58 protein-coding genes, 1 other RNA gene and 1 riboswitch (1 of these 60 running past the window's edge) are annotated in these 57,377 nt (G+C 37.5%); of the genes, 28 read left to right on the forward strand and 31 right to left on the reverse strand.

Going from position 1 to position 57,377, the window contains the following annotated elements; genetic code table 11:
- The 6 genes from AAX18_RS03070 to hycI all read left to right on the forward strand — a co-directional run.
- The coding region (locus tag AAX18_RS03070) for a hydrogenase 4 subunit F (protein WP_046952909.1) at nt 1–1,268 on the forward strand (1,268 nt) is incomplete at its 5' end.
- A gap of 19 nt (nt 1,269–1,287) precedes the next feature.
- Nucleotides 1,288–3,018: a hydrogenase large subunit gene (locus AAX18_RS03075; protein ID WP_046952910.1), complete on the forward strand. Its 1,731-nt coding sequence runs from the start codon at nt 1,288–1,290 to the stop codon at nt 3,016–3,018.
- Between the two features lie 10 nt (nt 3,019–3,028).
- Nucleotides 3,029–3,604, forward strand: a complete 576-nt coding sequence (locus AAX18_RS03080; protein WP_005626087.1) for a formate hydrogenlyase complex iron-sulfur subunit — start codon at nt 3,029–3,031, stop codon at nt 3,602–3,604.
- Nucleotides 3,601–4,377: an NADH-quinone oxidoreductase subunit B family protein gene (locus AAX18_RS03085; RefSeq protein WP_005626090.1), complete on the forward strand. Its 777-nt coding sequence runs from the start codon at nt 3,601–3,603 to the stop codon at nt 4,375–4,377. The genes AAX18_RS03080 and AAX18_RS03085 overlap by 4 nt, the downstream gene beginning before the upstream one ends.
- A gap of 477 nt (nt 4,378–4,854) precedes the next feature.
- The gene (locus AAX18_RS03090; RefSeq protein WP_005645452.1) at nt 4,855–5,262 is read left to right on the forward strand and encodes a formate hydrogenlyase maturation HycH family protein; all 408 of its coding nucleotides are present in this window, start codon (nt 4,855–4,857) and stop codon (nt 5,260–5,262) included.
- Complete coding sequence (hycI, locus tag AAX18_RS03095) at nt 5,255–5,713, forward strand: hydrogenase maturation peptidase HycI (protein ID WP_005626092.1); 459 nt, start codon at nt 5,255–5,257, stop codon at nt 5,711–5,713. Before AAX18_RS03090 ends, hycI begins: the two co-directional genes overlap by 8 nt.
- Nucleotides 5,714–5,765: 52 nt before the next feature.
- On the opposite strand, the gene hypF is transcribed toward hycI, so the two are convergent.
- Together hypF and AAX18_RS03105 are read right to left on the reverse strand one after the other, a co-directional pair.
- The gene (gene hypF, locus AAX18_RS03100) at nt 5,766–8,069 is read right to left on the reverse strand and encodes a carbamoyltransferase HypF (protein WP_046952911.1); all 2,304 of its coding nucleotides are present in this window, start codon (nt 8,067–8,069) and stop codon (nt 5,766–5,768) included.
- A gap of 99 nt (nt 8,070–8,168) precedes the next feature.
- A complete protein-coding gene (locus AAX18_RS03105; RefSeq protein WP_046952912.1) occupies nt 8,169–8,912 on the reverse strand; it encodes a YdcF family protein in 744 nt (247 codons plus the stop codon).
- A gap of 134 nt (nt 8,913–9,046) precedes the next feature.
- Here AAX18_RS03105 and lsgA point away from each other — a divergent pair, with 134 nt between their 5' ends.
- The 7 genes from lsgA to AAX18_RS03140 are packed head-to-tail and all read left to right on the forward strand — an operon-like array spanning nt 9,047 to nt 15,820.
- The gene (gene lsgA / locus AAX18_RS03110) at nt 9,047–10,252 is read left to right on the forward strand and encodes a lipooligosaccharide flippase LsgA (protein ID WP_046952913.1); all 1,206 of its coding nucleotides are present in this window, start codon (nt 9,047–9,049) and stop codon (nt 10,250–10,252) included.
- Nucleotides 10,249–11,163: a lipooligosaccharide biosynthesis sialyltransferase LsgB gene (gene lsgB / locus AAX18_RS03115; protein WP_046952914.1), complete on the forward strand. Its 915-nt coding sequence runs from the start codon at nt 10,249–10,251 to the stop codon at nt 11,161–11,163. Before lsgA ends, lsgB begins: the two co-directional genes overlap by 4 nt.
- A 1-nt stretch (nt 11,164) precedes the next feature.
- Entirely contained in the window at nt 11,165–12,226 is a 1,062-nt protein-coding gene (gene lsgC, locus AAX18_RS03120) for a lipooligosaccharide biosynthesis family 4 glycosyltransferase LsgC (protein ID WP_046952915.1), read from the forward strand.
- Nucleotides 12,227–12,237: 11 nt separating this feature from the next.
- On the forward strand, nt 12,238–13,011 hold the full coding sequence (gene lsgD, locus AAX18_RS03125) for a lipooligosaccharide biosynthesis galactosyltransferase LsgD (protein ID WP_046952916.1): 774 nt from the start codon (nt 12,238–12,240) through the stop codon (nt 13,009–13,011).
- An 11-nt stretch (nt 13,012–13,022) separates the two neighbouring features.
- Nucleotides 13,023–13,904 (forward strand): lipooligosaccharide biosynthesis N-acetyl-glucosamine transferase LsgE, encoded by an 882-nt coding sequence (gene lsgE / locus AAX18_RS03130; RefSeq protein ID WP_046952917.1) that lies wholly within the window; start codon nt 13,023–13,025, stop codon nt 13,902–13,904.
- Nucleotides 13,905–13,913: 9 nt separating this feature from the next.
- Nucleotides 13,914–14,717, forward strand: a complete 804-nt coding sequence (gene lsgF, locus AAX18_RS03135) for a lipooligosaccharide biosynthesis galactosyltransferase LsgF (protein ID WP_046952918.1) — start codon at nt 13,914–13,916, stop codon at nt 14,715–14,717.
- Between the two features lie 8 nt (nt 14,718–14,725).
- Entirely contained in the window at nt 14,726–15,820 is a 1,095-nt protein-coding gene (locus tag AAX18_RS03140; protein WP_046952919.1) for a lytic murein transglycosylase, read from the forward strand.
- Between the two features lie 38 nt (nt 15,821–15,858).
- On the opposite strand, the gene AAX18_RS03145 is transcribed toward AAX18_RS03140, so the two are convergent.
- The 8 genes from AAX18_RS03145 to AAX18_RS03180 all read right to left on the reverse strand — a co-directional run bounded on the left by AAX18_RS03145 (nt 15,859) and on the right by AAX18_RS03180 (nt 23,844).
- Nucleotides 15,859–16,176 carry a c-type cytochrome gene (locus AAX18_RS03145; protein ID WP_046952920.1) on the reverse strand — a complete coding sequence of 106 codons (318 nt, stop codon included), beginning with the start codon at nt 16,174–16,176 and terminating at the stop codon, nt 15,859–15,861.
- A 3-nt stretch (nt 16,177–16,179) separates the two neighbouring features.
- Entirely contained in the window at nt 16,180–16,662 is a 483-nt protein-coding gene (locus AAX18_RS03150; RefSeq protein WP_046952921.1) for a TlpA family protein disulfide reductase, read from the reverse strand.
- On the reverse strand, nt 16,649–17,323 hold the full coding sequence (locus tag AAX18_RS03155) for an ABC transporter ATP-binding protein (protein ID WP_005636775.1): 675 nt from the start codon (nt 17,321–17,323) through the stop codon (nt 16,649–16,651). Before AAX18_RS03155 ends, AAX18_RS03150 begins: the two co-directional genes overlap by 14 nt.
- A 41-nt stretch (nt 17,324–17,364) precedes the next feature.
- Complete coding sequence (locus AAX18_RS03160) at nt 17,365–18,519, reverse strand: ABC transporter permease (protein WP_046952922.1); 1,155 nt, start codon at nt 18,517–18,519, stop codon at nt 17,365–17,367.
- Nucleotides 18,506–19,846 (reverse strand): ABC transporter permease, encoded by a 1,341-nt coding sequence (locus AAX18_RS03165; protein ID WP_046952923.1) that lies wholly within the window; start codon nt 19,844–19,846, stop codon nt 18,506–18,508. Before AAX18_RS03165 ends, AAX18_RS03160 begins: the two co-directional genes overlap by 14 nt.
- A gap of 2 nt (nt 19,847–19,848) precedes the next feature.
- Complete coding sequence (locus AAX18_RS03170) at nt 19,849–21,264, reverse strand: Fe-S-containing protein (protein ID WP_046952924.1); 1,416 nt, start codon at nt 21,262–21,264, stop codon at nt 19,849–19,851.
- Nucleotides 21,265–21,360: 96 nt separating this feature from the next.
- Nucleotides 21,361–21,882, reverse strand: a complete 522-nt coding sequence (locus AAX18_RS03175) for an iron transporter (RefSeq protein WP_005626197.1) — start codon at nt 21,880–21,882, stop codon at nt 21,361–21,363.
- A gap of 27 nt (nt 21,883–21,909) precedes the next feature.
- On the reverse strand, nt 21,910–23,844 hold the full coding sequence (locus tag AAX18_RS03180; RefSeq protein WP_046952925.1) for an FTR1 family iron permease: 1,935 nt from the start codon (nt 23,842–23,844) through the stop codon (nt 21,910–21,912).
- 152 nt (nt 23,845–23,996) lie between these two features.
- Here AAX18_RS03180 and AAX18_RS03185 point away from each other — a divergent pair, with 152 nt between their 5' ends.
- From AAX18_RS03185 to qseC, 4 genes are all read left to right on the forward strand, one after another.
- Nucleotides 23,997–24,884: a Dyp-type peroxidase gene (locus AAX18_RS03185; RefSeq protein WP_046952926.1), complete on the forward strand. Its 888-nt coding sequence runs from the start codon at nt 23,997–23,999 to the stop codon at nt 24,882–24,884.
- 131 nt (nt 24,885–25,015) lie between these two features.
- Nucleotides 25,016–25,381 carry a YgiW/YdeI family stress tolerance OB fold protein gene (locus AAX18_RS03190; RefSeq protein WP_005626188.1) on the forward strand — a complete coding sequence of 122 codons (366 nt, stop codon included), beginning with the start codon at nt 25,016–25,018 and terminating at the stop codon, nt 25,379–25,381.
- 62 nt (nt 25,382–25,443) lie between these two features.
- The gene (locus AAX18_RS03195) at nt 25,444–26,109 is read left to right on the forward strand and encodes a response regulator (RefSeq protein WP_005626184.1); all 666 of its coding nucleotides are present in this window, start codon (nt 25,444–25,446) and stop codon (nt 26,107–26,109) included.
- Complete coding sequence (gene qseC, locus AAX18_RS03200) at nt 26,106–27,461, forward strand: quorum sensing histidine kinase QseC (RefSeq protein WP_046952927.1); 1,356 nt, start codon at nt 26,106–26,108, stop codon at nt 27,459–27,461. The genes AAX18_RS03195 and qseC overlap by 4 nt, the downstream gene beginning before the upstream one ends.
- Nucleotides 27,462–27,509: 48 nt before the next feature.
- Here qseC and AAX18_RS03205 read toward each other — a convergent pair whose 3' ends face one another.
- The 11 genes from AAX18_RS03205 to sohB form a co-directional block, all read right to left on the reverse strand.
- The gene (locus AAX18_RS03205; protein ID WP_046952928.1) at nt 27,510–28,883 is read right to left on the reverse strand and encodes a sodium-dependent transporter; all 1,374 of its coding nucleotides are present in this window, start codon (nt 28,881–28,883) and stop codon (nt 27,510–27,512) included.
- Between the two features lie 59 nt (nt 28,884–28,942).
- Nucleotides 28,943–29,578, reverse strand: coding sequence for an endonuclease III (nth, locus tag AAX18_RS03210; RefSeq protein ID WP_005626177.1), 636 nt, complete (start codon nt 29,576–29,578; stop codon nt 28,943–28,945).
- A 1-nt stretch (nt 29,579) separates the two neighbouring features.
- Nucleotides 29,580–30,278 carry an electron transport complex subunit E gene (locus AAX18_RS03215; RefSeq protein ID WP_046952929.1) on the reverse strand — a complete coding sequence of 233 codons (699 nt, stop codon included), beginning with the start codon at nt 30,276–30,278 and terminating at the stop codon, nt 29,580–29,582.
- A gap of 1 nt (nt 30,279) precedes the next feature.
- Nucleotides 30,280–30,903 carry an electron transport complex subunit RsxG gene (rsxG, locus tag AAX18_RS03220; RefSeq protein WP_046952930.1) on the reverse strand — a complete coding sequence of 208 codons (624 nt, stop codon included), beginning with the start codon at nt 30,901–30,903 and terminating at the stop codon, nt 30,280–30,282.
- Complete coding sequence (gene rsxD / locus AAX18_RS03225; RefSeq protein ID WP_046952931.1) at nt 30,903–31,979, reverse strand: electron transport complex subunit RsxD; 1,077 nt, start codon at nt 31,977–31,979, stop codon at nt 30,903–30,905. Before rsxD ends, rsxG begins: the two co-directional genes overlap by 1 nt.
- A 4-nt stretch (nt 31,980–31,983) precedes the next feature.
- On the reverse strand, nt 31,984–32,163 hold the full coding sequence (locus AAX18_RS08840; protein ID WP_155397206.1) for a hypothetical protein: 180 nt from the start codon (nt 32,161–32,163) through the stop codon (nt 31,984–31,986).
- A 15-nt stretch (nt 32,164–32,178) separates the two neighbouring features.
- Entirely contained in the window at nt 32,179–34,209 is a 2,031-nt protein-coding gene (rsxC, locus tag AAX18_RS03230) for an electron transport complex subunit RsxC (protein WP_080948096.1), read from the reverse strand.
- A complete protein-coding gene (gene rsxB, locus AAX18_RS03235) occupies nt 34,210–34,791 on the reverse strand; it encodes an electron transport complex subunit RsxB (protein WP_046952932.1) in 582 nt (193 codons plus the stop codon). It abuts the gene before it with no gap.
- Between the two features lie 87 nt (nt 34,792–34,878).
- On the reverse strand, nt 34,879–35,457 hold the full coding sequence (gene rsxA / locus AAX18_RS03240) for an electron transport complex subunit RsxA (RefSeq protein WP_046952933.1): 579 nt from the start codon (nt 35,455–35,457) through the stop codon (nt 34,879–34,881).
- A gap of 221 nt (nt 35,458–35,678) precedes the next feature.
- A complete protein-coding gene (locus tag AAX18_RS03245; protein WP_046952934.1) occupies nt 35,679–36,530 on the reverse strand; it encodes an OmpA family protein in 852 nt (283 codons plus the stop codon).
- A 180-nt stretch (nt 36,531–36,710) separates the two neighbouring features.
- Nucleotides 36,711–37,772: a protease SohB gene (sohB, locus tag AAX18_RS03250; RefSeq protein WP_046952935.1), complete on the reverse strand. Its 1,062-nt coding sequence runs from the start codon at nt 37,770–37,772 to the stop codon at nt 36,711–36,713.
- A gap of 207 nt (nt 37,773–37,979) precedes the next feature.
- On the opposite strand from sohB, the gene AAX18_RS03255 reads away from it, so the two are divergent.
- Nucleotides 37,980–38,648, forward strand: a complete 669-nt coding sequence (locus tag AAX18_RS03255) for a curli polymerization inhibitor CsgI-related protein (protein ID WP_046952936.1) — start codon at nt 37,980–37,982, stop codon at nt 38,646–38,648.
- 67 nt (nt 38,649–38,715) lie between these two features.
- Nucleotides 38,716–40,851: a YccS family putative transporter gene (gene yccS / locus AAX18_RS03260; RefSeq protein ID WP_046952937.1), complete on the forward strand. Its 2,136-nt coding sequence runs from the start codon at nt 38,716–38,718 to the stop codon at nt 40,849–40,851.
- 131 nt (nt 40,852–40,982) lie between these two features.
- On the opposite strand, the gene AAX18_RS03265 is transcribed toward yccS, so the two are convergent.
- Both AAX18_RS03265 and AAX18_RS03270 read right to left on the reverse strand, forming a co-directional pair.
- Nucleotides 40,983–41,525 (reverse strand): KdsC family phosphatase, encoded by a 543-nt coding sequence (locus tag AAX18_RS03265; RefSeq protein ID WP_046952938.1) that lies wholly within the window; start codon nt 41,523–41,525, stop codon nt 40,983–40,985.
- Between the two features lie 9 nt (nt 41,526–41,534).
- On the reverse strand, nt 41,535–42,470 hold the full coding sequence (locus tag AAX18_RS03270; protein ID WP_046952939.1) for a KpsF/GutQ family sugar isomerase: 936 nt from the start codon (nt 42,468–42,470) through the stop codon (nt 41,535–41,537).
- Between the two features lie 171 nt (nt 42,471–42,641).
- On the opposite strand from AAX18_RS03270, the gene rnpB reads away from it, so the two are divergent.
- Nucleotides 42,642–43,018: RNase P RNA component class A (gene rnpB / locus AAX18_RS08615), an RNA gene on the forward strand.
- Between the two features lie 76 nt (nt 43,019–43,094).
- Here rnpB and ytfE read toward each other — a convergent pair.
- Nucleotides 43,095–43,766 carry an iron-sulfur cluster repair protein YtfE gene (gene ytfE, locus AAX18_RS03275; protein WP_046952940.1) on the reverse strand — a complete coding sequence of 224 codons (672 nt, stop codon included), beginning with the start codon at nt 43,764–43,766 and terminating at the stop codon, nt 43,095–43,097.
- A gap of 315 nt (nt 43,767–44,081) precedes the next feature.
- Nucleotides 44,082–44,223: riboswitch (molybdenum cofactor riboswitch) on the forward strand.
- Between ytfE and moaA the strand changes: the two genes are divergently transcribed.
- From moaA to moaE, 4 genes are all read left to right on the forward strand, one after another.
- Nucleotides 44,212–45,225: a GTP 3',8-cyclase MoaA gene (moaA, locus tag AAX18_RS03280; RefSeq protein WP_046952941.1), complete on the forward strand. Its 1,014-nt coding sequence runs from the start codon at nt 44,212–44,214 to the stop codon at nt 45,223–45,225. It overlaps the preceding riboswitch by 12 nt.
- An 89-nt stretch (nt 45,226–45,314) precedes the next feature.
- Entirely contained in the window at nt 45,315–45,797 is a 483-nt protein-coding gene (moaC, locus tag AAX18_RS03285; protein ID WP_005625811.1) for a cyclic pyranopterin monophosphate synthase MoaC, read from the forward strand.
- Nucleotide 45,798: 1 nt separating this feature from the next.
- A complete protein-coding gene (moaD, locus tag AAX18_RS03290; RefSeq protein WP_005625813.1) occupies nt 45,799–46,044 on the forward strand; it encodes a molybdopterin synthase sulfur carrier subunit in 246 nt (81 codons plus the stop codon).
- The gene (gene moaE, locus AAX18_RS03295; protein ID WP_005625816.1) at nt 46,045–46,497 is read left to right on the forward strand and encodes a molybdopterin synthase catalytic subunit MoaE; all 453 of its coding nucleotides are present in this window, start codon (nt 46,045–46,047) and stop codon (nt 46,495–46,497) included.
- Nucleotides 46,498–46,680: 183 nt separating this feature from the next.
- Here the strand turns inward: moaE and AAX18_RS03300 are convergent, their stop codons facing one another.
- On the reverse strand, nt 46,681–47,121 hold the full coding sequence (locus AAX18_RS03300) for a LexA family protein (RefSeq protein WP_046952942.1): 441 nt from the start codon (nt 47,119–47,121) through the stop codon (nt 46,681–46,683).
- 287 nt (nt 47,122–47,408) lie between these two features.
- Between AAX18_RS03300 and sstT the strand changes: the two genes are divergently transcribed.
- The 3 genes from sstT (at nt 47,409) to AAX18_RS03315 (ending at nt 49,936) form a co-directional block, all read left to right on the forward strand.
- Complete coding sequence (gene sstT / locus AAX18_RS03305) at nt 47,409–48,653, forward strand: serine/threonine transporter SstT (protein WP_005626569.1); 1,245 nt, start codon at nt 47,409–47,411, stop codon at nt 48,651–48,653.
- Nucleotides 48,654–48,773: 120 nt separating this feature from the next.
- Complete coding sequence (locus tag AAX18_RS03310; RefSeq protein WP_046952943.1) at nt 48,774–49,382, forward strand: NAD(P)H-dependent oxidoreductase; 609 nt, start codon at nt 48,774–48,776, stop codon at nt 49,380–49,382.
- Complete coding sequence (locus AAX18_RS03315; protein ID WP_046952944.1) at nt 49,382–49,936, forward strand: TorD/DmsD family molecular chaperone; 555 nt, start codon at nt 49,382–49,384, stop codon at nt 49,934–49,936. Before AAX18_RS03310 ends, AAX18_RS03315 begins: the two co-directional genes overlap by 1 nt.
- A 46-nt stretch (nt 49,937–49,982) precedes the next feature.
- Here the strand turns inward: AAX18_RS03315 and AAX18_RS03320 are convergent, their stop codons facing one another.
- Complete coding sequence (locus AAX18_RS03320) at nt 49,983–50,537, reverse strand: NAD(P)H nitroreductase (RefSeq protein ID WP_005626570.1); 555 nt, start codon at nt 50,535–50,537, stop codon at nt 49,983–49,985.
- Nucleotides 50,538–50,634: 97 nt separating this feature from the next.
- Between AAX18_RS03320 and sppA the strand changes: the two genes are divergently transcribed.
- Nucleotides 50,635–52,482, forward strand: a complete 1,848-nt coding sequence (gene sppA / locus AAX18_RS03325; protein ID WP_046952945.1) for a signal peptide peptidase SppA — start codon at nt 50,635–50,637, stop codon at nt 52,480–52,482.
- Between the two features lie 37 nt (nt 52,483–52,519).
- On the opposite strand, the gene AAX18_RS03330 is transcribed toward sppA, so the two are convergent.
- From AAX18_RS03330 to mnmC, 5 genes are all read right to left on the reverse strand, one after another.
- A complete protein-coding gene (locus AAX18_RS03330; protein WP_046952946.1) occupies nt 52,520–53,326 on the reverse strand; it encodes a LicD family protein in 807 nt (268 codons plus the stop codon).
- Nucleotides 53,326–54,027 carry an NTP transferase domain-containing protein gene (locus AAX18_RS03335; RefSeq protein WP_046952947.1) on the reverse strand — a complete coding sequence of 234 codons (702 nt, stop codon included), beginning with the start codon at nt 54,025–54,027 and terminating at the stop codon, nt 53,326–53,328. The genes AAX18_RS03330 and AAX18_RS03335 overlap by 1 nt, the downstream gene beginning before the upstream one ends.
- Nucleotides 54,024–54,902 carry a DMT family transporter gene (locus tag AAX18_RS03340; protein WP_046952948.1) on the reverse strand — a complete coding sequence of 293 codons (879 nt, stop codon included), beginning with the start codon at nt 54,900–54,902 and terminating at the stop codon, nt 54,024–54,026. Before AAX18_RS03340 ends, AAX18_RS03335 begins: the two co-directional genes overlap by 4 nt.
- Nucleotides 54,902–55,846 carry a phosphotransferase gene (locus AAX18_RS03345; RefSeq protein WP_046952949.1) on the reverse strand — a complete coding sequence of 315 codons (945 nt, stop codon included), beginning with the start codon at nt 55,844–55,846 and terminating at the stop codon, nt 54,902–54,904. Before AAX18_RS03345 ends, AAX18_RS03340 begins: the two co-directional genes overlap by 1 nt.
- Before the next feature lie 70 nt (nt 55,847–55,916).
- Nucleotides 55,917–57,377, reverse strand: the 3' portion of a protein-coding gene (gene mnmC / locus AAX18_RS03350; RefSeq protein ID WP_046952950.1) for a bifunctional tRNA (5-methylaminomethyl-2-thiouridine)(34)-methyltransferase MnmC2/FAD-dependent 5-carboxymethylaminomethyl-2-thiouridine(34) oxidoreductase MnmC1. Its footprint extends 552 nt past the window's final position; the window shows 1,461 of its 2,013 coding nt (coding positions 553–2,013); its start codon lies beyond the right edge, outside the window; its stop codon occupies nt 55,917–55,919.

Genomic DNA, 57,377 nt, shown 5'->3' on the forward strand with positions numbered 1-57,377 from the left:
CCATCGGTTATATGAACACTGAATTGGAAGAAGGGCATATTGATTTTAAAACCTATGCTCATTACCACGGTTTCTTACACTTATTCTTCTTTACGATGATTGTGTCAGTTATCACCAATAACTTAATTTTAATGTGGGTTGCCATTGAAGCGACAACATTAAGCTCTGCGTTTTTGGTCGGTACTTACAAACAAAAAACATCCCTTGAAGCTGCGTGGAAATACATCATCATCTGTTCTGTTGGCGTCGCTTTCGGTTTATACGGAACACTTTTAACCTTTGCTAATGCAAATGGCGTGCTTGCTGATCCAAGCCAAGCGATTTTCTGGTCAGCAGTGAATCAACAAGCCACAGGTTTAAACCCAATGTTGATGTATATCGCATTCGCTTTCGTATTGATTGGTTTCGGCACGAAGTGCGGTCTATTTCCAATGCATACTTGGTTATCAGACGCACACAGTGAAGCACCAAGCCCAGTGAGTGCAATTTTATCAGCGGTGTTATTAAACTGTGCAATGCTTGTGGTGTTGCGTTACTACACATTAGTTTCAAAAGCGGTTGGCGCAGAGTTTCCACAAACTTTAATGTTGATCTTTGGTTTACTTTCAGTGCTTGTGGCGGCGTTATTTATCATCGTGCAATTTGATATTAAACGTTTGCTTGCTTACTCAAGTATCGAAAATATGGGCTTAATCAGTTTCGCTTTCGGTCTTGGTGGCCCAATTGGGGTATTTGCAGGTTTACTTCACACCATCAACCACAGTCTTGCGAAAACCTTATTATTCTGTGCATCGGGTAATATTCTATTGAAATATAAAACTCGTGATATGAATCAAGTGCGTGGATTATGGCGTGTTGCACCAGTGAGTGCGGTGCTTTTCGCAGGTGGTGCGTTGGCATTGGGTAGTATCCCTCCATTTAACGTATTTGTGAGTGAATTTAGTGTTGTGGTTGCAGGGATTACAGCGGGTAAAACTTGGTTAGTTATTTTATGCTTAATTTTACTCACTATCGTGCTTGCAGGACTTGCCTTAATGCTATTAAAAACAGTGCTTGGCAAACAACCTGATAATGTGGAAGCAGGCGAAGTCAGTAAAGTCTCTTTGGCGGCAATGGCCATACTATTGTTGTTAATGTTTGTAATGGGTATCCATATTGCAGAGCCAATCTTGCAGTTACTAAAAAGTGCGGTAGGAATTGTGCTTGGATCTGAACATGTGTCCTTTGGCGATATGCTAGTTTTACCTTGGCAAAGTTTAGCGAAATGATCGACAACTGGGGGAAAAAATGGAATTAACTAAAAATACATCGGTCGATCCGGTAAAAATGCTCGGCAAAAATTATATTGAAGCCGTTAATGCAAAATTTCCGAATACCATTTTAGATGAGGAGTGGTCTACACCGAATCAAGTGACTTTAACAGTGAAAACTAATATGTTACCTGATGTGGTGGAATATCTTTACTATCAACATGAAGGCTGGTTGCCATTAGTTTTTGGTAACGATGAACGCTCAATTCATGGTCATTATGCAGTGTATTATGTGCTTTCTATGGAAGGTGTCGTCAAAACTTTTGTGACGATTAAAGCACTCGTAGATCCAGTCACACTCGAATTTCCTTCCGTGACACCGAAAGTCAAAGCGGCGGTGTGGGGCGAACGTGAATTATTCGATATGTACGGTTTAAAAGCCGTCGGTCTTCCCGATCAACGTCGTTTAGTGTTACCAGATGACTGGCCAGATGATCTTTACCCATTACGTAAAGATTCAATGGACTACCGTTTGCGTCCAGATCCAACTACGGCAACGGAAACCTATGAGTTTATTAACGAAAAAGGCGAAGCACGTATTGTTCCACTTGGCCCGTTACATATCACTTCGGATGAACCAGGACATTTCCGTTTATTCGTGGATGGGGAAGATATCATTGATGCGGACTATCGTTTATTCTATGTACACCGTGGTATGGAAAAATTGGCAGAAACCCGAATGGATTACGATCAAGTCAATTTCTTGGCTGACCGTGTGTGCGGTATCTGTGGTTTTACCCATAGCGTTGCTTATGCTAACTCAGTCGAAAATGCATTAGGTATTCAAATTCCTGAACGGGCACAATGGATTCGTGCAATTTTGTTGGAAGTGGAACGCTTGCACAGTCATTTATTGAACTTAGGTTTATCTAGCCACTTTACTGGTTTTGATACAGGCTTTATGCAATTCTTCCGTGTTCGTGAAAAATCGATGACTCTTGCAGAAGTGCTTACTGGTGCACGTAAAACCTATGGAATCAACTTAATCGGTGGTGTGCGTCGTGATATGTTGAAACACCAACGTGAACAATGTATTAAGCTTATTGCAGAAATGCGTGAAGAGCTTAAAACTTTGGTAGATATTTTACTCAATACGCCAAATATGGAACAACGTACTGTGGGCGTAGGAGTGCTTGATCGTCAAGTTGCGCGTGATTTCAGCCCAGTCGGACCGATGATTCGAGGTTCTGGCTTCTCACGTGATGTGCGTAAAATTCACCCCTTCTCTGGCTATGGCGATGTACCATTCAATATGTTCACCGAACAAGGTGGCGATGTAATTTCTCGTGTGAAAGTGCGGGTAAATGAAGTATTTGAATCCATGAATATCATTGATTATATGGTAGATAACTTGCCTACTGGTGCGATTATCACTGAAGGTTTCAATTACACTCCAGGACGTTTTGCGTTAGGTATCACGGAAGCACCGCGTGGTGAAGATATTCACTGGTCAATGTTTGGTGATAACCAAAAATTATATCGCTGGCGTTGTCGTGCAGCGACTTATGCAAACTGGCCAACTTTGCGTTATATGTTGCGTGGCAATACGGTATCAGATGCGCCACTTATTATTGGTAGCCTTGACCCTTGCTATTCTTGTACTGACCGTGTGACGGTGGTGGATGTACGTAAACGCAAAGCACAAACGGTTTCTTACAAAGAAATCGAACGCTACGGAATTGAACGTAAAAATTCACCATTAAAATAGGGGGCGCACAATGTTTAAATTACTTAAAACCGTATTAAATGCGGGGGATGTTACCACTAAATATCCGTTTAAACCCTATGAAGTAGATCCTGATTTCCGTGGTAAACCAGAACTGAACTCTGATCAATGTATTGTTTGTGCAGCCTGTACGATGGCATGTCCAGCTAATGCGCTTACCATGCGTACCGATCCAGAAACAGGCGAACGTACTTGGTCATTATTTTTAGGCCGCTGCATTTTCTGTGGCCGCTGTGAAGAAGTTTGCCCAACAAAAGCGATTCGTTTAAGCCAAGATTTTGAATTATCAGTTAGCAATAAACAGGATCTTTATCAAGAAACAACCTTTACTACAACGATTTGTCATCAATGTGGCCAACCTTTTGTTTCTCATAAAGAACTCAATTATGCCGTGGATTTATTCAAACAAACGTTGGATAACGATGAACTGGTAAAACATAAATTAGCGGTGCTCAACACTTGCCCAACCTGTAAACGCCAAAACAGTTTGGAAAAAACCGCCGATATGGAATCCAATATGCGCGTGAAATTGGCGTTATTTGATCACGTTAGGGAGATTGCAAGATGAACACACAAATCCCAATGCCTGTGAATGGTATTTCAACGCCATTTAGTGTGGATGAAAACATTGCGAAAATGAAACAAACTTTGTTGAAAAATATTCAACGTTCCGCTTATGTTTACCGTGTTGACTGTGGCGGTTGTAATGGTTGTGAAATTGAAATTTTTAGTACCATTACACCAACCTTTGACGCAGAACGTTTTGGGATTAAGGTTGTTGCCTCACCTCGCCATGCGGATATTTTATTATTCACTGGCGCGGTAACTCGTGCAATGCGTACACCAGCAATGCGTGCTTATCAAGCTGCACCTGATCCAAAAATCTGTATTTCTTATGGGGCGTGCGGTTGTGGTGGCGGTATTTTCCATGACTTGTACTGTGTATGGGGTGGTAGTGATCAAATTGTGCCAATTGATGTGTATATTCCTGGTTGTCCTCCAACTCCAGCGGCGACTATTTATGGTTTTGCAATGGCACTTGGTTTACTTGATCAAAAACTCAAAGGTAAACAAGAAATTGCCGATCCTAATGCTGAGGCTAAATTACGTTTCCCAAATATTCCATTAGATTTACGCGTGGAATTAGAACGTGAAGCACGTCGTTTAGCGGGATATCGACAAGGTGGAGACATTGCTAATCAATTTATGAGTATGATGTCTGAAAAAGATCAGGTTCCATTTGGTGTTCGCCTTGGCGAATTTTTGGAACGTGAAGCGGATCCTCGTTTGAGTGAAATCGTAAACCGATTACATGCAATTAGTATGCCGTTTTCGGGATAGTCTAACGATTGCTAAATAAACTAATAGCTCCGTTTTGATTTCTGCCAAATCTCCCCTTACCCCTCTTTGCTAAAGAGGGGAATAAGAGCGGTCAATTTCAATTTGGTTTTCTGCATTAACAACAGAAAACTAAAATGAGAGAGAAGATACTTTATTGCTAAAGAAGAATTCTCTATTTGGAAAAGAGAGTAATAAGAGCTGTCAATTTCAATCTGGTTTTCTGCATTAACAACAGAAAATTAAAATGAGAGAGAAGATACTTTATTGCTAAAGAAGAATCCTCCTCTTTGGAAAAATAGAGGAATAAGAGCGGTCTATTTCAATCTAGTTTTCTGCATTAACAACAGAAAACTAAAATGAGAGAGAAGACATTTTATTGCTAAAGAAGAATCCCCCTCTTTAGCAAAGAGGGGGAAGGGGAGATTTGGCAGTATTGATTAGCGAAGAAATTACTTTACAAGTTTTATAGGACGTACCATGACAACCCAAGTTTTTTTCTATTTACTCAATGAGCGTTTTGTTGAAAACGATGAGCAAGTTCCAGAGCAAGCCAAGCAAGTAATGTATTATTCCCTTGCGATTGGCCACCACGTTGGAGTAATTGACTGTTTTAAAAAATTGCTAATTTGTGATTATGCCGATTACCAACGTTTTGTAGATACTTTCCCTGAAGGGGATGCAAAACGTAAATTTGCGGGCTTAATGAAATTTGGTGAAATTGTGATTGATTCAAGTCATGTGAATTTATTGGCTAAGGCACTAGATGAAAATAGATCCAATTTTTCGCCTGAACATCAAAAATGGGTCGATATTTTAATGGATACGCTTGCTTCCATTCAGCGTGAACCTGTGATGTATATTATGGTGAAACGCCGTGATGAATGAAAATGTAATCCTAACTGTTGGTAACACAATGATGGGCGATGACGGCGCTGGCCCTTATCTTGCTCAGCTTTGTAGTGAAAATCCGTTGCCAAATTGGACCGCACTTGATGGTGGTTCTGCACCGGAAAATCTTGTGCATCAGATCCGTGCCATGAAACCAAAGCGTTTAATTATCTTTGATGCAACAGAAATGGAATTGCCCGTTGGCAAAATTCGTATTATCGATAAAGAACTCATCGCAGAAATGTTCTTCGTCAGCACGCATAATTTGCCACTTAATTTTTTAATCGAGCAATTAGAGGAAGATATTCCTGAGGTTATTTTTATTGGTATCCAGCCCGATCTTGTTTCCTTTGGTTTTCCGATGAGTGAAGCTGTAAAAAGTGCGGTGGAATTTTTCTATGGATTTTTGAAGGATGGGGGCGATTTAGGAGAAATTACTCGATTGTAATTGCCTTCATTCATAAAAACGATCGCTTAACTTGCGATCGTTTTTTTATATGTTAATAAGCAACATTTGTTAAAATGAATTTGGCATTAGCAGACAATCTTGATGCGATCATCGCTTGCCCTAGACTTAATCCGCCATCTCCCATTGGATATTGATGTGCGCTTAACACATTAAACTCCACAAGCTCTTGTTTCAATAAACGACGTAATAATTGGTTATGCATTACACCGCCTGAAAGTACAATGGTTTTGCAATTGTGGCGTTTGGCTTGCTGACAAGCTAATTCAGCAAAACCTTTTGCTAGCGCATAATGGAAAATAAATGCTTTGTTTTCTTTGGAATCATCGTAATCCAGCCAATTTTGCCAAAATGTGGCTAAATCCAATTGATTATTTTTGATTGGCATTTTAACCTGAATATTGACCGCACTTTTTTCATCTTTGATAAAATCAGATTTTGTGGCCAGCGCTTCTAAATAACAAGCGGCCTCGCCCTCCCAAGAGAGTTTGTCACCCACAATACCTAATCCATAAGCTACCGCATCAAATAATCTCCCAGCTGATGAAATTAGGGGAGAATTAAGATTACGTTCAATAGCATTGGAGAGTGGTTCCCAAGGCAATTCTGAACAAGTTTTAGCTGCAATGTCACGCCAATTGGGTACAAATTTTTGAAGATGAGCAAGCCAATTGCGCCAAGGTTGAGTTGCGGCAAGATCGCCACCAGGCAAAGCAACGGCAGGCAATCCACCTAAATGTTGAGATTGTTCGCCATCCACTAATAAACATTCACCGCCCCAGAGTTGCCCGTTATCCCCCATTCCAATACCATCTAAAGCTAGACCAATCACTTTTTCATGACAATGATGTTCTGCTAACACAGCAGCAATATGTGAGTGATGATGTAAAACTTCCACATAAGGTACTGATAATTTTTTTGCGAGATTTTTCCCCGTTTTTGATGAAAAATAACCTGAGTGCGCATCCACCGCGATTAAATCCAGTTTGAATTGATAAATTTGGCAAAATAAGTCGATATTATTTTCTAATTGTTGTTGCACAAGTTCATTGGCGGTATCACCAATATGTTGGCTAACGACGGCTTTATTTTGTTTTAGTAGGCAAAATGTATTTTTAAGATCAGAGCCCAACGCTAAGATATTTTTTGTATTTTCCGTTTTCAATAGCATTTCATCAGGAACGTAGCCACGCGCTCTGCGTAGCGTTTCTATACCATCAAAAGAGGCTCTCACTAAGCTATCATCAGCGCGTTGCAAAATATCGCGATTATGGCAAAGATAGAAATCTGCTAAATAACTCAATTTTTTCACCGAACTTTCGTTGTCTAGAACAGGTGGCTCACCACTAGGATTGGCAGATGTCATGACGAGCGGTTGATTGATTTCACGTAAGAGTAAATGCTGCAATGGATTACTCGGTAACATCACCCCAATTTCATTTAAATTCGGTGCGATATTTTCTGCGAGATTGGACACTTTATTTTTTTGTAACAAAACGATTGGTGCAGCTGTGCTAGTGAGTAGTTTGATTTCGGTTTCTGTTAAATTTTGTAAAAAATCTAAACTTGGCACCATTACGGCAAGAGGTTTGCTTGGACGATGTTTACGATCTCGCAGCAATTGAACCGCATTGAAATTCTGTGCATCACAAGCCAAATGAAAACCGCCGATCCCTTTGATTGCCAAAATTTTCCCTTCTTTGAGCAAAAGTGCGGTTTGTTTTAAGGCTGTTTGATGTGTTGCAAGTTGATGTTCGGTATCTTGTAACCAAATATGCGGGCCGCAAACTGGGCAGGCATTAGGTTGGGCATGAAATCGACGATCTGCTGGATTTTTATATTCATGTTCACAATCTGGGCAGAAAGGAAAATCCGACATCGATGTATTTTTACGATCATAAGGAATTTTTTTGATGATCGTAAAACGAGGCCCGCAATGGGTGCAATTAGTGAAAGGATAGTGATAACGACGATTTTCAGGATTGAATAAATCCTCTACGCAAGCGGGACAAGTGGCGGCATCAGGCACAATTTGTGTGTCCATCGCATTGTTTTCGCTTTCTCGTATTACAAATTCAGCAAAGTACGGTAGATTTTCCCAGTGTTTTTCACATTGTTGAATATCTGTGATCAGTGCTAAAGGCGGTAGTTTTTCCTGTAAATCTTTTAAAAAATTCGTAAGCGCATCTTTTTCTGGATTTACAAATCGAATTAATACCCCTTGCCCATCATTATTTACATCGCCCTTTAGGGCATATTCATTTGCTAATAACCACACAAAAGGGCGAAATCCCACACCTTGCACTTTGCCTTTAATGCGTAATTCGATTCCGTTCATAACTTATTCTCTACATCAAATTGAGTGATTTTTATGGTAACCGAAAATATATGTGCAAGCTGTGATTTTCATCAAAGAAGATTCGTTTTTATAAGCAAATTATTCTACGTAATGGGCTTTCCAATAACCAATCCACTCTTTTAATAAAACCATATTGCTATTTAATGCGCCTAAGTCAGGAACAAAAGATTTTGCAGATAAATGTCCTTTGCTGCCATAGCTTGCCGCTGCAGCCGGAAGAACATCAAATCCTTGTTTTTCAAAAAGGTATTTGGCTCGTTTCATATGCCATTGATTTGTTACTAAAATAATTTTTTGAATATGATCTTTAACTAAAATAGTTTTAGTGAAACTGGCATTTTCTTCCGTATTACGGGCTTTATTTTCGATCCATTGCGTTGGCACATTAAAGAATTGGTTAAGTTCTTTTGCCATTAAGTCGCCTTCAGAAATGCCTATCAAAGAATAGCCTGTGGTTAAAACAGGTAAGCCCGTTTCTTTTTGTAAAAATGCCGCATAACGTAAACGTTCTAGTTGTGGTGCGCCAGAAGCCGTGTCTGCATACAGTTCTTTAGTTGGGTAAGATCCACCGCCTAATATCACGATGGCTTGAGCTTGTTTATACTCATCTAGCGTAAGGGCTGGAGTGTCATCATTATCTGTTAGAAATAAACTAGTAAAAGGCGCACTCATGACATAAAGCCAAGTGAAACTGATAAGCGCAATAAATTTGGCTAATTTTTTGAAATGAAAACGATAAATAATCGCTGCAATAATCAGTAATACAACGGTATTGAGAGGCGGTGCGATAAGTGCGGTAAGAAGTTTTCCTAGTTCTAACATAGATAAGATCCTTGATATAGAGCGGTTTCATTATAATGATTAGTCATAGCTTGTCCATGTTGATTTTGTTAAAATAAGCCCCCTTATTTTTTGATAAACAAACGCTCGAATTCACAAAAAGTGCGGTTATATTTATGAAAGTTTTTAAAGACAGTGTCATTTACCTTGTTGGGGAATTATCGTCAAAGTTAGTTCCTTTTTTACTTTTGCCTTATTTATCGCGTAAATTGGGCGTAGAAGGGTATGGCTCACTTTCTTATTATCAAACTTTTTTAAGTTTATTTTTGATTGTGGTTTCTTTAACTCAAGAGGGCGCAATTTCCCGTTATTTTTATTTTTACGGAAAACGTTCATTAAATTTAGTGGTGAATACTGGCTATGTTTATACCACTATAATTGGCAGCATTATTTTAATTGGCTGTTGGATTGCTCAGTCAGAAATATTATTTTATGCCGCACTTTCCTCAATTTTTCAATCTTTCTTAAATGTTCAGCTAAGTGTAAGACAATGCCAGAAAAAGGCTTGGTCTTATGCTTTTATTCAATTTTCACTCACAGTTACTGGTGCGGTATTTACCGTCGCATTGCTCGAGTATTATCAAAATGATCTTGTTGAAAAAAGAATTTTGGCAATTTTATTGAGCAATTTGGTTGTTTGGTTTTTTTCTTATTTTCTTTACAGAAAGAGTGCAACATCTAAAAAATATCAATATAAACATTATCAATCCGCATTATTTTATATTTTAGGATTTGGATTACCGCTTATTTTGCATCATGCGAGCTTTTTCTTAAAAGGGCAGTTAGACCGTATTTTTATTTATCATAAATTCAGTGAAACAGATTTAGGGCTTTATGCGATGGGGGCTCAACTTGCTTTAATTTTTTCTATTGCTATTCAAGCACTTAATAAAGCGATTATTCCCTATTTTTATGAAGCCTTAAAACAAAAAAAATTAGTGATTCAACAGCTACATAAATGGGCGTTATTTTCCTTTTTGCTGATACCTATTCCTGCTTTAATCATGTGGATTATTCCTGAAGATGTGCTAGTTTGGATTTTAGGTAGCCAATTTGTGGGAACGAAATATTATTTTATTTTATTTTTAATTTCGACCACATTAAGTATTCCTTATTTGATTTTAGTTAATTATCTTTTCTATTATGGAAAAAATAAACTTATTTCCCAATGTTCGGTTTTATCTACAGTTATTTATGTAGCGAGCCTTGTGGCTTTAACTTTTACTGAAATTAAATATATCCCTTATGCTGGAATTATTGGTTCGCTTTCCATTATTCCTATTCTTTATTTTATGACATCTAAAGTGAGTAAAACCCTATGAATCTCATTCTTTGTTGCACACCATTGCAAGTATTAATTGCGAGAAAAATCATTGAATTACATCCTAACGAGCAATTCTTTGGCATCATGTTTGGTGGTGTATGGGATAAAAAAAGAACCTTGTATGCGAGTAAATTAGCAGAAGTTTGTAATGATTCGATGAACATTGATACGGGAAAAGATCTAAAAGGTTTCGATTCCCTAAAATTAATGCGCCAGCTTAAGAATAAAATTACGCATAAAAGTTTTGATAAGGTTTTTCTCGCCAATCTTAATTCATTATGGCTACAAACTTATCTTAGTCATGTTTCATTTAAAGAGCTTTATACCTTTGATGATGGTTCAGATAATATTTTCCCACATCCTAATTTATTGAGAGAGCCTGGCTCATTTAAATATAAACTGATTAAAGCCTTTATTGGCGATAGATATAGTGTGCATAAATTATTTAAAAAAATAAAAAAACATTATACGGTTTATCCTAATTACAAAAATATTGTTCCCAATGTTGAACCTATTTCCTTATGGGATAATAAAGTAGATGGTGAGATAGATGGCGAAGTCTCATTTTTTATCGGACAACCATTGTTAAATACAAAAGGGGAAAACGTCTCATTAATAAAAAAATTAAAAGATCAGATTCCTTTTGACTATTATTTCCCTCATCCAGCAGAAGATTACCGAGTGGATGGGGTAAATTATGTTGAATCAGAACTCATTTTTGAAGATTACGTATTTAAGAATTTAGCAAATAAAAAGGTGATTATTTACACGTTCTTCAGTTCTGTTGCATTTAATTTATTAAGTCATCCTAATGTAGAAATTCGTTTTATTAGAACGAGTATTCCAAGATGGCAATTCTGTTACGATTCATTTCCAGACCTTGGATTAACGATTTATAAGGAAATTTAAAATGAAAAAAATTGGTTTCTTTATTATGAATATCGAAAGTGCGGGTGGAACTGAGCGAGTTTCCATTAATGTTGCTAATGCTCTTGTTAAACAGGGATATGATGTTTCTTTTATTAGCATTGGCGGTAACAAGCCTTTTTTCCAAGTTGATGAAAAAATTAATATTTACGCAATGAATAAATTGCCCTATTCATTGAAAAAAGATTATTTTTCTATTACAAAAAAATTAAGAGAATTGGTTAAAGAATTGCAACTTGATACTTTAATTGTGGTTGATGGTGCGATTATGCTCTTTTCAGCTTTGGCGTTGGTCAATTTACATGTAAAGCATATTTTATGGGAGCATTATTCTTTTAACTTTACTGGCAATCGTCTAGTTCGTACACTCGGTAAATATTTAGCTTCAACAAGATGTGATAAAGTCGTTACATTAACCGAGTCAGAAAAAACGCTGTGGCAAGAAAAATTTAAAACGAACAATATAATCAGTATTGCTAATCCAAATACGCTTTTGCCAAAGAATAAATTAGCAAAATGGGAAAATAAAACTATTTTATCTGTAGGGCATTTATTTTCTTATAAAGGTTTCGATTATTTATTAAAAGCCTGGCACGTTTTAGCAAAAAAACACCCAGATTGGAATTTAAAAATAGTGGGATCGGGTGAGGAAGAAGATAATTTAAAAAATCTTGCTAAAGCATTGGATATTGAAGATTCAGTTAATTTTATTCCTCGTACCAATGATGTCGCTTTTTATTATGAAAGCAGTTCAATTTATTGTTTACCTTCACAAACAGAAGGATTGCCTTTAGTCGTTATTGAAGCGATGGCATTTGGCTTACCTATTGTTGCCTTTAATTGTTCTCCGGGCGTAAATCAATTAGTGGAAAATAAAGAAAATGGTTTTCTTTGTGAACAAAATAATATTGAAGAAATGGTTAACGGTTTAGATTTATTAATGAATAATCCTGAACTTTATCAACAAATGTCAGACAAATCTCGTGTAATGAGTGAAGATTATGGCATTGATAAAATTATTGAAGAATGGAAAGCGATTTTATAAGGAATAATTTTATGTTAAAAAAATATTTGATCTCTTTAGATAAAGATATTCAGCGTCGGGAATTATTCTTTTCTCAAAAAAATACTGAGGATTTCCAAATTTTTTCTGCCATTAATACCATGCAAAAAGATTGGGATGAATTAGCTACTATTTTTAATATTGAACAATTTAAAGCACATTATGGCCGTAATGTCACTAAGGGTGAAATAGGCTGTACATTAAGCCATCTTTCTGTATACCAAAAAATTGTTGAAGACAATGACATCGCTGAAAATAGTTATGCGTTAGTCTGTGAAGACGATGCTTTATTCCATTCAGATTTTCAGCAAAATTTAACCGCACTTTTAGCAGAAAAACTTGAGTCTGAAATTATATTGGTTGGGCAGTCAAAAATTAATGATTTCAATGATTTTGATTTAGAAATTAATTATCCGACAACCTTTTCTTTTTTATGCAAAAAAACAGGCGATGTAAATTACGCTTTCCCTTATAAAAGTTATTTTGCTGGAACTGTGGGCTATCTTATTAAAAAATCTGCTGCAAGAATATTTATCCAGCAAGTTTCTCAAAACAAACCATTTTGGTTAGCGGATGATTTTTTACTCTTTGAACAGGATTTTAATATAAGAAATAAAGTGGTTCGCCCTCTCATGGTCATTGAAAATCCTGTATTGATAAGCAATTTAGAAAGTGTTCGTGGATCTTTATCCAATAATTTGTTTAAAAAATTAATGAAATATCCATTGAAAAAAATTTTTGCGATTAAGAAAAATTTGGCTAATTAAAGGAAGGAATTATGTTAAGCATTATTGTGCCTTCTTATAATCGAAGAGCAGAAGTGCCAGCTTTATTAGAAAGTTTAACTCAACAAACATCGACTCATTTTGAAGTGATTATTGTGGATGATTGCTCAAAAGAAAAACTCGTCGTTGATCAACGCTATTCTTTTCCAGTTACAGTGATTCGTAATGAAACCAATCAAGGTGCGGCAGAAAGTCGTAATATTGGCGCGCATGCATCAAAGGGAGATTGGTTGCTGTTTCTCGATGATGATGATCGTTTTATGCCGGAAAAATGTGAAAAAGTATTACAAGTTATTGAGCAAAATCCAGACATTAATTTTATTTATCATCCAGCTAAGTGTGAAATGGTCAATGAAGGGTTTACTTATGTGACTCAACCGATTGAACCTCAAGAAATCTCGACAGAACGTATTTTGTTAGCCAATAAGATTGGTGGCATGCCAATGGTTGCGATTAAAAAAGAGATGTTTTTAAAAATAGGCGGATTATCCACCGAACTTCGTTCTTTGGAAGACTATGATTTCTTATTAAAACTGCTGCAAGAGCCAAGTTTTAAACCTTATAAAATTAATGATCCACTGACTTATTGTACTTTCCATACTAAACGTTCAAGCGTGTCTACGGATACTACCAACACGCAAAAAGCGATTGATTATATTCGTGAGCATTATGTGAAAACGGTAGAGCAAGCTTGTAATTTTGATATTAACGCGAGCTATATTTTGGCTTATCCCCATATCATGAATTTATCGCGTAAAGCAGCAAAATATTATTTTGATATTTTTAAGAAAACAAAAAGCATTAAACAATTCATTATTACGTTGGTTATTTTAATTTCGCCAAAATTAGCCATCAATTTAAAACGGTTTATGTAGGAAAATAAAATGAAATTTTCAGTCCTTATGTCCTTATATATTAAGGAACATCCTCAATTCTTGCGGGAGTGTTTTGAAAGTCTTTTGGCACAAACTCGTCAAGCAGATGAAATTGTCTTGATTTTTGATGGCGTAGTAACGCCAGAATTAGAATCTGTTGTGACGGAGTTTGAAACAAAACTGCCATTAAAATTAGTTAAATTGCCGCAAAATCGAGGCTTAGGCAAAGCCTTAAACGAGGGTTTATTGCATTGTGCTTATGACTGGGTTTTCCGTATGGATACCGATGATATTTGCGTGCCTGAGCGTTTTGAAAAACAAGTGGCATTTATTGAACAGTATCCTGAAACCATCATTTTTGGCGGACAAATTGCTGAATTTGGTGAAAATGTAAATGATATTGTGGCATATCGTAATGTGCCAACATCGGCTCAAGAAATTATCAAATTCACGCAAAAACGTTGTCCGTTTAATCACATGACGGTGGCATATCAAAAAAGTGCGGTCATTAATTGTGGTGGATATGAAGATCTTCAAGAAGATTATTATTTGTGGATCAAACTTGTCGCACAAGGTTTATATGTGGCGAATTTGCCAGATATTTTAGTTTATGCGCGAGTAGGAAATGGCATGGTGAGTCGCCGCCGTGGGGTCAATCAAGCCAAAGCAGAATGGCGTTTGTTCAAATTAAAATATCGTTTGGGAATTCAAGGATTGTTATCTGGATTATTTACTTTTGCATTGCGTTTTGGCTCTCGTTTATTGCCAACCTCGTTATTGAAAAACCTTTATCAAACTTTTTTACGTAAATAGGAAATCCGATGAAATTGAATATGTTATTTAAAATTTCTGCATTATCCTCCGCACTTTTTTTAGTTGGCTGTTCTAGTTCGTCTGATATTAAGCCTGTGGTCAATAGTACCAGTTATACTAAGCAAAGAACGCCAGAAAATTTTAATGATTATGTTCAATTTTTAAAAGGTAAAGCAGCCGCTGAAGGTGTGTTATTATCGGTATTGAATGCTCAAAATAATATTCTCTATATGCAAAAGGCAGTAGATTTAGATCGTGAACAAGCCGGTAAAATTCGTAAAAGAGATCCTAATTCACCTCCAGTGGCTAATCCGAATGGCACGAGCAACTATCTCAATAGAGTGCTAACTCAAAATAAAGTGAATGTCGCGGGTGAGCGTTATTGGGAAGTGCAAGCCCCATTGCAAAAAGCAAGCCAAAAATATGGTGTTCAGCAGGAGTATTTGCTTGCGTTATGGGGAATGGAAAGTAGTTTCGGGCATTATCAAGGCAAATATGATGTACTTTCTGCAGTAGCAACCTTGGCTTTTGAAGGTCGTAGAGAAAAATTATTTACGAAAGAATTTATCTCCGCCATGAAAATGCTTGAAAAAGATCATATTCAACGTGAACGTATGTTAGGTTCATGGGCGGGCGCGATGGGACAAACTCAGTTTATGCCAAGCACTTTCTTACGTTATGCGGCTGATGGAAATAATGATGGCGTAAAAGATATTTGGAAAAACCAGTTTGATACTTTTGCTTCTATTGCAAATTATTTGCATACCGTAGGCTGGGATAATAGTTTGCCTTGGGGCGTAGAGGTGATGCTTACGCAACCTATTGATTTGAGTTATTCGGGTACAGAAAGCAATAAAGCTCGTTCTTTAAAAGATTGGCAAGCGATGGGGTTAATATTAAAAAGCGCCAATCCACAGGAGCAAGCAAAATTAAGTACACTTGAAAATGCTCAGCTTTGGTTAGTTCGCCCTGATCGCGAAGCGGGCAGAGCGTTTTTAGTTTCGAATAATTTCCGTACTATTTTAGATTGGAATAAATCTAATTATTTTGCATTGAGTATCGGCATGTTTGCTGAACGGATTAAAGATAATGTAGGATTGTGATAAAAAATGCGGTCAATATTGACCGCATTGTTGTTTACTTATTTTTTCAATGTCGGCACAAACTCAGACAGCATTTTTATCTCTTCTTCACTCAATCTGCTTTTTACCATGTTACCTGCACCTTGTATTTTTCCACTTTTACGATCGGAAAGTGCGGTGTAAATTTCCTCTGAATTTAGCGTGTTGATAATTCTAGATTGTCCGAATGCTGATTTTTCAGCGGATTTTCCATGGCAAGTGGCACAGGTTCGTTTATAAAAATTTTCAGCTTGTTCCGCATTTACATCAGCCAATACAAGTTGGCTTGCGGTGAGTAAACTTAAAGAGAGTAGAGTAGTTTTGTAAATTCGTTTCATGGGTTATCCTTTAAATAATTTAGTTAAATCGTCTTCGGGAATTTTGCCTTCATATTTAGCTTGAATGTTTCCTTCAGGGCTAATGACAAATGAAGTTGGCGTACCCATAAGCTGATAACGTTCAGCTGTAATTTTCATTTGATCTTTAATTACAGGCAAATGGAGTTCACGTTTAGCCACTACGGCTTTAGTATCCATTTTATCGCTATCCACATTAATCGCAATAAGTGAAACTTTTCCAGGATTCTCTTCTGCGAGTTTTTCAAATTCTTTTAACTCTGCGATGCAACGTCCGCAAGTTTCTGACCAAAAAATAAGTAAGCGTGTGCCTTTCCAATTCTCAAGGTTTGCAGGATTGCCTTGAAGATCATAGGCGGCAATATCAGGTGCTTTTTGCCCTACTGAGGCAACTTCATCTTTACAAGAAACGGCGCCAAAAATAACCGCACTTATGGCAACTAATTTCAATAGTTTATTTGTTCGCATGGTTTTCTTCCTTTACAAATTTTCCGTGATGTAAATAAATAACACGATCGGTGAGTTCACCTAACTCTGGATTATGCGTCACCATTACAATAGTGCGCCCTTGTTGATTAAGTTTTGTGAGCAAATCTAGCACTAAAGATTCGTTTTGCTCATCTAAATTTCCCGTTGGTTCATCAGCAAAGATAACGGGCGGTTGATTCACTAACGCACGCGCAATGCAAACACGTTGTTGCTCACCGCCTGAAAGTTGGCTAGGGCGGTGATCAATACGATGGCCTAAGCCTACTTGTTCTAATACGGCTTTAGCAGATGCTTCATCAATCACGCTGTGATAATGTTGTGCCAGCATCACGTTTTCAAGTGCGGTCAAATAAGGGATTAAATGGAATTGTTGAAATACCAAGCCAATTTTTTCAGCACGGAAACGTTGGCGACCGACTTCATCTAATTGGGCGGCATCAACACCATCCAAAATCACTTTACCTTCACTAGCAGTATCTAAGCCCGTTAAAATATTCATCAGCGTAGTTTTGCCAGAGCCAGAAGCCCCCATAATCGCTACAAATTCCCCTTGTTTGATTTGAATATTAATGTCTTCCAGTGCGGTAACTTGCCCGAAGCGTTTATATAAATGTTGGGTTTCTATTACAAAGTTGGTCATGGTTTTTCTCTTTTATTATCTAATTTATAAGCGTTTCAGTTTTACTCACCCTTCAACACATTCGCAACATTAATACTCAATGCTCGACGTGTTGGAATAATAACAGCCACAAATGCCACTAATAACGAAAGTACAATCGTAATTGGCAATACAGGAAGTCGCATATCAATATAAGATTTGAATACAGTTATTCCCAATACTTGAGCTAATAAATAACCCAAGCCAAGTCCGATAATAATCGCACAAAACGCGATAATTAAAATTTCGGTGCTGATTTGGCGAATGATGTCAAATTTTTTTGCACCCAGTGATTTTTGTAAGGCAAATTCTTTGGATCGTTCGCCAACAATTGCAATTAATGTGGTATTCACACATAAGGTTGTAAGCACCAAAATCACAAGGGAAATTAAGCCCATTAATCCTTTAATTTTTTCTAAAATTTGTCCTTCTGAAGCGGAAACTTTACGGATTGGGCGAGCGGTTAAATCGGGATATTGTTGCATAATTTTTTCGGCAAATTGATCCACTGTATTGGCGCCTTGCTCATTTTGTACATTGAGTAATGCGTTGTTTACTACGCCTTCTTTATCCAACCAATTTTGTGCAAATTCAACATTCACAATAAGCATATTGTCAGTTGCATCACCGGCTTCTACAATTCCTTTAATATTGAAATTGTGTTTTTCTACGGCATTTTTAGACAGTTGTAGGCTATCTCCCACTTTAACATGTAATCGTTCAGCAAGGGTTTTCCCGATCATTGCATTGCGGTCGTCAAAATTTACGTTGATTGCTGATCCCGTAATTTGCCAGTAAGGGGCGAGGATTCGCATGGCATCAAAATTTACGCCCATCAGAACAATTTTTTCTAAATCACTACGTGCGACGCCATAAAGGTAAGGACTGGCTGCAGTGATAAAACCATCGGGTGCTTTTTGTAAAATTGCGTTTAATTCTGCTTGATTCATCATTCCGCCATCGGCTGAACCAATGTAGAAATTTGCTCCGAAAGTACGCAGTTCTTGGCTCATTTTGGTATTAATGTCGAAGTAAACCGCTGCCATTGCAGTGACGATACTTGCGCCTACTGTAAGGGCAGTGAAAATAATCAATACTCGTTGTGGGCGTAATCGCAACGCGCGGAAAATTAATCGCCAGAACATGCTTTGAGTATTTGCGCTTTTATGCTCTGCCATAAAGCACCTCGACAGGGTAAAGTTTAGCGATTTTATGTGCTGGGAACCAAGTGCCAATCACAGCAATAAGAATGGAGAGCACGAGAACACAAGGCACGACGATCCAAGCAAAATCAAGAGGCGCACCGAATAATGCGGCACCGATAAATTTGGCTAATCCCCATCCGGCTAAACAGCCAAATATTCCGCCTACTAATGCACTTAATACCGCTTCGCAGTAAAACAATAAGGTGATTTGCCATTGATAAGCGCCCAGTGCTTTCATTAAGCCAATTTCTTTTGAGCGTTCGATAATTCCTGCGCTCATTAAGGAAGCAATTCCCATTGCTGCGGCGATTAATGCCGCGAAGGTAACGACCGCCAGTAAGAGTTGGATTTTGCCAATGACGACACCTTCGGAAGCAGCCACTTGCCAAATTGGGCGAACTATTGCGCCAGAAATTGCTTCTTCTAATTGATGGGAAATTGAAGAAACATAAGCGGTGCAATACCAACGGTCATAGGCTTCTGCATCTAAGGCATCAGTATTCGCACGTGCTTTACGGGAAAGATCGTTTTCAGGTACGGTGAGGGCAGATACGCGGACGGATTGCATTTTGCCTTCTAAACCCAGCAAATTTTGTACCGCACTTAGGGGCATTACAAGCTGATTATCTTCTGTTCCACCAGTACTTAAAATGCCTTTAATTTCAACCGCACTTTGTTGGCTTTTACCGTTATCGTTTGTGTAGCTTAAGCTAAGTTTATCGCCAATTTTCCAACCATTACTTTTGGCAAGTTGTTCGCCAGCAAGTGCAGGAACGATTTCACTAAAGTCATTGTTTAAATCATCAACCCATTCCCCTTCCACTTTCCAATAAGGGCTAATGATTCGTTGCCCAGTATGGTAATCCTCTTCATCAGGCACGGCAATATTATGATCAAAGAAGGTACCAAGCACATTAATCGTTTTAGGCGCTGAAAGTGCGGTTGAATTTTGTGAGGATTTTGTCACTTGCACATTTGCTGAAAGCAACGGGGCAAAACCCACGATATTATTTCGCCAGAAAATATCTTTGATGTTGGGAAGCTCTTTTTCATCTAAAAAATCTTGGCTAGATAATGAAGCGCTATGGCTGAGTTCATCAGGCAATGCTGCATTGCTGGCTGGCTCCACCAAAATATTGGCACCGTAAGATTTCAGTTCTTTCGCCATTTTGTCACCAATATCAATGGAAACAGCAAGCAGCGCAGAGACTAAGCCAGCGGCTAAGAAAATAGTGATAATGGCGAGCAATTTACGTTTGATACCAAATCGCCAAGACTGAAATAACATTCTAGCAAGCATTGTTATTCCCCTTTTGGATTTTCGTTTTTGTTAATGCCGAGATAGTTATCGGGATTATCGCGGAACAAATCGAGATTTTTTTCGTTCTCAAAGAAATAAGTATGCCCTTCGTGGCTATATTTATATTCAGTTTTAGTGTTTTTGAGTTTGGCTCCACTAATCGGATCTTGTACTTCAATTTCCACAATCGTACTGAATAGATTTAAGCCATCTTCAAGGCTTTTACGAGACATCACGATTTCATTTTCAGTTTGTTGCCAATTTTCAATAGGTACAGGGTTACAACCGCCCGGTTTACCGATAGATGGAATAAAGAGATGCACGCCACAACCAACGCAGACCACTTGATTGCCTTGCATGACATAGCCTTGATCGCCGCAGAGTAGGCAAGCATCGAATACTGCCGCCATACTGATTTTATTCGGTTGGCGATTGATAATGAAAAAGCGTACGGCTTTGCCATCATCTGCAATCCAAACAAAACGGTGAAGTTTACCGTCTTTAAGTGGCTCTAGTGCTAAATGCACTTCATTTTTGTCATTAAGTTGTACTGGAACTGCTTCGGAAAGTTGTGGCGGTTGGGAGGCAACTTTTTCCCAATAAAGTTGACTTGCAGTCACAAATAAAATACCCAATATTCCCCAGTAAATGGTACGTTTTGATGTTTGTACGAAGGCTAATTTTTTTCGTTTTTCTATAAGATCCCTTTCAGATTTTGCTTCTCTTAAACATTTTGAATGTGTTTGAATAGTAAAAATACACAAAACAACGAGCATTAACACAACACAAATGAGATTGAGCCAAGCGGTGATTTCCCCTGATTTTGCCACAAAACTTAACCGCACTTTGGTGAGTTCAATGAGTTGTAATTTCATTAAGGTAAGCAGTAGTTCTGCTACAAGCGGAAGAATTAAAGCGATAAAAAGTAAAAAGCTGAGTGCAAAAAGTGCGGTGGATTTTCCTTGTGTTTTTTGTTGCTGTTTAAGTAAGAAATAGAGCCATGCACTTGAGGCTAAACTAAAAATTACGCCAAAAATGACCGCACTTATATTTAAAATAAAATCTGTGTTAATAACATCTGTGTTGGTGAGGGCGGTGATGTTTGGATCTTTTGCCCAAGTTGCCCCTGCGATAAGCATTAATGCAAATTGCCAGAATGCTGCAAGGGTTAATGATTTGCTCCATTGGCTGATTGCAAAAAGTAAGAAGATAATTAAAAAGCCGATGGTTAGAATAAGGTTGGTGGTTTGTCCATTAGGAATATTGAGTCGTAGGACGACCCCCAAAGCCAAGCCAATAAGGCTTAGCCAAATAAGCGTTTTAGGCGAAATATTGCCTTTTTTAATTGCCCAAGATGCACCAAGTAAAAGCGAAATTGGCAAAAGAGATTGCAGAATAAAAATGAAAAAATAAGTCATAGAAAGAGGATTTTTAAATGATAGGGTGGGCTTTAGCCCACCGTTTTTTTATGTCTGATTATTAATTGGTGGGCAGAAGCCCACCCTACAGCACTATTATTTTAAACCAGTAAATTTAAATTCATAATTTACATCAAATGGTTTCCACCAACGACCCACGCCAGTTTCTTCATCAGTGTGGCGGTGCATACCAGCTTTTGGTGGCGGATCGATATGATAAGTTAATTTGTAGTTACCCACGCCCATCATTTTGATGTTTGCGCCATAGTGTGGGCCATCGCCAGCAACCATTGGCATGAAGGTACCTTCTTGTTTAGCACCAGTATCGGTATTGACTAAGGTATAGTTGATGGTTAAATAAGGCATCCATTCACCTTCACCAAAACCGTTTTTGTTACCTTTCACTGCATGAATGTCTGCTTCTAAGTGAATATCAGATTTTGCTGCAGGCAAGCCCATGCCGCGAGGTTCCATATCCACTGGTTTTAAGTAAACCGCTGCAATTTCCATGTCATTCATGGTAACGGCTTCACCGATTGGATATTCTTGGAATGCGTAAGCAGAAGTTGCTGCAAACATTCCTGCTAATAAACTTGCGCTAAGAAGTGCTTTTTTCATAGTTTCTCTCCTGAGATGAGTTTTGAGTTAATTTGAAACCGCTCTTTTGCTTTGATATTTCATAACAAACAAAGCAAAAATAGCAGCAAGACTTAAGATTGCTTGTGGCACAAGGGTTTCCACATAAGGATAAACACCTAACCACGAGATTTCCGGTACATCGTTAATTAATGTTGGTTCAAACAGTTTACCTTCAATCAGTTCAAGTACAGATTTGCCAGCGAACACAAATGCCATTAAATACATAAATGAACCAGTAAACATAAAGAATGGTTTTAATGGCAATTTAACCACGGTGTAACGCATTATAAAGTAGCAAATCGCCAGTAAAATGACCCCGCAAATAAAGCCAGCAAAAAGATAGGCTAAACTGACCGCACTTTTCGCATCACCGACTAGGGCATAATAGAACAATACGGTTTCTGCGCCTTCACGATATACAGCAAGGAAACTGGTAAGCCATAAGCCGAATAGAGAGCCTGCCGTTAATGCCGTTGAAAGTTTGCCTTCGAGGTAGCGTTTCCAGTTTTGTGCTTCGACTTTAGAAAGCAACCAGTAACTCATACTAAACAGCATAAAGACCGCAATAATCATTGTGAAACCTTCAAGCAATTCACGGTTTTGCCCTGAGTTTTCAAAAATAAGTTGGAAGATGAATGCAGTAACTATGCTTGCCCCTAACGCCACATAAACGGATTGGCGAATAACTGGCAATTTATCGTGATGATTGTTTTTCACCATATAAGCCACAATAGAGGCAACGATTAATAAAGCTTCTAAGCCTTCACGTAAAATAATAAGCAAGCTATATAAGAACATGGACCAATCACTTTGTTCGCCACCTTGCAATATTTGAACGGCTTTCGCTAAGTTTTGGCTTAAACCTGCAGCTTGTTCTTGTAATTTGTCACCATTTCCCGCTTTCATCAGGCTGACTAAACGAGTGAAATAACCTTCTAATTCCGCTTTAAAGTTGCTATCGCGCGAGCCTACTTTGTTTTCCATGCCAGAACTTTCAAATACATCAAAGTAAGTGTCTTGCACCGCAAGCATGGCTTTTTTCGCATCCCCTTGTTCATAAAGGGCAATAGCTTGTTGAATACGTTGGTTGATTTCAGTCGTAATTTTTGCCCAATCTTGCTCTTCAACGTTATCTGAAATTTGCGCTTGTGATTGTGTCGCTTGAGCATTTTGTTCATCGCGAGTGGTAGGTAAATTAGGAAGCTGTTCTTCAATATCTTGCAAGAGTTGTGTGCTTTGGTAAGCAATTTCTGTCATTTGATCAGGTTGTTCGCTCAAACGAATCAAATTATAGAATTGTTGATTGATCGATGCTGAAATTTCAGAAGAGCGGTTAGTTCTAACCGACATTTCCATTTCAGAATTTTTGTAGCCGTCATATTGAGCTTGTTGGAATGCTTTTTTAGCATTGGCAAAATCGCCGCTTTCATAAGCGCTAATGGCTTGTGCGATGAAATCATCAATGGTTTTGAAACTTTGTTGCCAATAAGGTTTGATGGCTTGATTATCATAAACGCCGTGCTGACTATCAGCATTGAGTTGATGCCCTTCAACAAGAGAAGGTAAAACTTGCTGTAATTCATTTTTTAAACTGTTGATTTTGGCTTGAACCTCATTCATTGGTTTACCTTCGCCAATCATTTTGCGAATTTCACCAAAAGTGGCTTCCATTTGATAGCTTTTTTGCGCTGAAAAATTAATGCGAATGGGACCTTCTAAATTTTCAAATACTTCAAAATATGCCATTTGTACTTCGGTTTTGGCATCATCAATTTTGTTTTCTTTAAGAAGTTGTTCGGTGTGATTCAAGCGTTGAGTGATGTCATCAACCCATTTTTGATAGTTATCGGCAAAGACTGCTTGAGAAAATAAAAATAGTAAAGATATGCTGATATAACGTAAAAGGTACGGCATAGAACTAACCTTATAAATGAAATCCATTCTTATTTGAAAGATATATCTAATGAGAAAAAATCTCAATAATAAATTTGAATTTTTGCTACTTAGATCAAGTTTTATTTGAATATTTAAGATTTTTTAATGGCTGCATGTATAATGCAATCGTTTTCCAATTGCCCTTTTAGGAGATTTTTATGACAGCACAAACTGGTATTTTGCTTGATGGTTGCAAAGCAGGCGTATTTTTAGAAGCAAATATCTCAGATTATTCTCAGATTCCAGCGGCGGCTCGCCAATTCCTTACTAGCTTAGAACAGCTTCAACAAACTTATCCCGATGCACGTTTGGGGGCGATAGTTGCTTTCGGCGATAAAGCTTGGAAAACCCTTGGTGGGCAGGACGCACCAGAGCTTAAACCTTTTGTTACTTTAGGAAAAGGTGATTTAACTGCGCCAAGTACACAAACCGATCTTTTAGTTCATATTCAATCGTTACGCCCTGACGTTAATTTTTCTGTGGCACAAGCTGCAGTTAATGCTTTTGCTCAAGCTATTGACGTTCAGCAAGAAATTCACGGTTTCCGTTGGGTGGAGGAACGAGATCTCACAGGTTTTATTGATGGAACTGAAAATCCTAAAGATGCCCAACGAGCAGAAGTTGCATTAATTTCAAATGGTAATGATAAAGATGGAAGTTATGTGTTTACTCAACGTTATGAACACAATCTTGCCAAATGGGAAAAATTGAATACGGCAAAACAAGAAAATGTGTTCGGACGCACCAAAACGGATAGCGTAGAAATGGAAGATAAGGCGGATACTTCTCATGTCGGTCGTACAGATTTGAAAGAGAATGGCAAAGGTTTAAAAATCTTACGTCAAAGCTTACCTTATGGTACTGCGAGCGGTACACACGGATTATTCTTTATTGCTTACTGTGCAACGCTTTATAACATTGAACAACAGTTGCTTAATATGTTTGGTGAAAAAGACGGAAAAACTGACCGCATTTTAGGTTTCACTAAGGCTGTAACGGGCGCTTATTATTACGCACCGTCTATTGAGCAGTTGAATAAACTTTAATTTATGAAAAACCTAAATTAAAAAAATTTAGGTTTTTTTATGTTTCTTAACTTTTTCTTAAGATTTATTTGTTTTAATACACACATCCAAGCAATGGTGCTTGAAATTAACTGACTTAAAAAGGAAACATTATGAAAAAATTTGCATTAGCAACAATCTTCGCATTAGCAACCACTTCTGCATTCGCAGGTTTTAATGGCGGAAATGCTCAAGGCGGTTTTCAACAAGCAACCCCTTCAGCAATTAGCGTAAAACAAGCTTTATCTGCTGCAGATAATTCAATGATCACTTTAGTGGGGAATATCACTCAGCAAATTGATGACGATGAGTTTTGGTTTACTGATGGGACTGGGCAAATCAAGATTGAAATCAAAAAACGCATTTGGAATGGTTTAAACGTAGATTCAAAGGATAAAGTTAAAATTTATGGAAAATTGGATAACGAGGTATTTGAGAAAGCAGAACTTGATGTATTGCGTATCGAAAAAGCAGAATAATTATCTTTGAAGATAGCGAGCATTAGCTCGCTGTTTTTGTTTATAAAGTGCGGTCAATTTTTATGAGAATTTTATTGATAGAGGACGATAATCTAATCGGCAATGGTTTACAGATTGGTTTAACGAAACTAGGTTTCGCGGTGGATTGGTTTGCAGATGGTAAAACAGGAATGGATGCCTTAGCGTCTGCGCCTTATGATGCGGTGGTATTGGATTTGACATTGCCTAAACTTGATGGATTAGAGGTATTACAACAATGGCGTTCCAAGCATCAAGATATACCCGTATTGATTTTGACTGCCCGAGATACATTAGATGAACGTGTTAAAGGTTTACAAAGTGGTGCAGATGATTACCTTTGCAAGCCTTTTGCTTTGGCTGAAGTTGCGGCGCGTTTGCAAGCACTGATTCGTCGTCGTTATGGCCATCATCATTCGGTGATTGAGCACGAAGGCGTTAAACTAGATCCAAATCAGCGTTCTGTTTGGCTAAATAATCAACCTATTTCTTTAACAAGCCGTGAATATAAATTGCTTGAATTATTTATGCTGAATAAAGATCGCGTATTGTCTCGCTCATCGATTGAAGAAAAATTATCAAGTTGGGATGAGGAAATTAGCAGCGGCGCATTAGACGTGCATATTTATAATTTACGCCAAAAATTGGGGAAACAATTTATTCGCACGGTGCATGGTGTTGGGTATGCTTTAGGACAAATTGAAAAATGAAAAATAGAAGCCTTACGTTGCGTCTTATTTCTGTGCTTTGTTTAACCGCACTTTTTGTTTGGCTTGGTTCTACGCTTGTCGCTTGGTGGCAAGTGCGCCACGATGTGAATAAAGTTTTTGATGCACAACAAGTTCTCTTTGCTGAACGGCTCGCAAATTCAGATTTAAGTACTATTTTGGTGGAATCTAGCACAACGCTAAATAAAAATTCACTGTCGGCATTAAAAAAAAGTTATGACGATGATGCCTTAGCCTTTGCTATTTTTTCTAAAACTGGGAAACTTTTATTCAGTGATGGACGAAATGGAAAAGATTTTATTTTTAATAATAAAATGGGTTTTCATAATTCTCATACTTATGATGATGACGATAACTGGCGAATTTTCTGGCGTACGGCAGCGAATGGGAAATTGATTATCGCAGTAGGGCAAGAGTTAGATTATCGTGAAGATTTAATTGAAGAAATGATCTTTGGGCAAATGTGGATTTGGTTTGCTAGCTTGCCTATTTTGATTATTGTTTTAGGATGGTTGATTCATAAAGAACTTCGACCGATTAAACGTTTGAGCCAAGAAGTACAAACGAGAAAATCTGGTGATGTGTCATTACTGAATACCGAGGGGCTACCCGTTGAAATTTTACCTTTAGTAAAAAATTTAAATCAATTTTTTGACCGTACTTCGGCTATGCTACAACGTGAACGCCGTTTTACCTCCGATGCAGCCCATGAATTGCGTAGTCCATTGGCGGCACTGCGTATTCAAACTGAAGTTGCTCAACTGGCGGGTGATGATGGGGAATTACGAGAACAAGCACTTTTGCATTTAACCCAAGGGATTGATCGTGCATCGCAGTTAATTGAGCAACTGTTGACGCTTTCAAAACTGGATAATTTACAAGAATTGGAAGAATTACAGCCTATTGATTGGGAAGACATCATTCAGTCGCTGATCGCAGAGCGTTATTTTGTGGCAGAAAAACGTAAAATTACGTTGGCTTTTGAGAAAGAATCTGAACCAAAGCCAAAACAAGGGCAACCAATTTTAGTTTCATTGATGCTTAGAAATTTACTCGATAATGCCATTAAATATTGTTCTGAAGACACAACCGTTTCAGTGAAAATCGCATCTTCTCAGATTATTGTTGAAGATAATGGTGGTGGCGTTGAACCTGAGGATTTGAAAAAACTTGGTCAGCGTTTTTATCGTCCAGCTGGGCAAAATGAAAAGGGCAGTGGATTGGGGCTTTCTATTGTCATGCGAATTGCGGAATTACACGGATTCAAAGTGCGGTTAGAAAACGTTATAAAAGAAGGACAGCGAATTGGCTTAAAAGCACAAATATTTTTATAGACATCTCCTTTAAAAAAAGAAAACCGAGTAAAGACTCGGTTTTTCTTTTTAGAATAGGTTGCTGATAAAGATGACTAAAATAATCACTGGCACAACGAATTTTACATAGTTAAACCAGATTTTAGTAAATATTGATTCAGGTGTTGGAGAAAGTTCTTTTTTCGCCTCATCTTTTAACACGAAACCAACGAAAATAGCACAACCAAGTGCGGTCAGCATAAAGAGAATATTTCCACTGACATAATCATAGAAATCAAAAATGCTTTTGCCGAAAATGGTGATATCTTTCCATAGATTATCACCTAAAATTGCTGGAATATTACCTAAGATAAAAATCCCACCAAGAGTTAATACAATCGCTTTGCCACGACGCATTCTGAGTTTTTCTTGTAATGCGGTAATGATTACTTCATAAATTGTGATAGAAGTAGTTAGCGCAGCAATTAATAATAAGCCGAAGAAAATAATTGCAAAGAATTTACCCGCCCATAAGTGAGAGAATACGATAGGCAAACTTTGGAATACTAAAGTTGGACCTGCGTTTGGTTCAATCCCAAAGGTGAAAAGTGATGGGAAGATCATAAAGCCAGCAAGTACAGCAATAATTGTATTGGTAAAACCAGTAATAACTGCAGTTTGTATTAAGTCTTCTTCTTTATTTAAGTAGCTTGAAAGCGTAATTAATACGCCAAAACCAAGACTCAATGCGAAGAATACTTGACCTAAAACAAAGATAAATAATTGTGGTGTAATTTTGCTGAAATCTGGTTTTAAATAGAATGTAATTCCTTCCATTGCGCCTGGTAATGTTACGTTGCGAATAACCATTCCAATGAGGAAGATGAATAGCAATGGCATTAAATATTTTACAGAGCGCTCAATCCCACCAATGATACCTTTCGCTAAAATAATGTAATTCACCATAACAAATAAGAAGGTGTATAGCATAATTTCATAAGGGCTATTGCCAATATGCAGCTCATAGAAATCTTTGGCGATATCTTTAGTAATGGGGGCTGAGATATCTAAGGTACCGCTGATTAGGCTAATGATATAAGAAATAACCCAGCCACCAAGCACCATATAATACGCCATGATACCGAATGAACCGAGTAAGCCCATGTAGCCAAGGATTTTCCAATATTTGGAAATGCCTTTTCCTTTATCCAGAATTTTATCGCCAAAGGCATCAATAGAGTTTACACGTAAGCGACGGCCGATCACGTTTTCAACGAGAATCATCGGAATACCGATTACAATCATTGCGATACAGAAAAGTAGAACGTAGGCTCCACCACCATTTTCACCCACAAGATAAGGGAAGCGCCAAGTTGCACCGAAACCGACAGTTGCGCCTGCGACAGTCATGACATAGGTGAGTCGGTTTGACCAAGTTTGTCGTTGTTTGTTGTTTGTTGTCATTTGTTTTCCTATTTTTAATAAAAAGTGCGGTAAATAATTAGGGTGTTTTACCGCAAAAATTAAAACTCAATTTTTTCTTTATATTCACACAGATCTTCAATAATGCATGAGCCACAACGAGGTTTACGTGCGATACAAGTGTAGCGCCCGTGTAAAATTAACCAATGGTGAACATCCACTTTAAATTCATCAGGTACGACTTTAAGCAGTTTTTCTTCCACTTTTACAACATCTTTACCTGGTGCAAAATTAGTTCGATTGCATACACGGAAAATATGGGTATCCACTGCAATGGTTGGATGACCAAATGCCGTATTTAGTACAACATTGGCTGTTTTTCTACCCACACCTGCTAATGCCTCTAAGGCTTCGCGATTTTCGGGCACTTCACCGTTGTGCTTTTCAATTAAATCACGGCAGGTTTTGATAATATTTTCTGCTTTGCTATTAAAAAGCCCGATGGTTTTAATATAGCTTTTTAAACCATCTAATCCTAAATCTAAAATCGCTTGTGGCGTGTTTGCAACAGGAAATAGTTTTTCTGTCGCTTTATTCACGCCTTTATCGGTTGCTTGCGCCGATAGAATTACCGCAATTAATAATTCGAAGGGCGAATTATACTGTAATTCTGTGGTCGGGTGGGGATTTTGATCTCTTAATCGGGTTAATATTTCGATTCTTTTTAATTTATTCATCTTATTTATCAATTCGATTTTTTATTGCAAGGAGCAAGCCTAATCCTATAAATGCACCTGGAGGCAAAATGAAAAGTAAAAAGCTACTGTCTGTATGGTAAATATGGAGCGTTAAAAATTTCGCTTGTTCGCCGAATAGATTTTCGATTCCATCAAAAACTGTACCTTGTCCAATGATTTCACGCAATGCGCCAAGTACTGTCAAGCTAAGCGCCATCCCTAATCCCATTGAGAAACCATCCCAAACTGAATGGAGTAAGCTGTTTTTTGAGGCGAATGCTTCTGCTCGACCAATCACAATACAGTTGGTAACGATAAGTGGAATAAAAATCCCAAGTGATTGATAAAGCGTATAGGTATAAGCATTCATTAAAAGTTGAACGACAGTTACTGTCGTGGCAATGATCATCACGTAGATTGGAATGCGGATTTCATTCGGAATATATTTACGGAAAAGCGAAATGACCGTATTTGTGCAAGTGAGCACAAGCATTGTCGCTAAACCTAAACCAAGTGCATTGGTGGTGGTGCTAGACACCGCTAAAAGCGGACAAAGCCCGAGAAGTTGGACAACCGCTGGATTATTTTTCCAAATTCCTTGAGCAAAGATTTCTTTCCACATGGATTTTTGTTGATTTTCAACCGCACTTTCTATCTGTTCTTCTTCAAGTGCGGTATTTTTTTCAGTTAAATCTGTCATATTATTTCACTTGTGTTGAAAGCTGTTGTAACAAGGTTTGGTTATTTAGCATGATTAATGCTGAGCGTTTAGTTTGATTCACCACTGCGCGAGGTGTAATGGTTGCACCAGAAAATTGATCAAATTTTCCGCCATCTTTTTTTACCGCCCATTCGTTTAAATTATACTCATTAATCGATTGATGAGTGAAATTTAAAATCCAGTTGGAAATACGAAGTTCAATTTTATCGCCTAGGCCTGGGGTTTCATGGTGTTCAATGACTCGCACGCCTAACACTTCACCTTTCGGATCTAATCCTACAAGTAAGCGAATATCGCCAGAATACCCATCAGGCGCGGTGGTTTCATAGGCATAGGCAGAAACATTTCCATCTTTTTTCGCAAAATAAATTTTCTGAATGCCCACCAAATTTTTATCTTGAGGAATAACCGCACTTTCTAACAGATTATTATTGAAATAATCTTGTGGAATGACCTGTAAAAGTAATTCTCGTTGTTGTGCCGCCATCGCCGCGTCAATTTTATCTTTTGTTAGGAAAAAAATACCCGCAGAAATTGCTGTGCAGAGTAGGGCGACAAAGCCTAACAATATCCCGTAACGCGATGTGATTTTTACTGTGCCCATTATTTTTTCCCTTTTGTTGGATAGCCAGATACTCGAGGACGTGTGTAATGATCGATAAGTGGAACGCAAATATTACTTAATAAAATTGCGAATGCTACACCATCTGGAAAGTTTCCATGATAGCGAATGAGATAGACAAATAACCCCACTAATGCGCCAAAAATAATTTTTCCTCGTGGTGTAATCGAGGCTGTGACAGGATCTGTCGCAATAAAAAATGCGCCAAACATCATTGCTCCACTCACGAGTTGGCTAATTGCACTTAAATGCGTGAAGCCAGTAAAAGCGGTCGCGGTGGCTAAACAGAAAAAGGTGACAAGCATCGCCACTGGAATTTGCCAGTGAATGACACGTTTTAAAATAAGGAAAATTCCGCCTGCTAAGAAAGCCACGTTGACTTGCCACCAGCCTTGAGCAAAGTCAGTTCCATTACCCATAAAAATCGGGAGTTTAACCAATTCATAAAAATCATTTAATTGAGTGTGACTTTTATAGAAAATTTTTGCGCTATCCAAAGGCGTTGCTTGGGTGATACCATCAATATTATGTGTAAGTTGTGAAAGGGTAAATCCATCAGTGGTTAAACCTGAAAATATTAATGAAAATGCATCTGAAAAAGTTGGTGGTTCCTGTAATAAATTAATTGGTGGCATCCACGTTGTCATTTGTAACGGGAATGAAATCAAGAGAATTACATAGCCAATCATCGCAGGGTTGAATGGATTTTGCCCTAAACCACCATAAATCTGTTTACCTAATAAAACTGCACAGAGTGTTCCAATGATGATAACCCAATAAGGTGCATAAGGTGGAATAGCCATCGCCAAAATTAAAGCTGTCAGGGATACGCTGAAATCTGAAAGATAATTTAACGGCTTTTTACCGCGTAATTTTATTGCAATAAATTCCGCAATGATTGCTGTAGCAATGGCTAATGCGGATTGAAGCACCACGCCAAATCCAAAATAATAAATTTGCGTAAAAAAAGCTGGCATCATTGCCAACATTACCCAAAGCATAATACGCGCTGTGAGTTTCCCCGAATGAGTATGAGGAGAGCTAACCATTTTAAACATTATTTTATTCCTGATTATTTTCTAATGTTGCTTGTGTTTTTGTCAATTTCTTTGCTTTTGCACGAGCAATAGCTGCAGCTATCGCCGCTTTTTTCGGATCAAGTGCGGTTGAATTTTCTTCTGTCTTTTCTACCACACTTTCTATGGCTCGAGTGCTTGGAACTGATTCTGTAGTTCCATTCACTTGAGCTAAGTTTTTTTACTTTGCACGAGCAATAGCAGCGGCTACGGCTGCTTTTTTCGGGTCAAGTGCGGTTGAATTTTCTTCTGTTTTTTCTACCACACTTTCTATGGCTTGAGTGCTTGGAACTGATTCTGTAGTTCCCGCTTGCGCAAGTTTTTTCGCTTTTGCACGCGCAATCGCTGCAGCTACCGCAGCTTTTTTCGGATCGAGTGCGGTTGAATTTTCTTCTGTTTTTTCTACCGCACTTTCTATGGATTGAGTGCTTGGAACTGATTCGTTGGTTCCATTCGCTTGTGCAAGTTTTTTCGCTTTTGCTCGAGCAAGTGCGGCTGCAACCGCTGCTTTTTTCTCGTCGATTGGCTGAGTTTGTTGTTCTTGGTTTTCGACTTGAGATTCCGCTTGCTGACGAGCCAGACGACGAGCTTTACGTTGTGCCATTAAATCAGCGTTATCAGGTAAAACTTCCCCTTTTTCTGAGGTAATCGTTTTAACTTGTATTGATTCTGTTTCATTGGCTTTTTTCGCTTTCAAGCGTTCTAACGCCGCTTTAACAGGATCTTCACCTTTGGTTTGCGCTAATTCTTCTCGACGTGCTTCTGCTGCACGTTGTGAACGTGCTTTACGCTCTTGTTCTTCACGTTCCATTCGCGCTTGTTTCGCTTCAAAGCGAATTTTGGCTTCATCTGATTTTTTCTGTTTTTCTTTTATTTGCCAAATTTTTGCTTTTTCTTGGCGGAAATACTGAATCAGCGGAATATGGCTTGGGCATACGTAGGCGCAAATCCCACATTCAATACAATCTTTGAGAGCGTATTCTTCCGATTTTTTGTGATCTTCACTACGCGCAAACCAGTAGAGTTGCTGTGGCATCAAGTTGACTGGGCAGGCATCAGAACAGCTAGAACAGCGAATACAAGCTTGTTCAGGCTCTGGTTCTGCATATTCAAAATAGTCTGGTGCAAGCAAGCAGTTGACAATTTTTGTCACCGGTGCATTGAGGTTGGAAAGTTCCAATCCCATCATTGGGCCCCCCGCAAATACTGGATAACGTTCATCAAACTGATAGCCAGCGTGCGTCAATACTTGAGAAATTGGTGTACCAAGTCGGACCCAATAATTACCTTTTTCAGGAATTTTATCACCAGTAAGGGTGACAACACGTTCAATTAAAGGTTCGTCATTTATAACTGCTCTTTTAATTGCAAAGGCTGTACCAACATTATGCATCAGTACGCCAATACTAGAAGAACGCGCGCCACTTGGCACTTCCATTCCTGTAAGTAAATAAATAAGCTGTTTTGCGGCACCCGAAGGATATTTTGTTGGAATCACGCGAACGCTAATGTCATTTGCTCCTTGTAGCGCTTTACAAATTGCCTCTATTGCTTCAGGTTTGTTATCTTCAATGGCGATGACTACGTTCTCAGGTCGTAGAATATAACGCAAAATACGAATGCCTTCTATGATTTCATCAGCGCGTTCACGCATAAGACGATCATCACAAGTGATATAAGGCTCACATTCTGCACCATTGATAATTAAGAGTTTAACTTTTTTCTCTGCTGATTGAATTTTAGCGGCAGTCGGAAACACTGCGCCGCCCAAGCCAGCTATACCAGCTTGATAGATTTTGTTAATGAGTTGTTCTGGCGAGAGTGTTAAAAAGTCATCAATAGGATTACGCTCTAGACATTGATCTAATCCATCTGCTTGCAAATGAATTGTAGGTTCATCAAGACCAGACGGATGTGCAGCGACATAAGATTTAATCAATTTAATTATGCCAGAAGTTGGCGCATGAACGGGTAGCATACGCAAGCCATCACCTTGCGTTAAAGGTTGACCTTTTAATACATAATCGCCTTCTTTTACTAAAAGGTTACCTATTGTTCCTGCGTGCTGTTTAAGAGGAATGTAAAAATCCGTAACTAAAGGGTGATGACGTAATGGTTGTGAATTAGATTGTGATTTCATTTCAGGCGGATGAATGCCGCCTTTGAAATCCCATAATTTACCGGAATTGAAACGAGATAATACGTCCGCCATTTATTCCCCCACAACCAATTTTTTCTCAGTACCATTTACATTCATTACTGGAATGACTAATTTTGCATCAAACTTCCAATCCCAATTATCGATATTTTTTTTCACGGGAATCATTGATATACAATCTGTCGGGCAGGGTGCTACGCAAAGTTCACAACCTGTACAGAGATCAGGAATGATCGTATGCATGAATTTATTTGTACCAATAATGGCATCAACAGGACAGGCTTGGATACATTTCGTGCAGCCAATACACATATTTTCATCAATAAAAGCGACTTTCTCGATAGGTTCTTCTACGCCGTCCATTGCAGGCACATCAACACCTAAAATCTCTGCAATTTTTACGATGGTAGGTTGACCACCAGGAATACATTTTGTGATTTCATCTCCATTGCAAATAGCTTCAGCGTATGGTTTGCAGCCTGGATAACCACATTGTCCGCATTGGCTTTGTGGCAAAATAGAATCGATTTTTTCCACAATGGGATCAGCTTCGACTTTGAGTTTAAGTGAAGCAAAGCCTAAAATCGCACCGAAAATTAAAGCGAGTAAAGTGATTATGATGAATAGAAGGGTCATTATTTCTTTCTTTTTCCTGAAAAATACTGAGAGAACCCAATAAATAAAATCAAAATGGTAATAGCCATTAAAAGATAGATCATTTTATTACTTCACTAGTCCTGTAAATCCCATAAATGCGAGAGACATTAAACCAGCGGTGATAAGTGCGATAGATGAACCTTTGAAAGTTAAAGGTACATCGGCTGCGACAAGACGTTCACGAAGCGCAGCAAAAAGCACTAATACAAGTGAAAACCCAAGAGATGCACCAAAACCATAAACGACAGATTCCGTTAAATTATGAGCAAGATTTACGTTTAATAATGCAACACCGAGAACTGCACAGTTTGTGGTTATTAAAGGCAAGAAAATTCCAAGTAAACGATATAGCGTTGGGCTAGTTTTATTTATTACCATTTCGGTAAATTGTACAACTACGGCAATAACCAAAATAAATACTAATGTGCGTAAAAAAGTAGCATTCAAGGGAACAAGAATATAATGATCAACTAAATATGCGCAAAGGGAGGCGACTGTTAATACAAACATTGTTGCTAACCCCATTCCCACTGCGGTTTCAATTTTTTTGGATACGCCCATAAAAGGACAAAGTCCTAAGAATTTCACCAATACAAAGTTGTTAATCAGCGCAGTACCGATAATTAATAAAATATAGTGTGTCATTGCTTTCTGCCTTGTGTATAGGTCGGCTATTATCCTCATTTATAGGCGCGATAACAATAGAAAATTTGGGGTAGGATAAAGAGAAAATTGAGATTTTCTCGTTTTGTGAGAGGTGAATAAAAGCGCATCTAATCATTTAAACCATTAGATGCGCAAGTCTCGAAATTAATAATACTCTACTTGATTTATGTTAGTGAAGTATTTTTGAAGCTCAATATCAATTATTTTTGATATAGTTTTGCTGGACCTTGAGTACCACCGTTAGATTGACCACCTTCTTGTAATTTTAATACAGAACCAGAAGCAGTGATCTCAACACGACGGTTAGGGCGTAAGCAATCTTTTAGTGCTTGTCCATTAACACCATCACAAGCTTTTATTTGAGGGTTTTTACCATAGCCTACAGCGGTGATTTCAGCTGTAATTCCATCTTCAATCAAACGAGTTTTAACTCTGTCTGCACGATGTTGGGAAAGCTCCAAGTTGTAAGTTTCAGAACCTAAACGATCTGTATAACCTGCAACTTTAACTTTTTTAGCACCAGTAGATTTTAATTGAGATGCAACATTATCAACTACCTTTTTACCCTGAGCTGTTAAAGTATCCTTGTTAAAATCAAATAAAAAGTCACCACTCAAATTAAATGCTGAATTTCCATTACAACTGTTTGGATACCAGAAGAAACTTTGCGCATTATGATTTTTGTCAAATAATACTTTATATTGACAAATCTTATGAATGCCATTTTCACGATAATTGAATACATAATCCCATTCAGACACGCCATATAATCCTTCAGTAAAATGTGGATTACCAATTAATTGGCGAATTTGATCTTTATTCATTCCAGCTTCAATTATGCGAACATTGTCCCAATTTGGCCAGGTACCAAATTGGCTACCATCGTGGTTAAACGTCGCAGAATCAATTTTAGGCCACACTAATTGAGGTACTTGTTCACCATTTACGTCTTTATATTCTGGTTTACCTGCGTCAGTCACCTTACTCAAGTTACCACAAGCTGCAGCAGTTGCGATGGCAACAGTTGATAATAAAATGCGGGATAATTTCATTTTTTTTACCTTTTATTTGTCAATACCTCTTCGGAAAGAGAATAATGAAACTCATGAATTAAATATTATAAAACTGTAAAAGCTTCCGCTGTACATAGTAAAGGCAAAAAATTGTCTTGTAAATAATAAAATCAGTGAATTATCCCTCTTTTTTGTAAAGGAGTGTAAAGATATCTATTTTTAATGTATAAAATCATTTGCTCGCTTTGTAGTATAACGATGGATAATATTTACCGCACTTTCTTCAGCTTGACGACCTAATTTTTTTATCAAGGATTTTTTCAATCGATACTTCACACTTACTACATGTTTTTCTTTCATTTTTTCCAAAATTAAATCATCACTGGTTAAAATTTCATCGACTAATTTCAAGTCGATTGCTTGTTGGCCAAACCAATGTTCCCCAGTAGCAATTTTATCAATATCTACACAAGGACGATTTTGTGAGACGAATTGTTTAAATAATTGATGTGTTTCTTCCAACTCTTGCTGAAATTTTTGTTTGCCTTTTTCGGTATTCTCACCTAATACAGTTACTGTGCGTTTAAACTCACCAGCTGTCATCACATCTACATCAACATCATATTTTTTTAATAAACGATGAACGTTTGGAATTTGTGCTACGACGCCAATAGAACCAATAACAGCAAAAGGCGCGGATACAATTTTATCTGCTACACAAGCCATCATATAACCGCCACTTGCTGCAACCTTATCTACAGCGATGGTTAATTTTATGCATTTTTGTTTCAAACGACACAACTGAGAGGCTGCAAACCCATAATCATGAACAATACCGCCCGGGCTTTCTAAACGTAATAATACTTCGTCTTCTGGTGTTGCTACATTTAAGATTGCTGAAATTTCTTCTCGAAGTGCGGTCGTTTCTGATGCTGAAATATCACCATGAAAATCCAAGACATACACACAGCTTTTCTTTTTGTCATCTAAGGTTTCACCTTTTTTTAATTTTTCTTTACGTTTTTTAGCCTTTTGTTTTTCAGCTTTTTTCTCTGCTTTAGCTTGCTGTTTTAGCTCTTCTTCTGAAAGATTAAAATCACGCAAAACACGAACTTGATGATCAAATTCTTCAGATAAGTCTTTAATTTCTAATTCTCCTATTTTAGATTTGTTATGTTGACGATAAGAAATCACCAAACCAACAATAGCAAGAATGAGTAATAAAATTGTTAGTATTTCCAGAATGAAAATTCCATAGCCAGTTAAAATATCGTTTAACATTGTTACTCCTATTGATATTTTATAGATTACATTGTGCTTTCTACTAGTCGTGACTAGTCTAGACACCAACATGATAAAATATTGTGATTATTTGTGCTATTACAACAAAGATTTTTTAAACTAATTCTCACTTTTTTTATTTTCATTTCTGCTGATTTAGCATAGCATAAGGAACGATTTCATTTTCATTTATAAAAAGGAGTAATTATGAAATTACGTGCTGTTGTATTAGGTCTTGCAACATTATGTGCTAGCACAGCGACTTTTGCTGGCATGGTTTCTACTTCATCTAACCTTGAGTTTTTAGCCATTGATGGTCAAAAGGCATCTAAATCTCTTGCGAAGGATGCTAAAACTTTTGCTGTGAATGACACCCAAAACCATCAGGTTGTTGTTCGTTTAAGTGAAATTATTGGTTCTGGATCTAGCCAAACCCTTTTTGAATCTAACCCAGTAATCGTGACATTCCAAGGCAATGCAGAGGATCTTGTTATTTCGGCACCAGCTATTCGTGGTCGTTCAGAAGGTGATAAATTCAATGAAATGCCAAGCATTAGCGTAAAAACAAAATCTGGTAATACGCTTTCAGCAAAAGTGGATGTGTTAAAACAAGAAGGTTTATTCCCAAGTGCTAATGTGGTGAATGATCTTGCTGAATATAATGCGTCTGGTGCAACCGCATCTGTTGCTGCATTTGCTGCAACCACAGCTGCTAGCCCAATGGTCGCTACTCCAGCAAGTAATGCAAAAGCGAATAAAGGTAAAGTGGTTGTTCAAGGTGAAAACGTTGCAGAGCAACAGCTTCAATATTGGTTCCAACAAGCTGATAAAGAAACTCAAACACGTTTCTTAAATTGGGCAAAATCCCATAAATAATTACCGCACTTCATACAATAAAAAGTGAGCCTTGTTGCTCACTTTTCTATTTTGATAAGGATTTGAAATGAATATTCGGTTAAATGCCAAAGTAATCGCTGCGATTCCTGTTTTTATTGCCGTAAATATTGCGGCAGTGGGAATATGGGCTTTTGATATTTCTTCGCAATCAATGCCTTTGATTCTAGGGATTATTGCAGGTGGTTTGGTGGATTTGGATAACCGTTTAACTGGACGATTGAAAAACGTATTTTTCACGCTCATTGCCTTTTCTATTTCATCCTTTATTGTGCAGTTACATATAGGTAAGCCTATCCAATATATTGTGTTAATGACGGTGCTGACATTTATTTTTACCATGATTGGCGCCGTAGGGCAGCGTTATAGCACGATTGCTTTTGGTTCATTAGTGGTTGCTCTTTATACCACGCTGACTTATGTGCCTGAAGGAAATGTATGGTTTATTAATCCCGTAATGATTTTATGTGGTACCTTGCTGTATAGTGTGGTAACTCTGATTGTTTACCTGTTTTTCCCAAATCGTCCCGTACAAGAAAGTGTCGCCAAAGCGTTTTGTGCTTTAGGTGAATATTTAGATACCAAATCCTGTTTTTTTGATCCTGACGAAGTAGCTGAGATTGAAAAAAAATACCTCAATTTTGCAATGAAAAATGCGAATGTTGTCACGGCATTTAATATTGTTCGTACCGGACTTTTTTATCGTATTCGAGGGCAACATCGCCATCCTCGCACCCAAAGAATGTTACGTTATTATTTTGCCGCGCAAGACATTCATGAACGCACCAATTCTACGCATTTTGATTATCAACAAATAACGGAAAAACTAAAAAATACAGATTTGATTTTCCGTGTTCAACGTTTGTTAGAGCTACAAGCACAATCCTGTAAAGAAATCACGGCGAGTTTGCGTGAAAATAAACCCTATTATTTTAATGAACGTGTCGCACGTGCACTTTTAGGCACGTTGCATTCCTTTGAACTATATAAAGCACAACATCTCAATGATCAAGATGAACTGATTGATATTCAAACCTTGTTAGATAATTTACAAAGTATTAACTGGCAACTTAGCCAATTGGCACAAGAAACGACGGATACAGAACAATTAGCTCAAATTCATACGGAACAAATCACAGGGTTAAAAAATATCAGTGCGGTGATTTTTAGTCATTTTACTTTTGAGTCGCCGTTGTTCCGTCATGCAGTCCGCTTATCTATTGTGGTATTTTTATGTTGTGCCATTGTTGAGTTTTTCCAATTTAATCTTGGTTATTGGATTTTATTGACCACTGTATTTGTGTGTCAGCCAAACTATTCAGCAACTAAAGTCCGTTTACGTCAGCGCATTATTGGCACGATATTAGGCGTAGTGGTGGGATCTATATTACCTTATTTAAATCCAACCTTAGAATTAAAATTAGGTCTTGTGGTGCTTACAAGTACGTTGTTCTTTTTCTTCCGCAGTAATAATTACAGTTTCTCGACCTTTTTCATCACACTACAAGTATTGCTGAGTTTTGATGTCATGGGATTCGATACGGCAGCTGCGTTGATGCCTCGTTTACTCGATACTTTGCTTGGTGCCGCGATTTCATGGTTTGCCGTATCTTACTTATGGCCGGATTGGAAATATTTGCAACTTGATAAAGTGAGCCATCAAGCATTGCGTAGTGATGCGGTGTATTTATTGCATATTATTAGCCAATTGCAATTTGGTAAAAGCGACGATCTTAAATATCGCATAGCACGTCGTAATGCGCATCAATATGCAGCCGCACTGAGTACCACACTTTCTAATATGAATAATGAGCCAGTAAAATACAAGGCATATTTACAGAAAGGTTTTGATTTGCTCAAGCTTAATTATTCTCTATTAAGCTATATTTCGGCCCTTGGCGCTTATCGAGACAGAATGAAAAATTTGCAACAGACCGCACAATTTTTATCTGGTTTTTATCCTGTGGCAAAAAAAATTATCTATACTTTAGAACACATTGAAGAAATACCCGAAGCTATTTTTAACCAACAGCAAGAACGTATTGAAACACATTTAAAAGAATTGGAAAAACAAGACATGACGACCGAAGAACGAGCCGTCTTTAGTTTACCGTATCAGCAATTAAATTTGATTACGCAACTATTACCGCAGTTCTATGAGTATTTTAGGAAAGAGTCTTGTTAAAAGAATAAGCTATCAAAGTATAGGATCGTTATAAATATAAAAGTGCGGTTGATTTTTGAGAGATTTTAAAACTCCTTGAAAATTTACCGCACTTTATTTTTTATTGAGCAATAACATTGACGAATGAGTTATTACTGTCCCATGTTTTTCACTGATTTTAGGAAACCTTGGGCGCTATCAAACACAGAAGATTTTCCCTGTGCCTGTAAAATCATATCGGACATTTCTCGGAAGGCACCTTTGCCGCCATTGATAGAAAGTACATGATCAACAGCATTCTTCACATAAATAGGGGCATCAGCCACAGCAAAAGAAGTTCCACACGCTGCAAAGGCAGGGAGATCTACACTATCATCGCCAATATAAGCGGTCTGCTCGGCTGTGACGCCTGCTTGTTTCATGAGATCAAAACAGGCCGTTTCTTTTTCAAGTTTGCCAAGAAAGAATAATTCAATACCAAGATCGGCAATGCGACGACGTAAAATAGGGGAGTCGCGGCCAGAAAGCACAGCCACTTGAATACCTGCATCCATCAGCATTTTTATGCCTAAACCATCACGCACGTGAAAACTTTTGATAGCTTCACCATTGACATCATAATGAAGTTGTCCATCGGTGAGTACGCCGTCTACATCAGTAATGACAAATTTAATATTTTCTAATTTTTGTTGCATTGGGATTCCTCAGCTTGAAAATTCCACTAAACCCACTACGTGATTTTCATCATTAACAACGACTAGCGAGTGAATTTTTTTCGCTTTCATAAAGTCTTCTGCTTTTGATAAAAATTCGTTTTGATGAATAGTTTTTGGTGAACTTGTCATAAAGTCTTTGGCTGTTTTATTCAGCGTTTCTGCACCATTGGCTGTAAGCGCACGGCGAATATCGCCATCCGTGATAATACCTTTAAGTTGCTCGTTTTCCATCACTAAGGCAACACCCATTCGCCCTTCATTCATGACTGTGAGGCAGTCAGTAAAATTAGTGGTCGGTAAAATTGTTGGTAGGCGAGTTTGCATTTGATCTTTCACTTTACATAATAAACGACGACCAAGACTGCCACCTGGATGGAATTTAGCAAAGTCAGCTGGTTGAAAGTTGCGAGCAGTAATGAGTGATACGGCGAGAGCATCGCCAAGTGCCAGCGTTACAAGTGCGGATGTTGTTGGCGCAAGATTATTCGGACAAACTTCACGTTCAACAGTTATATCTAGAACATAATCTGCATGGCGTGCGAGCGTGGAATTTTTGTTACTCGTCACAGCAATAATTTTATTACCGAAATTTTTTAAACTTGGAATTAGTTTATTGACATCATCGGTTTCGCCGCTATAGGAAATTAACATCACGATATCTATTGGTTTCAACATACCTAAATCGCCGTGAAAGGCTTCTGTCGGATGTAAAAAGAAACTTGGTGTGCCAGTAGAGGCAAAGGTAGCCACCATTTTTTTCCCAATTAAACCGGATTTCCCTATCCCGCCGATGACTAATCGTCCTTCGCAAGCAAGGATTAAATCCACGACTTGATTAAAATCCTCGCCTAAATGTTGGCTGAGTTGCAAAAGTGCGTTGCTTTCCACAGAAAGGGAATCCTGTGCAATTTGTAGATAGTTCATTCTTCTTCCTAAAAGAGCGGTTGAAATTGGCGCTATTTTAGCGGAATCATAAAAAAATACGAATGAAAAATTCGATGTGAGAGAGGCATTATTGTTTATAAGATTGATGAGCAATATCTAAAAATTGGGGATTTTATTGACCGCACTAATGATTGCCCCTATACTACGCGCCGAGTTGGTTAGACAATCGCTGGTTTATTGAAGCCCTTAACCGTATTTATACGACCTAGTGGGACAAGTAAACGAGAGGAAAGTCCGAGCTACACAGGGCAGAGTGCCGGATAACGTCCGGGCGGCGTGAGCCGACGACCAGTGCAACAGAGAGCAGACCGCCGTGTAAACGGTAAGGGTGAAAGGGTGCGGTAAGAGCGCACCGTGCCTCCGGTAACGGTTGGCAGCAGGGTAAACTCCACTCGTAGCAAGACCAAATAGGAATCCAATGAGTGGCCCGCTCAGGATTCGGGTAGGTTGCTTGAGCGGCAGAGTAATTTGTCGCCTAGAGGAATGATTGTCCACGACAGAACTCGGCTTATCGACCAACTCAAAATTTTTATAGAAATGACCGCACTTTAGTTTGTTTTTCAGAATAGATTAAAGTGCGGTTATTTTTTGACGAATATTAAATTATTTTTCGTTTAATACACGTGGAAATAAAATATTATTTTCCAAATGAATATGGTGCATTAAATCATCAATAAATTCATTAATACCACTATATAAGGCTTTCCAACTGAAACAAGCATCTGCTGGTGGTGTGCAGTTATTAGTAAGTGATTTGATCACTTCCACATCTTGTCCCGCTTCATCGTGTTCCATTTCCATTACACGAATTGGCATTGAGGCCATAGCATAATTCCCCATTTTGATCATTGGGAACAAAATTTGTTCTTCTTTCATTAAATGCTGGCTAAGTTCAGCATAAATTTTTTCTAATTGTGCGGCTACGCCGATAGGGCAGTCATCACGATCACCATGTACATTTTCTACTTTCTCCGCCAATGTAATTAGTTCAGGGAGTTGTTCACGGTGGCGATTATGAAAACGAGTAATAATGTGATCGATCATTTCTGCATAAGATGCCGTAGTCCAATCTTTATCATTATTTTCTGCTTTACTTTGTTGTAAATCAGTTAAACGTTTTTCAATTTCAGCAAGATTAAGATTCTTTTGTTGTGCTGCGACTTCTAATAATACAGAACCTCCGCAGCAAAAATCTAAATCATATTCACGAAAAATTTTAGTTGCACCTGGAATTGAAACAGCAAGCTCGCTAAGTTTTTGTTGGGCAAAAGACATAAATCACTCCTATATTGATTAAGTAAAAATAAATCCGATAAAAATGGTAGGATATTTTTCTGATTATGAAAAGTAGAGAGATTTATTTATTGATTAAATTATGATTTAAATCAATAAAAATACCTCATAATAATCAGGTCAAAATTTATGGTTATTTACATAAATAAGATTAATTATCACTAATGAGGCAGCTTTAAATTCATTATGTATTTTTTTATATAATTGATTTTTAATAATTTAGGAAAATACTGATTTTCATCAATATTATTGATTGTTTTTATGAAGTGAAATCTTTTAGAATGACGACAAATTAAATTTAACGCATAACTCCGAGCTTGTTTAGCCTAAGTTTCACAAGAAATACGGCGACAAGCCAATAACGCCGTGTGTTATTCAGGGATACGCTGGAAACGGTTTATCCTCTCCGTATTTAGAAAGGTGTAAAATGCAATCCATTCCTATCAAGAACGTAGGAGAGTCTCGCTTAGTCGATCCTTTCCAACGCCAATATTATTATCTACGACTGTCGATTACCGATCAGTGTAACTTTCGTTGTACCTATTGTTTACCTGATGGTTATCAACCCGAAGCCAACAAACCAAGTTTCTTAACTTTAAAAGAAATTACCCACCTTGCTCAAGCGTTTGCTGAAATGGGCACAGAGAAAATCCGTTTAACGGGTGGCGAACCGACTTTACGCAAAGATTTTATTTCTATTGCTGAAAGCATTGCTAATATTGATGGAATCCGTCAATTAGCTGTCACGACAAATGGCTATCGCATGGCAAAAGATGTGGCTGATTGGAAGAAAGCAGGAATTACGTCTATTAACGTCAGTGTTGATAGCTTAGATCCAAAAATGTTCCACCAAATTACGGGTATCAATAAATTTGATGACGTGATGCGTGGTATCGATCGTGCGTTTGAAGTGGGCTACAACAAAGTCAAAGTTAATTCAGTTTTGATGAAAAATTTGAATGACAAAGAGTTTGAACAATTCCTTGTTTGGGTCAAAGATCGCCCAATTCAAATGCGCTTTATCGAACTGATGCAAACGGGTGAAATGGATAGTTTCTTTGATAAACACCATCTTTCTGGACAAGTCTTAGCTGATAAATTGTTGAAAAATGGTTGGACATTACAGCATAAATCCCATACAGATGGCCCTGCAAAAGTCTTCACGCATCCTGATTATGCTGGCGAAATTGGCTTAATTATGCCTTATGAGAAGAATTTCTGCGCAAGCTGTAATCGTCTCAGAGTGTCAGCGAAGGGCAAACTTCATCTCTGTTTATTCGGCGAAGAAGGCATTGAATTACGTGATTTATTGCAATCCCATGAACAGCAAGATATTTTGCAAGCACGTATTTTTTCTGCATTGCAAGGTAAACGTGAACATCATTATTTGCATATCGGTGATAGTGGCGTAAGAAATCATTTAGCTTCTATCGGTGGCTAAAAGAAAATAGGTGACTTTTACTGTTCACTTATTTTGCTTTCATCACACATGTAAAACATTCAATATTTTAACCGCACTTTTATTTTATTATGACTACATTTACGCATATCAATTCTCAAGGCGAAGCCAATATGGTGGATGTTTCTGCAAAAGCAGAGACCGTTCGTGAAGCTCGTGCTGAAGCCATCGTTACTATGTCAAAAGAAACCCTTGCTATGATCGTGGAAGGCAAACATCACAAAGGCGATGTATTTGCTACAGCACGTATTGCAGGTATTCAAGCGGCAAAACGTACTTGGGAACTTATCCCGCTTTGCCATCCATTGTTACTTTCTAAAGTAGAAGTGAATTTAGAACCGTTACTTGAAACCAATCAAGTTCGTATTCAATCTCTTTGCAAATTAACCGGTAAAACCGGCGTAGAAATGGAAGCATTAACCGCTGCAAGTGTGGCTGCCTTAACCATTTACGATATGTGTAAAGCCGTACAAAAAGACATGGTGATTGAGCACGTTCGCCTGTTAGAAAAGAGTGGTGGAAAATCCGGTCATTTTATTGCGGAGGAAAAATAAGATGTTAAATGTTTTATTTTTTGCTCAAACTCGAGAATTAATCGGGGAAGATTCTATTCAGCTTGAAGGCGATTTTGCGACAGCAGAAGCGGTGCGTGAACATCTTGCTCAAAAAGGTGATAGATGGGCGTTAGCGTTAGAAAAAGGAAAGCTTTTAGTCGCCATTAATCAAACCTTGATGCCATTAGAAAGTGCGGTCAAAAATGGTGATGAAATTGCGTTTTTCCCACCTGTAACAGGAGGCTAAATGACGGATATTCAAATTTCAGTACAAGAACAACCTTTTGATCAAAATGTCGTTTACCAATGGCTTTCTGAGCAACATTCGGTTGGCGCAACGGTTATTTTCGTGGGTAAAGTACGCGATCTTAATTTAGGCGATGAGGTATCCAGCTTATATTTGGAACATTATCCCGCAATGACAGAAAAAGCCTTACGTGAAATTGTAGAACAGGCGAAAGTCCGTTGGGATATCCAGCGAGTATCTGTAATTCATCGTGTGGGACTTTTACATACTGGTGATGAAATTGTTTTAGTTGGTATCAGTTCAGCTCACCGAGGTGATGCTTATCACTCCAATGAATTCATTATGGACTTCTTAAAATCCAAAGCCCCATTCTGGAAGAAAGAACAAACCCATCAAGGTGAACGTTGGATTGAAGCAAGAGAAAGCGATAAAGAAGCGTTAGAGAAGTGGTAATAAATAAGTAAAATTAAATTTTATCTCACTTAAATCTTAGACGGTTATTGGTTAGAGAAACTGTTATTTAAATGCGATTGTGTAGTGTTTATCCATAATAAAATCAGCACCTTAATTACGGGTTTGTTTACTCCTGCTTTTGAGGTGCAGATCATTTTAGGGCACTTTTTTATTCGCCTTTAACTACGCTGCCCATTTCATTTTATCGCGACGTTTCATTTGATGAATCGTATTGGTTACTGTGCCGACAATAGGTAAATTTGACCAATCTTTTGTATTTATATTTGGTGTAGTGGAATCCAATGCCATGAAAAGGTAATTGCCGCTATGCGCCATAAATTCATAGACATGAAATTCGTTATTTTCTTCTAGCACAACAAGATCACCTGAATAAAGATCGTCATTTTTTTCGACGACTAGCATATCTCCAGTTTCAATTCCCCAAGCTAACATATTTGGATTAGTTACATGAATAAAACAGGTCTGCTTTGGACGCTTAATGCAATAAAGATTCAAGTCTAGTTTTTTATTGAATTTAAGGCTGTCATCCATATCACTGAAAAAAGGGAGTGGATTATAAGAAAAATCCATTTCATATTGTGAAGTCAAAGTTTGGTTGCTCATTCTCTTATCTCCTGTTAAATAATATGGATAAATAACCTTTTACCTTGTTTTTTTGTACAGTTAAAGTTTACTGGTATTTCATACAGGGTGTCAATAGGTTAAATAAAAATTTTTTTTATAAGTATGTTTTTAGAAAATATCTAACAAATTTAGAAAAAAGTTCACTTATTGGATAAAAAATAACAAAAAATATTTTCTTTCGATAAGAATTTACGCTATCTTTAATTCCCTTGTAGGTGGATTGGTAACAATCTGAAGTTAAATTTATTGAAAAGAAAGATAAAAGTATGAACACATCTCGTTTATTTCGTCTGTTATTCCAGGGCAATTTAGTAAAAAGAATTGCAACTGGTTTAGTTCTAGGGATCATTATTGCGCTTGTTGGACCTGCACTTGAAGGTGCTTTGGGTTTTAATATTGCGGAAAAAGTAGGCGTTTTAGGTAGCATCTTTGTTAAAGCATTGCGTGCTGTTGCGCCAATTTTGATTTTCTTCCTTGTTATGGCTGCGCTTGCAAACCGTAAGATTGGTACGAAAAGCAATATGAAAGAAATCATCGTGCTTTACCTTTTAGGCACCTTCTTAGCGGCGATTGTCGCAGTTATTGTAGGGTTCGTATTCCCAACGGAAGTTGTACTTGCAACCAAAGAAGATGCAAGCTCAGCGCCACAAGCTGTTGGTCAAGTTTTATTTACCCTTATCTTAAACGTGGTGGACAATCCATTAAATGCAATTTTCAAAGCAAACTTTATTGGTGTATTAGCATGGTCTATCGGTTTAGGTTTAGCGTTACGTCATGCATCTGATGCAACTAAGAACGTATTATCTGATTTCGCTGAAGGCGTATCAAAAATTGTTCACGTCATTATTTCTTTTGCGCCATTTGGTGTATTCGGTTTAGTGGCTGAAACCTTATCTGATAAAGGATTAGTCGCATTAGGGGGTTATGTGCAATTACTTGCAGTATTAATCGGTACAATGTTATTTACTGCTTTTGTTATTAACCCAGCATTAGTTTATTGGAAAATTCGTCGTAATCCGTACCCATTAGTATGGACTTGTGTACGCGAAAGTGGTGTAACTGCATTCTTCACACGTAGTTCTGCGGCAAATATCCCAGTAAATATTGAATTAGCAAAACGTTTAAACCTTGATGAAGAAACTTATTCTGTTTCTATTCCATTGGGTGCGAACATCAATATGGCAGGTGCTGCAATCACGATCACAATTTTAACGTTAGCTGCAGTACACACATTAGGTGTGGAAGTATCTTTTGTTAGTGCGATTTTATTAAGTATCGTGGCTTCTCTTTGTGCTTGCGGTGCATCTGGTGTGGCAGGTGGTTCATTATTATTAATCCCATTAGCATGTAGCTTATTTGGTATTTCTGATGATGTAGCAGCACAAATGATCGGTGTAGGTTTCATTATCGGTATTTTACAAGACTCAACTGAAACCGCATTAAACTCATCAACTGACGTATTATTTACTGCGGCAGTATGTATGGAAGAAGAACGTAAAAACGCAGCATAATGATGATGCAAATAAAAGAGCGGGCTATGCCCGCTTTTTTTATGTGATTCTATATGCAAAGTGCGGTCTATTTTGATAGACTTTTGCCACGTTTTATTTCCCTACAAATAGGTAAGAAAAATGAACCACTTAATTATTTTTGCTCATCCTAATTCTAAGCGTAGTTTTGGGCGAGCGATTGCTAATCGTATTGAGCAAATTAGTCAAGAAAATGGTGTAAATGTATTTTTTCGTGATCTTTATGAAATGAATTTCAATCCAATTTTATCTCATGAAGAATTGCAGAATGCTAACAAAGGTATTATTCCAGAAGATATTCAGCAAGAGCATGATTTTATTCTTCAAGCGGATTTAATTACGTTGGTTTATCCCCTTTGGTGGATGGGCTTTCCAGCAATATTGAAAGGTTATTTAGATCGCGTATTAAGTCATGGCTTTGCCTATAAAACGGAAAACGGCGAATCAGTGGGATTGCTCAAAAATAAGCAAATGCAGCAATTTATTACGATTGGCAGTAATGTTGATAAATATAAAGAATTTGGTGTAGATAAGTCCCTCAATCATTGTTTGATTAATGGACTGTTTAATTACTGTGGCATTGAAAATGTTGAGTTTGAATTATTCGGTGATATTCATTTAATTGATGATGAGGCGCGTAAAGCAATGATTGAACTTGCCGCTCAAAAAACACAAGAAAAATTGACCGCATTTTTAAAGGAAAAAGCGTAATGTCTGAAAAACAAATTAATAATTTTTCATTAATTAGTCGATTATTCGGTAATCTTTTTTATCGTTCTCCTACCGATGAAGTACTTGCAGGCGCGTTCACTTGGTTGCAACAAAAAGGTTTGAGTCAAGTTTGGGCGTTAGATACTGATAAAGAGAGTGAATTAGCGCTGAATAGCTTACAAGTTAAAATTGATCTCAATTTATTGAATCAAGAGTATCAAAAATTATTTGGTACCAGTGGTAAAGTTATGACTGCTATTTCAGCTTATGACATTGATGTTGAAGAATTTATGAATTTTCGCCTTGTACGCAATATGCCAGAGGTGGAAAGTGCGGATCATTTTGCCTTATTATTGCTTACAGCTTCTTGGCTTGAAGATAATTCGGATTCTTTAGTGGCTCAACAAGAATTCTTTGAAACTTTTTTATTACCTTGTGCAGCGAAGTTTTTAACTCAAGTAGAAAATCAAGCAACTTTGCCTTTTTATCGTGCATTGGCCCTTCTTACACGAGAAATATTGGCGGCAATGGCGGATGAATTGGAAGAAGAGTAGGCAATATTTTGCTTTCCTCTAAGTCTTGAGGAAAGCAAGAAATATTTTATAGATAGGTTACAAAATCTTTTGTATCGATAACACGACATTCACGTTCGGCTTTTTCCATGCCTATGCCAATCATGACTAACGCAATCACACGATCTTGTTCACGACATCCGAAAGCTTCTCGTAATGCAGTGCCATTAACCCATTTCCCTGAAATCCACACATTATCAAACCCTTGTGATTGTGCAGCCAGTTGTAATCCATAAGTTGCACAGCCTGCACTCAACATTTGTTCCCATCCAGGTACTTTAGCAATAGTTGGATCTATCTTTGCTACGACACCAATGACCATAGGCGCTCGATGTGCTAAATTTTCAGCTTTATTTAATTTTTCTTCACCCAAATCAAATTCCACAACGGCTGCTTTAAGTAGCGTTTCCAATTTATTTAATCCATCATTTTCCATTACAACAAAATGATAAGGATGTAATTTCCCATGATCTGGTACGTGCATTGCTGCTTGGAGAATAAGTTCAAGTTGTTCTGTATTAGGCGCAGGTGCGGTCAATTTTTTGTTTGATTTTCTTGTTGTTAAAAGAGTTAACGCATCCATTTTATTATCCCTTATAAGTAAAAGTGCGGGTCATTATAGCATAGTTTTTGACAAAGCTTTGTGATACGCTAGCGCAAATTTTTTAAAGGTAATTTGTATGTTTCGAGTATTAAAATTATGTTGGAAAGTGCTATGTTTCATTCGTGATCTTGTGATGAATGTTGTGTTTTTAGGCTTTGTACTATTGCTAGTGGTGATTATTAGCTTTTCAAGCGGAGGAAAAAAATCTACAACATTAACAGGGGAAGGCGCGTTATTACTGAATTTAGATGGCTATCTAGCGGACAACCGAAATGAAACACTTCGTTGGCAAGATGCGTTAAGCGAATTGAATGGCGAGCACGTCCCTCGAAAAATTTCGACGTTTGATGTGGTATTTGCCATTAAACAAGCGGAAGATGATCCTAAAATTAAAGGATTAGTACTCTATCTTAATTATTTTGAAGGGGCAGATTTACCCGCATTAGATTTTATTGGTGGCGCTATCAGCCAGTTTAAAAATGCAGGAAAACCAGTGATCGCCTATGCGGATAATTATTCTCAAGGACAATATTATTTAGCGAGCTTTGCTGATGAAATTTATTTAAATTCAATTGGAAGTGTGGATATTCACGGTTTATCGCAAGAGAATTTGTATTTCAAAGAAATGCTCGACAAATTAGCCGTTACACCACATATTTTCCGCGTGGGAACGTATAAATCAGCAGTTGAACCATTTTTACGCAACGACATGTCTCTTGAGGCAAAAGCAAATATGCAGCGTTGGTTAGGTGAAATGTGGAATAATTATGTTTTATCCGTCAGCGAAAATCGTAAGATTAAGAAAGATAACGTTTTGCCGAATGCGAAACAATATTTATCGGATCTTAAAGCATTAAAAGGCAATAGTACCGCTTATGCCCAACAACGTGGATTAGTAACCGATGTTGTAACTCGTTTGGATTTAGATAAAAAACTTACCGCACTTTTTGGGAAAGGGAGTGACGGGAAAGCGAATCTCATTGAACTTGATGATTATTTGACTCAACTGCCTGATCGTTTAGAACATTACAATGTACCGAATAAAATTGCAGTCGTGAATGTTGAGGGAACGATTGTAGATGGTGAAAGCGATGAAGAAAATGCTGGTGGTGATACTATTGCACGAATTCTCCGTAAAGCTTACGATGACAACTCAGTAAAAGCCGTTGTTTTACGAGTCAACTCACCGGGCGGTAGTGCTTTTGCTTCAGAAATTATCCGACAAGAGACTGAAAATTTACAGAAAATCGGTAAGCCAGTGATTGTTTCTATGGGGGCTATGGCCGCATCTGGTGGTTATTGGATTTCATCCATTGCGGATTATATTATTGCCGATGCAAACACCATTACGGGCTCTATCGGTATTTTCGCGATGTTCCCGACTTTTGAAAATAGCATTAAGAAAATAGGCGTGAATGCAGACGGTGTTTCAACCACTGAATTAGCTAATACATCCGCATTTTCTCCGTTAGTAAAACCAGTGCAAGATATTTATCAAACAGAAATTGAGCATGGTTATGACAGATTTTTAGAGATTGTCAGCAAAGGCCGCCAGCTTTCTAAAACACAAGTAGATAAACTGGCTCAAGGTCAGGTTTGGTTAGGCAGTGATGCATTCCAAAATGGTTTAGTGGATGAAATTGGTTCTTTTAATGAAGCGGTCAATAAAGCAGAACAATTAGTGAATCAACGCCAAGATACTGCCGTGCAAGATTTTAGTGTGGAATGGTTTACAGATGATAACGTTAGTTTAATTAGCACTTTATTGCGCGACACGAAAAAAGGGGCGCAAGAGCAGTTAGTTAAATGGCTTGGTCTGCCGGATCCAATTCAAAAATTACAAAAAGAATTGAATGTATTAACTAAATTTAATGATCCTAAAGGTCAATATTTGTATTGTTTGAATTGCGGGAAGGTTAAGTAATAATTGAAAAAGGGCAGAATTAAATCTGCCCTTTCGCTTATAAAATATACGCTTCTTGAATATGATGTGGTTTTTGCTCTTCTTCTGGTGGAAGTTTCATATATTCTCCATAATATTGCGTTAAGTGTTCGTGATATCCATTCATTACTTGAAATTGTCGTCCTTCAAATTCTTTATAAATAACGTGATTAAAATATTCCTTTGGCATATAAGATTTTTGCCATCCTCCGCAATCGTCATAATCAGATAATACAAGACCAATATAATCGCATTGTTTTATCGGATATGTTATTTGAAATTGCTCTAGATTTTTTTGCATTTTGGAAAATATTAAATGGCTCAATTTATTAAGTATTGCTTTCCATAAGGTATTTTCTTTTTCTCTTAACCATCTTTTCTTGCAAGAATAGAAACGGCGATGAGTTCTTCTATATTTTTTCATAAAAGAGCAGATGATCTTTGGATCATTTGGCACCCCATCATAGATGAATATATCTATAAACATTGCGCTTTTTTTTCCATCAATTTCGGTTATTTGAGTACGACAATCAAAGATTTTTGCCATTTCTCCAGTCTTTTGAGCAAGTATGTCTTCTGCCGTTTCAATATTGTAGTATTCGTGAGTTTCTTGAAACCAAACATCAACGAACCTTTGATATTCATCGCGGTGCATATAAACATCAATGTCATCATCCCAAGGGATAAAACCTTTGTGGCGTATTGCACCGATTAATGTTCCACCACCAAGAGAATAGCTAATTTTATATCGTTCACACAGAGCGTGGAAATAATCTAAGATGTCTAGACAAACGAGTTGTTGTTCTCTAAGTGTCAATTTTTTCATTATTTTTCCTTGTTTGGTGTAAGTTTTTGTAAAATATGACGATAATCATCAAGGTTATCCATTTCAAATATATCATCACTGTTAAGTTGTTCCGTATAGATATTCAATTTCTCTATATATTCCATTGGAATTGTGTCCCAATAAAGTTTTGGATTTTTTAACCGCACTTCATTTAAGTAATCTTTGATTAAATTTAGAATGGTATTGCAATCCTGTGTAGTCCAGAATGATATTCCTGACAAACTGGGTTGATTCAGTGAACCAATATCAATACGTATTACTTGCCCATTGCTATTTAAAATCGGTAGCCACTCATTATGCGTTTTAGAACGGATAACCGTGAAATATGTGCTGTGTGATGGCTTAGTTAGAAAAATATTTCGATTAAGTACAACATCCGCATCAATCACATAACAATCATTAAAGAAGTCTCGAGCTAGAGAGAAGGAATAAATACTATTGTATTCTCTATATTTTTCATTATGAATTAGAGTGCAACTATATTTTTCTTGTAGATAATTGAATTGTTCATGTAAATACCCTGTAACAATGACAATATTGTCGATATTTGCTTTACGTAGAAAAGTGAGTGTCCGTTCTAAGTTAGGTGTTCCATGAATATCTAATAGAGCTTTATGAGTGGTTTGTGTGATTTCTTTAAAGCGGCTGCCTAGGCCTGCGGCTAAAATGATTGCATTCATTTTTGTTCCCCTTTGTAATAAAGTGTAACGATCACTCCTGCACTTAATAATAAGGTGAGTAGTAAGGTAATGGGCTTAATTGGCTGTTTATAGAGCAGATAACCAAGTCCAATTGCCCATACAGAATATGTGATATTTAATGCCATTGCTTTGATTGGTTTTAACATATAAATCGCTTGGTAATAGCAGTAGTAAGATAATGCACCAAAGATTATTACACCAGCAATTTGTACATAATTAAAACTAAGTATATCTAGTGAGAAATCTTTCAAGGAAAGAATAAATAGAATCAATAAATAACCAATAGTTGAACCACATAGTCTTAAAAAATACACTTGAAGTCCAGAGAGAGAACGCATTGTATAGGAGGATATTACTATTTCGGATGACCACCCTAATATACAAATTATTAAAAAAATAAAACCGATGGTATTAAAGGTTATTTCTTGTCCTACTTCAATAGCAAGCAACGAAGAAGAAATAATAGCCAAAGCAAACCCGAATTGGGCTGTTTTGGTAATTTTTTCTTTTAGAATCCAATAAGACATCAGTGCGGCTAAAACTGGGAATAGAGAAGAAAGCGGTGCTGCATAATATATTGTTAAATAGTGGATGCTTAATAAATATGCCGACATCCCCAATGGCCCGCCGAATACTCCCGATAATACGGGGGACCAAAAAATCTTTTGAAAATTAACCGCTCCTCTTCGCCACAATGTTATGCCTATTGCAAGCAATGAAAAAAAATCAATTAAAAAGAGTAATGAAATTACTTTTCCCAGCGCAGAGAATCCACTTAATGGTAATTCGTTATACAGAAGTCCAGATAATGCCCAAAATATAGCGGATAGTATTCCAAATAGATAACCGTGCATCACAGTAATTCCTCTAAAAGTTTAAATGCAGCATCCAAGCGTTTTATTGCATAATCGCCAAAATCTTCACCATGTTCTTCTTTTACTTTTGTCCATAAAAACCATAGTACATTTTGGCAAAAACGATGAATTTTTAATCGGTTATGGGCTGTTTGAAGTTCTGTCGAATTGTATTTATTTGTATGATTGCAATAGACTTCTAATAGAAAATCAGCAGCTTCTATTGATAAATTACCTTCCTCAATGATCGTCGCTATATCAAATAACGGATCATTTAAGCCTGAATATTCCCAGTCGATAAAAAATAACTGGTTGTCTTGCAATAGCATATTTTCAGGGACTAAATCATTATGACATGGACGTAAAATTAAGCCTTTATTGATATTTTCAAACTGCCAGAATACAGTTGAAAGTTTATTCATTCTAGGATTTGCTTGAAAAAAAGCGGATTTGTTTTCTAACAATGAAAAATACTGGCGAAACTCATCAAATACACTAAACACATTGCGGAAAATAAATTCACTGTTGTGTAAACGATATAAATTATTCGCAACTAGAGACAAACAACTTTGTTCGTTTAATTGCGTTTGACTTAAAGGCTTGCTATTGTCTAAATAACGAGTCAGTTTTACCCCACTTTTTGCATCCAATACGGGAGTTTCTACATTTAAACCAGCACGATATGCCTGTGCATTATTGAATGCCTCATATTCTCGATTAATAAGTGATAAATTAACAGCGTTAGGGATCCGCAATACAAACTTCATCCCTGAAATATCAAGTAGAACATTTTGATTGGTCATTCCCCCAATATAAGAAAAAGGAATGGAATGTTGATTAAGAAAATCAAACAGTTTTTCTGGTTTATAGCAAGTTTTAACAAATTCTATAATTTGATTGATTGATTGATTGATTGATTGATTGCATGGCATTTTTGTATTCATTCTTATATTTACGCTTTATTTAATTTTAATACTTCAAAGTTATTTTTGTAAGATATTGAATCTTATCAATTTATTCAACTTTTGAACCTTTCAACCACTTTCTCACCCAAGCTCGATTAGCTGAAAGGTTATGTAATATGGCCTCGCTTATTGGTAATGGCTCGTCATAAATGATTGAAGCTAAGGTATCGCCTAAGAGTGGGGCGGAGGTCAGCCCGCGAGAACCTAAGGCTGCCGTTAAAAAAAGATTCTGAAAATTTGCCGCACTTTGAATAGGTTGTTTGCGGCGGCGGAGGTTGAATAAATTGTAATAATTCGCTTGTTGCTGTTCAAAATTAGGTACGTTTCCAACCATTGGGGCAAGATCTCTTACAGAGCAGCGGATGCCTATACGAGCAAGATTGCCTGATGTATCCACATCTTGAGTCCAAGGTTGGGCGATATTTTGTTGGATTTTTTGTTGATTTTCTTGTTGTTCCTGTTCGCTAAAATGGCGATCAACGTTATCACGAACATGGCTTGCGCCGATGCAATGTGAGGTTTTTAATTGATCGGCTGGGGTGAGATAACCATCATAACAAAGTACAGATTTCAGTTTGAGTAAGTTTTCTGATGTTGGAATTTGGCTGACTTGCCCGCGGATAGGGTAGAGCGGTAGCTTTTTTGTTTGAACAAAATCAGTAATTTTATATCCGTTCGCAAGAATGACGACTTCATGGCGGTATTTTTGACCTTGCGTATTTTCTAGTTCCCAACCTTTTTCTTGTTGAGAAAGTGCGGTAATTTTTTGTGAGGTTTTAATGACGACCCCCTGCTTTTCAAGAAATGAAAAGGCATTTTGAACAAATTGTCTTGGTGCAAGCCAAGCCCCTTGTTCAATCCAACCGCCTTCGCAATTAAGCGGTAATCCCACTTTTTCACTGAGTTGTTCAGCATTCAGCATTTGGAAGATTTCGTTCGGTAAACCAAGTTGAGAAATCTTTGTTAATTTAACCGCACTTTTTTCGTTGTAAGCACATAGTGCCACGCCACAAAATTCGTGCTCAAACGCTATGTTTTGTGCGATTGCCCAATCAAGTAATTGACGACCGTAACTGAAAGCGTGTAGATAAAAATCAACGGTGAGCGCATTATCATCACTAAGTTGCGGATAAAATGCCCCTTGTTTATTGCCTGAGGCATTGAGTGCGAGCGCTTCATCCTCACAATAAATGGTGACTTTTGCCCCACGTTTTACTAAGGAAATGGTAGCACAAAGAGATGCAATACCACCGCCGATAATAGCGACATCTTGTTTTTCCATTTTCGTAGGCTGAGCAAGATACCAAGGTGTAGAAAGTGCGGTAGATTTTGATTGTATTTTTAGCCCACTTAAACATTCTCGTTTTTTGCCGAAGCCTTTACGTTTTGTCACATTAAAGCCTGCGGATTCAAGTCCTTTTCTGACCGCGCTTGCTGCGGTAAAGGTGGCAAAAGAACCATTGGGTTTTGTGAAACGAAACATCAAGTTATATAGATCATCATTCCACAT

This window comes from Haemophilus haemolyticus, assembly GCF_001008205.1.
GTDB classification, from domain to species: Bacteria; Pseudomonadota; Gammaproteobacteria; order Enterobacterales; family Pasteurellaceae; genus Haemophilus; species Haemophilus haemolyticus_Q.

What these genes read in the sequence shown, in the direction of transcription:
- AAX18_RS03145 (WP_046952920.1), bottom strand. Translation starts at nt 16,176, where the DNA reads ATGAAACGAATTTACAAAACTACTCTACTCTCTTTAAGTTTACTCACC.
- rsxG (WP_046952930.1), bottom strand. Translation starts at nt 30,903, where the DNA reads ATGGGCACAGTAAAAATCACATCGCGTTACGGGATATTGTTAGGCTTT.
- AAX18_RS03270 (WP_046952939.1), bottom strand. Translation starts at nt 42,470, where the DNA reads ATGAACTATCTACAAATTGCACAGGATTCCCTTTCTGTGGAAAGCAAC.
- AAX18_RS03155 (WP_005636775.1), bottom strand. Translation starts at nt 17,323, where the DNA reads ATGACCAACTTTGTAATAGAAACCCAACATTTATATAAACGCTTCGGG.
- AAX18_RS03195 (WP_005626184.1), top strand. Translation starts at nt 25,444, where the DNA reads ATGAGAATTTTATTGATAGAGGACGATAATCTAATCGGCAATGGTTTA.
- moaD (WP_005625813.1), top strand. Translation starts at nt 45,799, where the DNA reads ATGTTAAATGTTTTATTTTTTGCTCAAACTCGAGAATTAATCGGGGAA.
- qseC (WP_046952927.1), top strand. Translation starts at nt 26,106, where the DNA reads ATGAAAAATAGAAGCCTTACGTTGCGTCTTATTTCTGTGCTTTGTTTA.
- rsxC (WP_080948096.1), bottom strand. Translation starts at nt 34,209, where the DNA reads ATGGCGGACGTATTATCTCGTTTCAATTCCGGTAAATTATGGGATTTC.
- AAX18_RS03160 (WP_046952922.1), bottom strand. Translation starts at nt 18,519, where the DNA reads ATGGCAGAGCATAAAAGCGCAAATACTCAAAGCATGTTCTGGCGATTA.
- AAX18_RS03080 (WP_005626087.1), top strand. Translation starts at nt 3,029, where the DNA reads ATGTTTAAATTACTTAAAACCGTATTAAATGCGGGGGATGTTACCACT.
- hycI (WP_005626092.1), top strand. Translation starts at nt 5,255, where the DNA reads ATGAATGAAAATGTAATCCTAACTGTTGGTAACACAATGATGGGCGAT.
- AAX18_RS03320 (WP_005626570.1), bottom strand. Translation starts at nt 50,537, where the DNA reads ATGGATGCGTTAACTCTTTTAACAACAAGAAAATCAAACAAAAAATTG.
- lsgB (WP_046952914.1), top strand. Translation starts at nt 10,249, where the DNA reads ATGAATCTCATTCTTTGTTGCACACCATTGCAAGTATTAATTGCGAGA.
- lsgD (WP_046952916.1), top strand. Translation starts at nt 12,238, where the DNA reads ATGTTAAAAAAATATTTGATCTCTTTAGATAAAGATATTCAGCGTCGG.
- AAX18_RS03140 (WP_046952919.1), top strand. Translation starts at nt 14,726, where the DNA reads ATGAAATTGAATATGTTATTTAAAATTTCTGCATTATCCTCCGCACTT.
- sohB (WP_046952935.1), bottom strand. Translation starts at nt 37,772, where the DNA reads ATGTTAAACGATATTTTAACTGGCTATGGAATTTTCATTCTGGAAATA.
- hypF (WP_046952911.1), bottom strand. Translation starts at nt 8,069, where the DNA reads ATGAACGGAATCGAATTACGCATTAAAGGCAAAGTGCAAGGTGTGGGA.
- AAX18_RS03245 (WP_046952934.1), bottom strand. Translation starts at nt 36,530, where the DNA reads ATGAAATTATCCCGCATTTTATTATCAACTGTTGCCATCGCAACTGCT.
- AAX18_RS03105 (WP_046952912.1), bottom strand. Translation starts at nt 8,912, where the DNA reads ATGTTAGAACTAGGAAAACTTCTTACCGCACTTATCGCACCGCCTCTC.
- AAX18_RS03340 (WP_046952948.1), bottom strand. Translation starts at nt 54,902, where the DNA reads ATGCACGGTTATCTATTTGGAATACTATCCGCTATATTTTGGGCATTA.
- rsxA (WP_046952933.1), bottom strand. Translation starts at nt 35,457, where the DNA reads ATGACACACTATATTTTATTAATTATCGGTACTGCGCTGATTAACAAC.
- AAX18_RS03170 (WP_046952924.1), bottom strand. Translation starts at nt 21,264, where the DNA reads ATGACTTATTTTTTCATTTTTATTCTGCAATCTCTTTTGCCAATTTCG.
- AAX18_RS03165 (WP_046952923.1), bottom strand. Translation starts at nt 19,846, where the DNA reads ATGCTTGCTAGAATGTTATTTCAGTCTTGGCGATTTGGTATCAAACGT.
- AAX18_RS03265 (WP_046952938.1), bottom strand. Translation starts at nt 41,525, where the DNA reads ATGCAACAAAAATTAGAAAATATTAAATTTGTCATTACTGATGTAGAC.
- AAX18_RS03185 (WP_046952926.1), top strand. Translation starts at nt 23,997, where the DNA reads ATGACAGCACAAACTGGTATTTTGCTTGATGGTTGCAAAGCAGGCGTA.
- AAX18_RS03175 (WP_005626197.1), bottom strand. Translation starts at nt 21,882, where the DNA reads ATGAAAAAAGCACTTCTTAGCGCAAGTTTATTAGCAGGAATGTTTGCA.
- yccS (WP_046952937.1), top strand. Translation starts at nt 38,716, where the DNA reads ATGAATATTCGGTTAAATGCCAAAGTAATCGCTGCGATTCCTGTTTTT.
- AAX18_RS03335 (WP_046952947.1), bottom strand. Translation starts at nt 54,027, where the DNA reads ATGAATGCAATCATTTTAGCCGCAGGCCTAGGCAGCCGCTTTAAAGAA.
- AAX18_RS03085 (WP_005626090.1), top strand. Translation starts at nt 3,601, where the DNA reads ATGAACACACAAATCCCAATGCCTGTGAATGGTATTTCAACGCCATTT.
- AAX18_RS03300 (WP_046952942.1), bottom strand. Translation starts at nt 47,121, where the DNA reads ATGAGCAACCAAACTTTGACTTCACAATATGAAATGGATTTTTCTTAT.
- AAX18_RS03090 (WP_005645452.1), top strand. Translation starts at nt 4,855, where the DNA reads ATGACAACCCAAGTTTTTTTCTATTTACTCAATGAGCGTTTTGTTGAA.
- AAX18_RS03330 (WP_046952946.1), bottom strand. Translation starts at nt 53,326, where the DNA reads ATGAAAAAATTGACACTTAGAGAACAACAACTCGTTTGTCTAGACATC.
- lsgE (WP_046952917.1), top strand. Translation starts at nt 13,023, where the DNA reads ATGTTAAGCATTATTGTGCCTTCTTATAATCGAAGAGCAGAAGTGCCA.
- lsgC (WP_046952915.1), top strand. Translation starts at nt 11,165, where the DNA reads ATGAAAAAAATTGGTTTCTTTATTATGAATATCGAAAGTGCGGGTGGA.
- lsgA (WP_046952913.1), top strand. Translation starts at nt 9,047, where the DNA reads ATGAAAGTTTTTAAAGACAGTGTCATTTACCTTGTTGGGGAATTATCG.
- AAX18_RS03215 (WP_046952929.1), bottom strand. Translation starts at nt 30,278, where the DNA reads ATGACAGATTTAACTGAAAAAAATACCGCACTTGAAGAAGAACAGATA.
- AAX18_RS03345 (WP_046952949.1), bottom strand. Translation starts at nt 55,846, where the DNA reads ATGAATACAAAAATGCCATGCAATCAATCAATCAATCAATCAATCAAT.
- moaE (WP_005625816.1), top strand. Translation starts at nt 46,045, where the DNA reads ATGACGGATATTCAAATTTCAGTACAAGAACAACCTTTTGATCAAAAT.
- AAX18_RS03205 (WP_046952928.1), bottom strand. Translation starts at nt 28,883, where the DNA reads ATGACAACAAACAACAAACAACGACAAACTTGGTCAAACCGACTCACC.
- AAX18_RS03150 (WP_046952921.1), bottom strand. Translation starts at nt 16,662, where the DNA reads ATGCGAACAAATAAACTATTGAAATTAGTTGCCATAAGTGCGGTTATT.
- AAX18_RS03180 (WP_046952925.1), bottom strand. Translation starts at nt 23,844, where the DNA reads ATGGATTTCATTTATAAGGTTAGTTCTATGCCGTACCTTTTACGTTAT.
- lsgF (WP_046952918.1), top strand. Translation starts at nt 13,914, where the DNA reads ATGAAATTTTCAGTCCTTATGTCCTTATATATTAAGGAACATCCTCAA.
- AAX18_RS03255 (WP_046952936.1), top strand. Translation starts at nt 37,980, where the DNA reads ATGAAATTACGTGCTGTTGTATTAGGTCTTGCAACATTATGTGCTAGC.
- AAX18_RS03315 (WP_046952944.1), top strand. Translation starts at nt 49,382, where the DNA reads ATGTCTGAAAAACAAATTAATAATTTTTCATTAATTAGTCGATTATTC.
- moaA (WP_046952941.1), top strand. Translation starts at nt 44,212, where the DNA reads ATGCAATCCATTCCTATCAAGAACGTAGGAGAGTCTCGCTTAGTCGAT.
- AAX18_RS03310 (WP_046952943.1), top strand. Translation starts at nt 48,774, where the DNA reads ATGAACCACTTAATTATTTTTGCTCATCCTAATTCTAAGCGTAGTTTT.
- rsxD (WP_046952931.1), bottom strand. Translation starts at nt 31,979, where the DNA reads ATGTTTAAAATGGTTAGCTCTCCTCATACTCATTCGGGGAAACTCACA.
- sstT (WP_005626569.1), top strand. Translation starts at nt 47,409, where the DNA reads ATGAACACATCTCGTTTATTTCGTCTGTTATTCCAGGGCAATTTAGTA.
- sppA (WP_046952945.1), top strand. Translation starts at nt 50,635, where the DNA reads ATGTTTCGAGTATTAAAATTATGTTGGAAAGTGCTATGTTTCATTCGT.
- AAX18_RS03190 (WP_005626188.1), top strand. Translation starts at nt 25,016, where the DNA reads ATGAAAAAATTTGCATTAGCAACAATCTTCGCATTAGCAACCACTTCT.
- rsxB (WP_046952932.1), bottom strand. Translation starts at nt 34,791, where the DNA reads ATGACCCTTCTATTCATCATAATCACTTTACTCGCTTTAATTTTCGGT.
- ytfE (WP_046952940.1), bottom strand. Translation starts at nt 43,766, where the DNA reads ATGTCTTTTGCCCAACAAAAACTTAGCGAGCTTGCTGTTTCAATTCCA.
- moaC (WP_005625811.1), top strand. Translation starts at nt 45,315, where the DNA reads ATGACTACATTTACGCATATCAATTCTCAAGGCGAAGCCAATATGGTG.
- AAX18_RS03075 (WP_046952910.1), top strand. Translation starts at nt 1,288, where the DNA reads ATGGAATTAACTAAAAATACATCGGTCGATCCGGTAAAAATGCTCGGC.
- nth (WP_005626177.1), bottom strand. Translation starts at nt 29,578, where the DNA reads ATGAATAAATTAAAAAGAATCGAAATATTAACCCGATTAAGAGATCAA.